This is a genomic window from Pseudomonadota bacterium (genome assembly GCA_039033415.1).
In the GTDB taxonomy this organism is placed as follows: Bacteria; Pseudomonadota; Gammaproteobacteria; order Xanthomonadales; family SZUA-38; genus JANQOZ01.
The window spans coordinates 1-57,671 of sequence record JBCCCR010000004.1 but is presented as its reverse complement, the minus strand read 5'-3'; the positions used below and the strand labels follow the sequence as shown (position 1 = coordinate 57,671).

Below are 57,671 nucleotides of genomic sequence, written 5' to 3'. Positions count from 1 at the left end.
TGAGACCAGGCGTTTGATGCCAGGAGCAGCAGGAACAGTATGAATAAGGCGAGCCGGTCCATGGCGTGTGCGCAGCGTATGCAACCTCCCGTTGAATGATCGCAACGTGGAGTATACCGGGCAGCACCGTGCCACGAGGGATAATTCACAGGCTGCCAAACATTTCAAAGAAGAGGTTCACCGCCGCAAGCACGCGGCGTAAGAAACCCGGTTTGAGCTGGCGTTGTGTGGGTCAACGAAAGGATGTTCGTCATGCGTAACCGCGGTCTTTCTGGTCGTGGAGTCTCCCTGTGTGGACGACTCCTGGTACTTTCTCCCTTAGCCTTGCTGCTGCTTTCCCTAAGCGTTGGTGTGCAAGCCCAAACAACCCATACGGTGTGTCCACCGACCAACCCAGCGTCGTGTGACTACGATTCGCCGGAGGCAGCCCTCGCGGACAATGGCACCGTTGTTGCGGGCGATACGCTGAACATACTCAATGACACCTATGTACTGACTACGCCGCTGTTGGTCGACCGTAGCCTGACGCTTGACTTCAACGACTCGCTGGTAGACGCCGATGGCGATCGCGGCATTGCGGTGATTAATGCCAGCACGGTTGCCACTATCAACGACGTTGTGGTGATCAACGGCCTGGTGGTCGGCGCTGATCTGGGTGGCGGGATCTTAGTGCAGGACGCCAGCCTCGACCTGAACGGTTCGCGGCTGGAAAACAACACTGCCCAAGCGGCCGGGGGTGGTCTGGCGAGCGTTAATGCGACCGTCAACGTGACCGACACCGAGTTTATTCGGAACAGCACCGACGGCGAGGGCGCAGCGGTGCTGTCCGAGGGCATCACCTCCGTCCTCAACCTGACCCGTGTGAACGTCGATCAGAACTGGTCACGCAGCCCGGCTGGCGGTTCCGTGGCCGCGACCTCCGACGGCGCCATCAATATCGTCGACTCGGCGATTATCCGTAACGCCGGCGTCAACCCCATCCTGGCCGTTGATAACTATGGCAACCCCGATCTCCCGGGGAGCAGCTGCTTCAGTCCAACCCTCCAACGCGGTTTTGTCGGCCAGACCTTTGTGGCGACGCAGGAGGCGCTGTCAGGGTTCCGCTTTCTGAATGCGGTGGGAAATACTGGCGTAGTTGCTACCGATATCCCGGTAACCGGCTTTGTGCGCAGCGGCGGACCTACCGGTCCGGTCATTGCCAACGCAAGCGCCCTGATTCCCCAGGGAACGCCTTCAGGCACCAATCTCGATCTGGACTTTACGCTGGATGCGCCCATCAGCGTTGCCGTGGGCGCAACCTACGCCGTAGAAATGAACTTTCCCGGATCGCGATCTTTCATCGTGAATTCTCTCGATTCCTATCCTGACGGCGCGGGTTATCGCTGCACCGAAACGACGGGAAGTTTCGATCTTGAGTTTCAGGTCTTCGGCGGCATCGCCACCATCGGCGGCGTTTACTCCCGAGGTGCCATTGATATGCTCAACGTCACGCTGTCTGACAGCGTCGGCGTTGGCGCCATCGCAGTGCAGAGGGGCTCTGGAACGCCATACACGGTCAACGCCACTCTCAGCACGATTTCCAACAACTACCGCACCGGCCTTTGGGGCGAAGTGGGTCCCGTCAGCGGCATCGCCACCATCAGCAACAGCCTGCTGGCGTTTAACCAGGGTGGCCAGAATTGCCTCGGCGACAGCACAAGTATCGTGTCTGCTGGCTACAACATCCTGCGCAGCGATCTTAACTGCGGCGCGCTCCAGGCGGTGGGTGACCAGTGGGGAACCCCCGCCTCGCCTCTGGAACCACTGCTGGGCCCGCTGCAAGATAACGGTGGACCGACCTTTACCCGGGCGCTGGATCCGTCCAGCCCAGCGGTCGACTCCGGTCTGAACGATCCGACCTGCGGCGGCACCGGGACTACAACCGACCAGCGCGGTGTGTCCCGGCCGCAGCTGAACGCCTGCGACGCGGGTGCGTTTGAGCTGCAGCCGAGTGTTGGTCCCCTGCAGGCATTAGTCGATGCGGCGGCGCCGGGCGGGACCGTAGTGGTCCCCGACGGTATCTACACCGAGTCCATTACGCTCGCCAACAGCGGCATCACGCTGCAGGGTTCCGGGCCGGACAATGTTGTCATCGACGTCACCGGGCTGGGCACGCAGGGCGTGTTTGCCACCGAGAGCTTCACCATGACCGGCATTCGCGTGACCGGTGCAAACTTTGCCGGCCAGGGTGCCGGCATCGACATCCAGAGTCCGTTTCTCGACGTAGTGCTCGACAACGTTCGGATCGACAACAACAGCGCCGGCGTAGTCGGCGGCGGAATCTTTGTTGAGTCGAGCAGCAATTTGACGCTGACGAACAGCGAAATTCTCAGCAACTCTGCCGGGACCAATGGTGGCGGCATTTACCTCGACGGCAGCCAGACGGTGGTCATCAACAACACCACCATCGCCAACAACATTGCTGTCAACGACGGCGGGGGTATCTACTCGCAGGCGTCGACGCTGCGGATTGGTGCGCCGGCCTGCACGATTCCGGCCCCGGTGGGCCAGGGGACCAACTTTATTTCCAACAACCAGGCTGTGAACGGCAACGGTGGCGGGCTCTGGACTCAGGCTGCGCTCACGGTGACGTACACGCAGTTCTCCGACAACTCGGCGGTCAACGGTGGAGGCATCCACCAGGAGTCGCTGGCCAGCAGTCTGAACATGGACTGCGGATTCATGAATCTGAACTCTGCCGATCCTAATAGCGGGCAAGGTGGGGCCATCAATATCGCCGGCGGCCCAGCGACCATCAACGACACCACCTTTGAGGCCAACGATGCGGGCGGCGGCGGCGGCGCGATCAACCTTGTGCTCGGCGCCACGATCACCAACTCATCGTTCCTCACCAACGCAGCGCCTTTTGGACCGGGCGGTGCGATCCGGTCCCCACTGGGCACGCTGAACTCAACTGACAACACCTTCAGAAACAACTCCACGACGGTTAATGGCGGCGCCATTTTTGCATCGACGCTGGTGTCGAACACCGACGTCTTCGAGACCAATACGGCTCGAAGCGCCGGTGGCGCGATTTCGCTGGATGCTCCGGGCACGGGCCAGATGCAGCTCTTTGATGGTCTCCTGGTCGGCAATACGGTTGGCGAAGGCGGGCTGAGCTTTTCCGGCCAAGGCGGTGCGCTGGAGTTCCGCGGGGTCATCGGGCTCATTGAAGACACGCAGTTCATCAACAACCAGGCGACTGAAGCAGGCGACGGTGCAGGTCAAGGCGGCGCAATCTATAGCGCAGCGACGCTGGAGCTGATCCTGGCTGACTCCACCATCAGCGGATCGAACTCGGGAGACGGTGGCGCCATCTACAACGAGGGCATCCTTTCCGTTGCGCGTTCAACCCTGGTCTCCAACTCGGTGACTGACCCGGGCGTTGAGCCACGCGGCGGCGCCGTTGCCTCGACGGGCACGCTGAACCTCTCCAACAGCACGCTCAGCGGGAACGTCGTAAATCCCGGTCCGGGTAACACCGGTGACGGCGGTGCGGTTGCCGTGTTTGCCGGCGGCAGCGCCAACGTGAACAACGTGACCTTCGCGTTTAATACGGCGCCCGATGCCGGAGCGCTCTATGCCGAGATCGGGCAGGGCCCGCTGAATTTCCGCAACAGCCTGTTCTCCGGCAATACGGGTGTGACAAGCGACTGCGACCAGGTGCTGTCAGGCGGTTTCAACATCTATGACGTCAATCCGTGCCAGATCCTGGCGCCGAACGACCTCATCGGCGACCCGCTGATTGGCCTGCTCGCCGACAACGGTGGTCCTACGGAAACCCATGCGCTGCTGCCCGGCAGCCCGGCGCAGGACGCCGGTGGGCCATCCGAGGTGGTGTTCTTCGATTTCCCCGACCTGGCGGATTTTACGACCCGGGGTTCAACCACGCTGGTCGACAATCAGTCGCCGTTGCAGCCTGGCAACGAAATCCTGCTTGCCGGTTCCAATGCCGGCGGAACCGTTGGTTCTGCCTACCTGACCAACCCGGTGGACGTGACTTCTGACTTCGAGGCCCTGTTCTCCTTCCGCATTGTCCCCGGTTCAGGGGGGAACGCGGCTGACGGCCTAACCATTACCTTTACCGATGATCCGACGCTGCTCACCGATGGCGGCGGCGCGCTGGGTATCGGCTCGTTCGACGACCTCGGCCAGCCCGGCTACCAGCCCGCTGGTCCTCAGGTGCCGGGCGTTTCCGTCGAGTTTGATACCTGGCTGAACGGTGAGGGTGTCGGCGCCAACGAGCTCGATGAGGACCACGTCGGCATCAACGTCAACGGCAGCATGGACAGCATTGCGGTTCAGTACTTTGGCAGTCGCGGCGTCCTGTCCAGCGGCAACCGCTGGAACGTTTGGCTGGACTACGACGCCGATACCAACCTGCTCGAAGTCAGGCTGGCTGAACAGTCGGGTCTGACCGTGACCAGGCCAGCGCTGCCTAACGTGTCGGCAACGGTCGACATCCTGTCGCTGGCCGACGTGAATGCCGACGGCGACGTGTTTGTTGGCTTTACCGGCGCGGCCAGCGTCCTGACGGGCATCGGCGGTGAACAGCGCATCTCCAACTTCCTGTTTGAAAACGAGACAAAATGTGAATTGGTCGACCAGCGCGGCGTCAATCGCCCCGAAGGCCCGGATTGTGACATTGGAGCCTTTGAAGGATCTGCGATTCCCGCCACCATCGACAACGCGCTGCTGAGCGTCACAACCAGCGTCACCCAGCCGGGTGTCGAGAACATCCCGCTGATCGATATCCCGATCGAAACGCTCACGGGTGTGGTGGGTGACAACGCGAACCCGCCAGAAGCGGCACCGCTGTCGTCGTTCCCGCTGTCATCGTTCCCGCTGTCGTCGCTGGACCTGCAGGCGTCACCGCTGTCGTCCTTCCCGCTGTCGTCGTTTCCCCTATCGTCGTTTGCCGTCACCGGGGCCCCGCTGTCGTCATTCCCCTTGTCGTCGTTCCCGCTCCTGAGCGAGCCGGGCGGCTGGGCAGAGGTGATTGAGCAGGTGCCGTCGCTGGCCGGCGCGCCGCTGCAGAACATCACGCTGCAGCAGGTGCTGGAAGCGCCCGACGCGCCGTCTGATCTGCTGGATAACATCACGCTGGGATCGCTGGCGATTCAGCAGTCGCCGCTGTCTTCACTGTCGCTGGCTGGCTTGACCCTCGGCGATGAAATCACCGTGGGGATCCTCGATGAATGGCTGAACAACGCCGGCAGCAGCGCCTCGGTTTGTGGCGCTCTGGCCGGTGATGGGTTTACCGACTGCCAGAGCAGCGACACTGTCGTCAGTCTGCAGGTTCGGGGCGCGCCGCTGTCTTCACTGCCGCTGTCCAGCCTGCCGCTGTCGTCGTTCCCGCTGTCATCGTTCGGCATCACCGAAGCGCCGCTGTCGTCGTTCCCGCTGTCGTCACTGCCGCTGTCGTCGTTCCCGCTGTCGTCATTCCCGCTGTCGTCGTTCCCGTTATCGTCGCTGCCGCTGTCGTCGTTCCCGTTATCGTCATTCCCCTTGTCGTCGTTCCCGCTGTCGTCGTTCGACCTGCTGGCCGCGCCGCTGTCGTCATTCCCGCTGTCGTCGTTCCCGCTGTCGTCGCTGCCGCTGTCGTCATTTGAAGTGGGCGGTGAGCCGTTCTGCGACTTCTATAACGCGCTGGCGCAGGCGGACAGCCAGCCGACCTGCACCGATTTGGGTATCGATCCTTCGACCGCCGGCCTGCTGGACCTGGTATCCGCGCTTAGGGATCTCGGCACCACGTCGCTGGCGGCGACGCCACTGTCGTCGTTCCCGCTGTCGTCATTCGACATCGCCAACGTTCCCTTGTCGTCATTTCAGCTCGACTTTGCGGACGTGGCCGGTGCGCCGCTGTCGTCGTTCCCGCTGTCCTCGTTCCCGCTGTCGTCGTTCGACGTGGGTGGCCAGCTGTTCTGCGACTATTACGACACGGCCGCGCTCGCTGAGGGACAGGCCACCTGCGGTGACCTGGGTGTGAACAATGGATCCGATTTCGGTGAGCTGATCACGGCGCTGCTGGCGGCCGGCGAGTCGACGTTTGCCGCGACGCCGCTGTCGTCCTTCCCGCTGTCGTCGTTCCCGCTGTCGTCGCTGCCGCTGTCATCATTCCCGCTGTCGTCGTTCCTGATCGACGGCGTCGCCTGCGAAGGCTGCAACACCGTTGGCGACGCGTTTGTCGCCGGCCAGGTGATTGCGGACGCACCCCTGTCGTCGTTTTTCCCCTCGCCGCAGTTCGGCGACATCCTCTATGGCGAACTGCTCGACGCCTTCACGCTGGAGTATCTCTTTGGCATCGAGCCGGGTGACCCGGAGACCCTCGGTGAGGTGGCCAATCCGGGCAACCTGACTTTCGGCCAGCTGCTGATATCGCTCGTGCTGCGTTCCGACTTCCCGTGGGAAAACCTCTCGCTGTCGGAGCTAAACCCGCAGGAATTTGCGGCGGACAACTTTATTGGCTACGCCGTCGACTTCGAGCTCAACGGCACGCTGGTCGAGCCGGTGACGGTGAACGTGACCGTGTCGGACCAGTTCTACCTGGTGCCGGGCTCAACGCAGTTCATGACCCAGAGCCAGGGCGGCGGCAGCACGATGATGTCGCCGGTGCCTGATCCGCTCATGACGCCCAACGCGGGGGAGGGCACGGTCACCATGAGTTTCGGCCCGGTGGATCCCGGCGCCTTCAGCGACAACACGCTGCAGTTTGTGGCCGTGCCGCCGCTGACGCTGGGCGACTTTCCCGCCGAGGCCAGCCTGGACCTAGGCGGCCTGCCCGCCGCCACGGCCGACGCCACCGCGGCGGCTGTGGAAGTGGTGCCGAGCTTCATCAACGAGTCGGACAACATCAATTTCCCGCCAACCCCCGATCCGGATCAGCTCATCCTCGGCCACATCAGCACGCCAGATGACAACGATTACTTCCGCATCGGCGCGCCGCCCAGCGGCAGCCGAGTCACGGTCTTCATGAGCAACCCGACCGGCGACAACGATCTGCTCCTTTACGAGCCCCTGTCGGCTATCGAGGCAAAAGGGCAGCTGGTGGAAGCCGCGTCGCTCGACTCCATTCCGTTTGAGGATGACGGCATCAACTTCGCCGGCAACCAGACGGAGGAACCGGATTCGCTGGAAGACATCAACATCGGTGTCCTACCGCTGTCGTCTCTGTCGACCAACCGGGACAACAATGACGAGGAGGTCTCAGCGATCTCCGACGGCGATCCGTTCACCATCCAGGTATCGGGCTACAACGGCTCGGTGTCTGACGATCCGTATACCCTCCGGATCAAGGTCACGCCGGAGGTGCCGGTGACGCAGTGTCCGTCCCGAACCTGGCCGGGAACCGCTACCGGTCCGCAGACCTGGGCCGCCGCCGGCAGCTGGACGCCGGCGACCAACGCGGTGTTCCTGGTGAACTGGCAGCGCCTGGCGCAGAGCGAAGAAGCGCTGAACGGCGGCGGTGCCGCCGCGGCAGACGAAGCGCTTGCGGCGATCAATGCCTTGGTCAGCGCTCCGGGTATCGTCGACGGTGTTGTGGTGGACGTGTCCACCATCGCCGGCGTGAACTACGCGGCCTGGGATCTGGATCCGTGCGACGTGGACGCCGCCAACAGCGTGGTCAACGCGATTACCGCCTACCTGGAACAGCGGCGGGCGACCTCCCCGCAGCTCGCCTACGTGACCATCGTGGGTTCAGACGAGGTGATTCCGTTCCAGCGTAAGGGTGACGAGACGGCGATCGCCAACGAGTCCACCTTTGCCACCACGTTTGCCGACAACGCGCTGTTTGGCTCGATGATCAACCGAAACTTCCTGTCGGACGACACCTACGGCGACATCGACCCGGTTCGCTGGTTCAACCGCTTCCTGAACGTGCCGGAGCTGGCGGTCGGTCGACTGGTGGAGTCCGCGGAGGACATTCAGACGGCAGCGGAAAACTACGTGCTGTCCGGTGGCGTGCTGACGCCGACGACGGCGCTGTCAGCCGGCTATGACTTCATCGCCGATGCGTCGACCGATATCCAGCAGACGTTCGGAAGCTACGGGCTGGAGTCGACGCCGCTGATCGACTTTCCCAACGCCGCTGATCCCTGGGATCGGGTGGACTTCCTGACGGCCGCGGGTTTGACCAACAACACCGCCAGAGACGTCGTGTCGTTCAACATGCACTTTGACTATGACGAGGCGCTGCCCTCCAGCGGTGATGCATCCGGGAACTACTCGACCAACCTGATCAACGTGGGTGACCTGACCGGCAACGATCTCACGGGCCGTGTCTGGTTCACGGTGGGCTGCCACTCGGGCATCAACGTCGCCGATATTTCGGTGCCGTCCACGCAGTCATCACAGGACTGGTCGCAGACGCTGAACAGCCTTGGCGCGGTTTACGTCGGCCAGGCGGCTTACGGTCTGGGTGATACGGTGGCGCTGGCGCTCACCGAACGCCTGTTGGCGAACTTTGCCCGCAATCTCAATGGCAACGTCACCGCCGGCCAGGCTCACGCCTTTGCCAAGCAGGAGTACTTCAGTGACCTGGGCGTGTACGGTGAGTACGACTACAAGGCGCTGCAGGCGTCAGTCTACTTCGGCCTGCCGATGTATCAGATTCAGAATCCGACGCCGATCGATGAGCCTTTGCCGACGCTGCGTCCGACGCTGAACGACCCGATCTCCGGTCTGGCTTCAGCCTCGATCAGCCTGGCCTCACCGCTCGACTACGACGTCGACTTCGTCAACACCGACAAAGGCCGGCTCTACAGCGCCGAAGGCGCGACGGTTGAGGGTGACGTGCAGTTTGTCCACTACCGACCTCTGCAGCCGATCATCGGCGTCGACGTGACCAGCGACAATCCGGGTGAGGTAGCGCGCAGCGCGTTCATCACGGGTCTAACGACCCGGGACGAGATTGTGCCCGATATGGCCTTCGCCCGACCGGTGATTGATGAGGGGGCGCTCGAACCGGAAATCGAAACCGACGAGGTCGTGTTCCCAACCAGCTTCACCAACGTGGTTGGCTATAGGGTGCCGGCTGATCCCGGCCCGTTCGAGGATCGGCAGCAGCTGAACATCATCACCGGCCAGTACACGTCCAACGCCGGTGAAGACTTCGGCACGCAGCGGATCTTTGAAAGTGTCGACGTGCAGGTCTTCTATCAGCCGGCGCCGGTGACGGCGCTGAAGAATGCGGCGGCCAAAAACAGTGGCGGTGACGATATCCGTCCGGAGCTGGACAACATCAACGCTAGCGTTGTCCAGGCCGGCAGCGGTTTCCAGGCGGCCTTTACCGTCGAGGCGACCGACGCTTCACCCGGTGTGGTTACGCGGGTAGCGGTCCTGTATCGGCAGTCTTTCGACGGCGTGAACTCGACCTGGGTTCTGGAAGATCTTGTCCAAAGCGGCAGCACCAGCACCTGGACCGGCGGAGGCGCCGTCAACAACAGCGGCCTGATCAACGGCGAAGTGGACTATCTCGTCCAGGCCCTGGACAGCGGCGGCAATGTTGCCAACAGCACGTTCAAGGGGACGTTCTACGTGGCGGAACAGACGCCGCTGCCGCCACCTCCAGGAGGCGGCAACAACGGCACCTTCGGCATTGATCTGGAGGACACCAACGGTGTCGACGTGAATCCCGGTGAGTGGAGCCGCAGCCAGCCGGTGATCGTGAGCGTGACCAACCAGGCGCCCGGCGTGGCGTATGAGTTTGCCGTCGATTCGCCGAACTTCCAGCCGCTGACGGGTGACATCGCCGTAGCCGGCGAGGGTGTGCACTTCGTCAGCGTACGGGAAGTGGGCGGCGACAACGCCGTCACCTTCAACGTGTTGATCGACACGGTGTCGCCCGGCGTGGTGATCGCATCGCCGGCGGATGGGCAGTTCTTTGAGGTGGGTGGCGACGTTGCCGCCGACTACGAGTGCCTGGACTCCGGTTCGGGACCCGCGAGCTGCTTAGGACCGGTGGCATCCGGCCAGCCGGTACCCGCAGCAAGTGTTGGTACCCAGACGTTTACGGTCACATCGACCGACTTTGCTGGCAACGCGCCAACGTCCCAGACCAACTCATACTTTGTGGTCGAGCCGCTTGAGGTTGAAGCGTCCGACGAAACGATTGCGGTCGGGACTCCGCTGGAGATCTCCGGTGTGATCACGGACCTAGGTGATTTCACGGAAACCGTCACTGTCGACTGGGGTGACGGCACAAGCGAAACGCTCGACCTAACGGAGGATAACGAAACGCTGACGTTTGTCGCTGAGCATGAGTACGAGGAGGCCAACGCCGACATCGCGGTCGTAGTGACGGCCAGCTTTGGCACCGAGTTCGAGCAAAGCAAGACGCTGGAGATCAACGTGATCGGGCCGGTCGGCTTGTGGGCACAGGACCGTTGGAGCTGGGGCATCGACTGGAGCGGTGGTTCGGGCACGGTGGAAGGCCTGATGCACAGCAACAGCGACATCCGCATCACCGGTTCGGACAAAACGATCAACGGTCCCACCCGCTATGCGGATCGCTTGATCGTTCGGGGCCGACGGCAGGAGTTTGCCGTGGAGCCCGAGCAGGTCGACCGCGCGCCATGGCCGTTCAGCTACAAAATTGGTGACTATCGACCCGGTGGTGCGGTGGCCGAAGCGCTGGGCGATGACTTCCACGACATGACCCACGAGTGCAATCGTTGGGGCTGGTGGCGGCTCAAGCGAAACGCCGCACCTGGGCTGTACTGGGTGCCGTGCGATGTGTTTGTCGAGGGTTCTCGCGTTGAGGCCAACGTGACCATCGTATCTAACGACAACATCCGGATAACCGGCTCACGGCACAAGATCACGCCGTTTGTCGACGACCTGGCCTTTTTCACCAATATTTTCAGCAGCAACGCGATCCGTTTCTCCGCGTCACGGACCGAAATCGGCGGTTACATGATCGCGCGCCGAGGCCGGGCGCGGCTGAACGGTTCAAGGCAGGACGTCGGGTGCGGGGTTGCCGCCGCGGAGCTGCTGATCAGCAGTTCCCAGCGCACGTTCGGCCAGGACTGCGCGCCGCTAGAGGACTAAGCAGGTACCGCCGGCAGCACCGAAACCTTCGGTGCTGCCGGCAATTAACCTGACCTGCTGCCGGGCGAAATGCGATAATCGAGGCTGACCGGCTGGAACCCAATATGCACTTCGAGGGCTAACGTTTGTCTTTCTTTCAGGAACTGAAGCGGCGAAACGTCATTCGCGTCGCGATCGGCTACGTGGTCGTTGGCTGGGCGCTGGTGGAAGCGTCCGATCTGCTGCTCGAAACCTTCGACGCCCCCGACTGGATCATGCGGGCCGTCGTGTTGACCCTGGCCGGCGGCCTGCCGATTGCGCTGATCGTGGCGTGGATGTTCGAGCTGACGCCGGAAGGCATCAAGCGCGAGGACGGCGTCGACACCTCGGAAGAGGTCCGTTTCAAGGCCCGAGCCGACCGCAAGACCGACCTGGTGATCATGGGGGTGCTGGCGTTGGCGGTTGGCTACTTCATCTTGGAGAAGATCTGGCAGTCGGACGCGGTTCGCGGTGAGCAGCTGCGCGCCATCGCGGTACTTCCTTTTGCGGACATGAGCGCGCAGCGTGACCAGGAGTATTTTGCCGAGGGCCTGACCGTCGAGCTGCTTAACCTGTTGTCGCGCAAAACCGATCTCAAGGTCACGGGGCGAACGTCCGCGTTTCAGTTCAAAAATCATGAGGGCGACTTTAAGACCATCGGCAAAACCCTCGGTGTCGGCACGATTCTGGAGGGTTCGGTCCGGGCGGTGGACAACAACGTGCGTATCAGCACCAGTTTGATTGATGCCGATCAGGGCAAGACGCTGTGGTCAGCCAAGTTCGATCGCCAGCTCACCAACATTTTCCAGGTGCAGGATGAAATCGCGCAGGCGGTGGTCGATGCGCTTGAGGGCCGTTTACTGAACAAGCCGGAAGAGGAGCCCGAGGAGCGCGCTGTCGTCGCGGCTGCGTACAAGGCTTATCAGCAGGGCAACTATTTGCAGGGACTGATTTCGGTTGAGAACCAGCAGCAGGCGATCGACTACTTTAATCAGGCGAGAGCGGCTGACCCGGACTTCGCCGAGCCTTTGGTGGGGTTGGCGAACGCCAACATGATGCTGGCTCTGAATTTGGCGGCACTGGACCGCGAGCTGGGCATCGACCGGGCCACCGCACTGATCGATGAGGCGCTGAAGCTGGGGTCGGAGCTGCCTGACGCCTACGTCGCCCGCGCGTTGATCAAACAGGTCATTGCGCGTGACTACACCGGTGCAGAAATCGACCTGAAGCGAGCCCTGGATATTGACCCGAACCACATTACGGCGCTGCGCAGGCTCGGGACCATCTATGGCCGCTTCGGACGCTATGACGAGGCCATGGAGTCGTTCCAGCGTATCGTCGACCGCGATCCGCTCAATCATCTGACTTACTCCAACTACAGCCTGAACGCGCTGGCTGCGGGAAAAGTTGACCTCGCTGAGGAGATGATCAGCAAGGTGCTGGAGTTTAAGCCGGACTCCGGCTTCGCCAACTACCAGCTCAGCAAGGTGATGCTGGCGCAGGACAACCTGGACGCGGCGCGCGAGGCGAACGCACGCGAAACCTCGCCCATCTGGCGAACCATTGGCAACGGCATGATCGCCTGCAAGGCGCAGGAGACAGAGGCGGCCTACGCGATTGCTGATGATCTGATCGCGCAACGTGAGGTGTTCAACGCGTCCGAGATCTACGGGCTTTGTGGTGACAGTGAAAAGGTGTTTGAGCTCCTTAACCAGGCGGCTGACGCCCGGGATCCGGCCCTGATTGAAATGAAGCTCAGCTGGCAGCTGGCCTACCTGCGGGACGACCCGCGTTGGCATGCGGTGCTCAAGAAAATTGGACTGCCCATCTGATCGGTCCATAATCTCCCCGCTAATGCGAGGTACACCGCCATGAGATTCTTATCGATCGTCCCAGCCTTGCTGCTCGGGCTGCCTGTATGGGCACCGGACGCCGCAGCTGAGGAGGCCCTGATGCGAACCACTTCTAACCCGGCCATCACGCAGGGCTACGTCAACACGCCGAAAGGGCAGATTCACTACTGGCAGGCCGGGCAGGGTGAGACGCTGCTGCTGGTGCACCAGTCGTCGTCCTCCGGGGAGGAGTACGCCGGCCTGGTGCCTTATCTAGCTGATCGCTATCGACTGATCACCTGGGACTGGCCGGGCCACGGACACTCGGACGACCCGGATCACGAGCTAGGGGTCGATGAGTACACCGCGTCCGGACTCGCTGTCCTTGAACACCTCAATGTGGACAAATTTCACGTGCTTGGCCACCACGGCGGTGCGCTTGTCGCGATGAACTTCGCCTGGAAGTACCCCAACCGGGTGCAGAAGGTTATTTTGTCCGGCACCAGCGGAGTGAAGGATAAAGAAGAATCTGAGGCCTTTACCGAGAGTCTCGACCTGGAAAACCGCAAGCGTGTGGACCGGGAGGGTGTCTCCTTGAGTCAGGCCTGGCAGCGTTTCGTCGGCTACATGCCGGAGTCGACTCCCGAGGAGATCCTCATCCCCTACATTGGCAATATGGCTACCCGGCTGCGTCCCTATGATGCGCATTACGGGGTGCTGCGCTGGGACCGGCGACCCGCTCTGGCCAGCCTGAAGGACCGCGATGTGCTCCTGACTCAGGGCGCGCGCGACGAATATGTCAGTCACCAGGAAACGCTGCTCAAGCTGCTGCCCAACGCTCGTCGGCAGGTGATCGAGGATGGGGGAACCTTTTTGTTTTTCGAAAAGCCCGAGGCCAGCGCTAAGCTGGTCGCGGGGTTTCTGGGCGAGTAAGTCCCGCGCTTAATGAAGATCACCGCCATTCGCGTCTACCAGGTGGACCTGCCACTGGTTGAGGGTCGCTATTCCTGGTCCGGCGGAAAATATGTCGAGGTGTTCGACAGCACAATCGTTGAGCTGATCACGGACGACGGAGCGATCGGCTACGGCGAGGTCTGCCCTCTTGGGCCCTTCTATCTCCCAGCCTTCGCGGACGGCGCGCGCGCCGGCATTGGAGAGCTGGCCCCAACCCTGCTGGGCCAGGACCCGACGGCGGTCGCAAAAATCAATCGCCTGATGGATCAGGCCCTGCTGGGCCATCCGTACGTCAAGTCTGCGCTCGATATGGCCTGCTGGGATCTGCTGGGAAAGGTGAGCGGTTTGCCGGTTTGCCATCTGCTGGGTGGCCGCTTCGGCGACAGCATTGAGCTTTACCGCGCCATCAGTCAGGGTCCTGCCGAGGAGATGGCAAACAACGTCGCCGGCTATCGCAATGAGGGTTATGCCTGTTTTCAGCTCAAGGTCGGCGGCCTCGTGCCTGATGACATCCGCCGCATTCACGCCGTGGCGGACGTGCTAAAGGACGGTGAGACGCTCGTGGCTGACGCCAACACCGGCTGGCGGCTCGACGACGCGCTGCGGGTTGTGGCTGCCGTCAGTGACCGGGATGTGTACATCGAGCAGCCCTGTGCCTTGTATGAGCACTGCCGAACCGTCCGGGAAAAAACGTCCCTGCCTCTTGTGCTGGACGAAAACGTGACCGGCCTTGATGCGCTGCTGCGCGCCCACGAAGACCGGGCCATGGACGTGATCAACCTGAAGATCTCCAAGGTCGGCGGCCTCACCCGGGCCCGGCAGATCCGTGATCTTTGCGTGTCGCTCAATATCCCCATGACCATCGAAGACAGCTGGGGCGGCGACATCATCACGGCGGCCATTGCGCACCTGGCGCACTCAACGCCGGAATCGCTCAGGTTCTCGGCCACCGACTTCAACAGCTACGTGACCGTCAGCAGCGCCACCGGCGCGCCGCAGCGGCAGAACGGGACCATGACAGCGTCGGAGGACCCGGGCCTTGGCATCTCTCCCCGCATGGAAGTGCTGGGCAAGCCCGTCGCTGAGTACCGTTGATGGCCCGACCTGCCTTCGCTAACCCACTCGGTCTGTCCGCGGCCGTTCTGGCGTTGGTTTTTGGCGGCGGAGTGTGCGCGCAGACCGGCGAGCAGTCCGAACCCGTGTCCGGCGCGTCGCAACTCCTGACCGTCGGCCACATTTTTCACGACAAAGCGTTTGACCTGGGTACCGTGGTGCCGAGCAAATGGCTGGGTGACGGCGACCACTACACCACCGTGGAAATATCGACGGCGGTGCAAGATGGCTATGACATCGTTCGGCACGACGCCCGATCGGGCGAGCGTAACGTCAAGGTCAGCGCTCGCCAGCTGATCCCCGAGGGGCAGGAGCGGCCGCTCGAGATCAAGGACTATGCCTGGTCTGATGACGGGCAGTTCGCCCTGATCAGCACCAACACCAAAAAGTTTCGGCGCTACGAATCGCTGGGCGATTACTGGCTGCTGAAGCTAGCGACCGGCAAGCTGCGTCAGGTGGGCGCGGACGCTGAGCCTTCAACCCTGATGTATGCGCGGTTTTCACCGGACAGCCGGCATGTGGCGTACGTCCGGGAGAACAACCTTTACGTGGAGAGCGTGGAAGGCGGGTCGGCTCGGCAGCTGACCCGTGACGGATCCGAGCTGGTGGTGAACGGAACGGGCGACTGGGTGAACGAGGAAGAGTTTGGTCTGCGCCTCGGATTTAAGTGGAGCCCCGATTCCAGGCGAATCTGCTACTGGCAATTCGATACCGAAGGCGTCGGCACCTTTTACATGATGAATGACACCGGCGACGTCTACTCTCAGCCCATCCCGCTGCAGTATCCCAAAGTCGGCAGCACGAACTCCGCCGTTCGCGTCGGCGTCGTGGAGCTTGAGTCAGCGCGCACCACGTGGATTGAGCTGCCGGGTGACCCGCGCCAAAACTACGTCCCCCGGATGGACTGGGCCGACAGTTCTGACGAGGTGCTGCTGCAGTACGTCAATCGCCGCCAGAATCGAAACCAGGTGATGCTGGCGGGCGCGACCGACGGATCAGCCAGGGTCATTCTCACAGAAACGGACGATGCATGGATTGATATCCACGACGACGTCAAATGGTTGGCCGACGGTGAGTCGTTTACGTGGCTGAGCGACCGGGACGGCTGGCGCCACCTTTACCGCGTGTCGCGCGATGGCTCAAAGGTAACGCTGCTGACGCCAGGAGATTTCGACATCATCGAGGTGTCCCACATCGACACGACAAACGGTTTTGTCTACTACTTGGCTTCACCAGAGGACAATGCGGCCCGCTACCTCTTTCGCTCCCCGCTGGGCGGCCCGGCGAGGGTTGAACGACTCACGCCGGTCGGTCCATCCAGCGTACACGCCTACGACATCTCGCCCGACTCGCGCTGGGCTTTCCATACCGCCTCAACGCTTAGGTCTCCTCCGCGGGTGGACTTTGTGGCGCTGCCTGACCACCGATCGTTGCGGACGGTGTTGGACAACCAAAAAGTGGTCGACGCACTGGCCGCCACGCCACAGGGAGCCACCGAGTTCTTTCGAGTAGTCATTGAGGATGGCGTCGAGCTCGACGGCTGGATGATGAAGCCCCACAACTTTGACCCGACCCAACAGTATCCGCTGCTGATGTACGTCTACAGCGAGCCGGCAGGCCAGACGGTGATCAACCGCTGGCGCAGTGACCGCCACGCGTGGCATCTGCTGCTGACGCAGCAGGGGTACATCGTTGCCAGCGTGGACAGCCGCGGCACGCCGGGCCCCAGAGGTCGGGCGTGGCGAAAGTCGATCTATGGCCAGATCGGCATTCTGGCTTCTGAGGATCAGGCGCGAGCGGTCAGGGCACTGCTGGCTGAGCGACCGTATCTGGATCCGGGGCGGGTCGGGAGCTGGGGCTGGAGCGGCGGCGGGCAGATGACCCTCAACGCGCTATTCAAATACCCTGAGATTTACCAAACGGGTATCGCGCTGTCGTTCGTCAGCGACCAGCGTCTTTACGACACCATTTACCAGGAACGCTATATGGGTCTGCTCGAGGATAACGAGGAGGGTTATGTCCAGGGCTCACCGATCACCCACGCCGCCGGCCTGGAAGGTAATCTTCTGGTGATTCACGGCACGGCAGACGACAACGTGCACTACCAGAGTTCGGTGCAGCTGATCGATCGGCTGATTGGCCTGAACAAGACCTTTACGTTCATGCCTTATCCGGACCGCAGCCACAGCATCGACGAGAAGCCCAACACGAAGCGGCATCTCTACGGGCTGATGACCCGGTTCCTGCTGGAAAACCTGCCGCCAGGCCCCCGATCAGCGGCTGTTCAATAGCCGAAGGGATTTTCCAGCGACGGGCTGGGGGTAGTGAACCACCGCGGACCCTCAGCGGTGATGTAGAAGTGGTCTTCCAGGCGTACCCCAAATTCACCGTACAGGCACAGCATCGGTTCGTTGCTGAAGCACATGCCCTCGGCCAGCAGCGTATCGTCACTGCGAACCAGGTAGGGCCATTCGTGGATGTCCAGCCCGAGACCGTGACCGGTGCGGTGGGGCAATCCCGGGACCGCGTAGTCAGGGCCGTAACCCAGTGACTCCAGGTAAGACCGGGCGGCCCTGTCGACATCGCCACAACTTGTTCCTGGCTGTGCTGCCGAAAAGGCTCGAGCCTGCGCCTGCTGCTCCGCCGTCCAGACCTCGCGCTGACGCTCTCTCGGCTGTCCGAACACGTAGCTGCGGGTGATGTCGGAGTGGTAATGCTGCACCCGGCAGCCCGTATCGATGAGCACCATGTCGCCATCCGCCAGGACCTGCGGGTCCGGGACGCCGTGCGGGTAGGCGGTGGCTTCGCCGAACTGGACCGCGCAGAAGGTTGAGCCGGCGGTCCCCATCGTTCGATGCGCTGTGTCGATGAAGTCGACGACCTCCGTCGTCTCAATACCGGGCCTCAAGATCCGGGCAGCGCTCTTGTGCACTTCCAGCGTGATGTTCATGGCCTGCTGAATCAGCGCCAGCTCGGCCCGTGACTTTCGCATCCGACAGCCGGCCGTGACCGGCCGCGCGTCCACGAAGCGCAGACTGTCGCGAAGGGCGGAAATTTCACCGAAGTGGTGGAAAGGCGTCGCCTCGTCGATGCCCACCGTGCCCCCGGCTACGCCGCGAGACTCAAGGACCTGATGAACGAGCTCAAACGGCGACTCGTGCTCCTGCCAGAGGTTGAGCTTGCCCGGCACCTTCATAAAGGCGGAGAAAGTGCCCTCCTCGAAGGCCGGCAGCACATATTCGACGGGTCCGTCAGGAAAAATGATGGCGCCCACCAGGCGCTCGGTCAGCGACCATTTCGTCCCGGTGAAGTAAAGCAGGTTGCTGCCCGCACACAGGTAAACCGCCTGCAGACCATGCTGGCCCATCATCGCCCGGCCTTGGGCCAACCGCCGTTCAAATTCGGCTAGCGGCAGCGGCTGTGCACCGGACGACCCTTCCAGTTCTGCCAGCCGCGCGAGCTCCGCTTTTGCGTTCGATCCAGCAACACCTTGGGTCACGGGCAAGCACTCGATAGTAGCGATGGAGCTAAGGATAGTTCTTGCCGCCGCCGACTTCGACCTTCCGTGCCGGCGATTTGCTAAAATTCCGGCCGGCTTTTAATCACAACTTCAGGAGTTTTGCCATGCATCGAGTGATCCTCACGGCGCTCGCGGTCACCGTACTGCCAATCACCTTAGCTAACGCGGGGCATCACGAGTCTGCGGACATGGGCAAACTGCTTGCCGCCGACTACCGCGACGAAGACCGGGCCCGGGACCAATACCGTCATCCGGCTGAGACGCTCGCCTTCTTTGGCCTCACGCCCGACATGGCGGTGGGTGAATACGGACCCGGCGGAGGCTGGTATACGCGATTGCTGGCACCTTGGATCGCCTCTGACGGCACCTATGTCGGCATCAATGCGGACGTTGAGCGCTACATGGCCAACGCCAGCCCCGAGCGCCAGGCACGCGCCAAAGCCTTTCCCGAAACGTTCCCGGGTCGGGTGGCTGAATGGACCGGCGTCGACGCTGCGCGCGTCCACGCCGTCGAGATCGATGAAGCGCCGGACTGGCAGGGCAAGCTCGATGCGGTGCTGACGTTTCGCGGTATGCACGGACTTGCGCGGGAAGACCTGGCCGACGAGACGATCGCCCATTTCTACGGTCTGCTGAAGCCGGGCGGGATTGTCGGTGTTGTACAGCACCGCGCCAGCGAAGCTGCACCCTATGACTACACCCGCGGCCATAACGGTTACCTCAAGCAGTCTGAGGTCATCGCGATGTTTGAGAGCGAGGGTTTCGAACTCGTCAAAACCGCCGAGATCAACGCGAACCCGAAGGACCCGGCTAATCACGATACGGGCGTGTGGACCCTGCCGCCGACGCTCAGGAAGGGCGACACCGATCGGGAGCGCTACGTCGGGATCGGCGAGAGTGACCGCATGACGCTGGTGTTCAGAAAGCCGGCCTGAGGCCTCGCTCCGAAGGACTCATCAGAGCCAGTTTGTGTGCACAGCGGGGCCGTCGGGATCGTCCACCCGCTGGTAGGTGTGGGCCCCGAACGCGTCCCGCTGAGCCTGGGTCAGGTTCTGCGGCAGCCGTGCGGTTCGCACGCTGTCGAAGTAAGCCAGGCTGGCGTTCATCGCCAGGGCGGGGATCCCCGCCTGCGCCGCGAGCCCCACGACCTGGCGAAGCGCTGGAACCCGCTTCGCCAGTTCCGTTCGGACGGTGGCGTCGAACATCAGGTTGGCGATGGCTGAATCGCTCTCGTAAGCCTTCATGATGGTATCCAGGAAGCTTGCGCGAATGATGCAGCCAGCCTTCCAGATACGTGCCATTTCCCGGTTGTTGATTCCCCAGCTGTTGGCGGCGCTTCCGTGGGCAATAAGATCCATCCCCTGGGCGTAAGACGCGATCTTCGTCGCAAACAGCGCATCGTGAACGAGCTCAGCCATGGCGTCGGGGGCCTCAACCGAGGCTGGCCCCGCAAGCAGCGTCGCCGCATGTTCGCGCTGGGTCTTGGCGCTCGACAACACACGCGCGTCGATGGCGGCGGCGATGGTGGGAATGGAAACCCCGAGCTCAAGCGCGAGCTGAGCGGTCCAGCGCCCGGTTCCCTTCTGTCCGGCCTGGTCCAGCACGTCGTCCACCAGGTGCTGGCCACCAGCTTTCTTCTCGAAGATGCGGGCCGTGATTTCGATGAGAAATGACTGTAGCGGTCCGGCGTTCCAGTCGGCAAAGATCCGTGCGAGTTCGTCATTGTTCACGCCGCCGACCCGCCGCAGCAGATCGTAGGCCTCGGCAATCGCCTGCATGTCGGCATATTCGCTCCCGTTGTGCACCATTTTCACAAAATGCCCGGCGCCGTTCGGACCTACGTGGGTCACGCACGGCCCGGAATCGCTGACCGCGGCAATGGCCTCCAGCACCGGACTCAGGTGCTGATAGGCGTGCGTGCTGCCGCCGGGCATCAGGGACGGTCCGTGGCGCGCGCCTTCCTCGCCGCCGGAAACGCCCATGCCGACAAAGTGCAGCCCCTTCTCGGCCCAGGCCTTTTCCCGCCGCTGGGTGTCGGTGAACAGGGAGTTACCGCCGTCCACCACAATATCGCCCTCGGCGAGCAGCGGTGCGAGTTGGTCGAGGACCATATCGACAGGGTTGCCGGCTTTGATCATCAGCAGGATTCGTCGTGGCCGTTCGAGTTCTGCCAGCAGAGCCTCAATCGAGTCGGTAGGGACGAGCCGCCCCTCGCTTTCCTGAACCGCACGATCGAGCAGGTCTCGCTCCAGATTCCAGGCCGCCACGGTCACGTCGTGATCCAGGATATTCAGGGCAAGATTGCGGCCCATCACCGCGGTGCCGATCACACCAAACTGGCTAGTCATGAGGCTGTCCTTCGAGCGCGGCTGCGGCGCTTGTGTCGATAAAAAAAGTGAGTGTCCCATCGTCCGGCTGAACGCGTGCCGCCGGCAGAGGATCTTTGACGCGCTGGGTCAGCACCTGGGCAAGGGCGGGGGCTTTTCCCGCGCCGGTCACCATAAACGCTACGTGGCGAGAGGCGTTGATCGCTCGAAGTCCGAGTGTGATGCGCTCGGGGGGCGGCTTGGGGCTATCGTCGACGTAAATGACCCGCTCGGTTGATTCGAGGCTACTCGCGTTCGGAAACAGCGACGCGGTGTGGCCGTCCTCGCCCATGCCCAATAGCGTGACGTCGAAACGCTCTGGCAACTCGTTCTCATAGTCCCGAACGGCATTGGCTCCGGCCTCGCCGCGCATGCGGTGAATCTGCGCCTCGCGAACCGGCACCCTGGACAGCAACGACTCTTGCGCGGCTCGAAAGTTGGCGTGTTCATGGTCAGCCGGGACGCACCGCTCGTCGCCGAAAAAAAAGTCGATTGACGACCATGGCAACGGCCGGTCTGCCAGCTGTGCATGGAGGGCCTGCGGCGTGCTGCCGCCGGCCAGCACCACGTGCGCTTTGCCCCGCGCCGTGATGGCCTCGTCGACCCAGCGTTCGATGCTGTCGGCCAGAGCATCAACCAATGACGCCGTTTCGGGGAAAACTTGAACGTCCAAGCTCATGAACGAAACAGCTTCTGGGCCTCGTCGACGCCGAGAAAGTCCGCGGCTTCCGGCCCCCATGACCCCGAAAAGTAAGGCTTGGGTTTGGGTGGGTTTTCGATCAGATCCGAATAGAGTTTCCAGGAAGCTTCAACCTCTTCAGCGTGCACAAACAGGGTCTGATCCCCTTCGAGCACGTCCAGCAGAAGCGTCTCGTAGGCTTCAGGAATCTCGTCGAAAGATTCTTTGTAGCTGAAATGCAGCGGCCGACGCTGAATGTCAAAAGGGGAGCCGGGCGTCTTGACGTCAAAGTACAGGTCAAACCCTTCATCGGGCTGGAGCTTCAGGACCATCACGTTTCGAGCAACGCCCACCTCGCCCATGCTCTGGAACAAGGAGATCGGCGCACCTTTGAACTTGATGACGACCCGGGAGGTTTTCTGGGGCATGCGTTTTCCGGTGCGCAGATAGAAGGGCACACCCTGCCAGCGCCAGTTGTCGACTCTGAGCTTCAGCGCCACAAAAGTCTCGGTGGCGGAGCCCGGAGCGATGCCATCTTCATCCAGGTAGCCGATCACCTTCTCGCCGTCGATTGCGCCGCTGGCGTATTGCCCGTAGATCACGTCCTCGGGCGTTGGGGCAAGGGTCGAGCGCAACACTTTGATCTTCTCGTGGCGAACCGCATCGGGCTCGTAGACCGATGGCACCTCCATGGCGATCAGAGAAAACAGCTGGGTCAGATGGTTCTGGATCATGTCGCGTAGCGCACCGGATTTGTCGTAGTAGCCGGCTCGCCCGCCGGTGCCTAGCGACTCGCCGACGGCGATCTCCACGCTTTCGATCGAATTTCGATTCCAGAGCTGCTCAAAAATTGGATTGGCAAAACGAAACACCAGGAAATTCTGGACGGTGTCTTTGCCGAGGTAGTGATCGATCCGGTAGACCTGCGACTCGTCAAACTGCGCGTGAATCTGCGCATTCAGCGATTGTGCGCTGGCAAGGTCATGACCAAAAGGTTTTTCAACGACAATGCGTGTCCAGCCCTTGGAGTGGTTGAGCCCCGCGCGTCCCAGCCCTTCTATGGTGTGCTCAAACACCGTCGGCGGCAGCGCCAGGTAGTACGCGCGATTTTGCGGAAGATCGTGGGCTTGCTCGATTTCCTCGATCCGCGCTTTCAGCGTGGCAAAGTCTTCGTGACTCGAATTGTTGATGCACTGAAAAAACAGCCGTGACTCGCATAGGCTCGAACATGCCGCCTCGCTGACACCGGCCTTGAGCATCTCGTCGTGAGCAAATCGACGAAACGACGCGTCGTCGAAATCTTCTTTGCGCGAAAGCGCGAGCACGTAGCTGTGCTCACCCAGCAGGCCTCTGGCCTGGAGACGTGCTAGCGAGGGCATCAGTTTCCGCCGGGCCAGATCTCCGGTGCCGCCAAAAAAGACAAACAGATTGGGTTCGATGGGTTTGTCACTCATCGCTTACGCTCCTAGCCAGGTCTTCAGGCGCAGCCGCCAATGACGGTTGGGGCGCCGGGTCAAAACGAATGGGCAAGCATAGTGGGTTATGGGCGCGCAGACTATGTCGTTGCCGGATTGGCAGTCCTTGATCCCGGACAGGTGGTCATGCATAGATGATCGCGAGGACAGGAGGAGCCCGCATGGCACACAACATTGGCACGCCGACGCAGTCGCTGACGCTCGCGGAGATCGAGGACCTGGCTACCCGGGTTTTCGCCTTTAACGGGTGTGACGCCACCAATGCCGCTGCCTTGACGCGGACTGTCGTCAGCGCGGAGCGCGACGGCGCGCTGTCGCACGGGCTGTTTCGTGTTCCGGGCTACGTGGCCTCGCTGCGCAGCGGCAAGGTCAACGGTGCGGCTGATCCCGGTGTGCAGACAGAGCTGGCTGCGGTGGTGCGGGTCGACGGTGACAACGGATTTACTCCGCTGGCGATCGAGCGGGGCATACCGGTGCTCGCTGACGCGGCGAAGCGGCTGGGTGTTGCGGTCTTGACCATTCGCCGAACGCACCACTTTGCTGCACTGTGGCCCGAAACCGAGGCGCTGGCGGAACAGGGGCTCTTCGGGTTTGCCTGCGTCAACAACATTCCGGTTATGGCGCCTCACGGTGGGGCTTCGCCGCTGTTCGGCACCAACCCGCTGGCCTGGTCCTGGCCAAGGCCCGGCAGGCCGCCGGTCACGTGCGACATGGCAACGTCGGCCATGGCGCACGGAGACATTCAGATTGCAGCCCGGGAGGGGGAGCAGCTGCCGCTCGGCTGCGGCGTGGATGCCGCTGGTCAGCCCACCACCGACCCCGCTGCAATTCTCGCCGGTTCCCTGCTGCCTTTTGGGGGTCACAAAGGCTCGGCCATGGCGCTTCTGGTAGAACTGCTGGCCGGAGGCGCGATCAACGAGGTGTTTAGCTATGAGGCCGAGGCGGCTGACAACAGTGACGGCGGGCCGGTCACGGGCGGCGAGTTCATCCTCGCCCTAGCCCCTGAGCTGCTGGCGGGAGATCAGTGGCCGAGTCGCTGTGAGGCGTTTTTTCAGCGCTTCGAAGCGATGCAGGGGACCCGCCTGCCTGGCGCAGCGCGCCATCGAAAGCGATCTGAGGATTCAACTCGCGAGGTTAACCGTACCCTGCTCGCGGAGATCGAGGCGCTGAGCCGCTAGTGCGCTGTTATAACGCCGCTTCTTCTAAGCGGTCGTAGCGGCCGTCCCAAATCGTGTTCCAGGTCGATCCGCCGTCGGTGGAGGTCTGCCAGAACTGACGCACGCTGCCGTCACCGTTTTGGGTGAACTCAAACTTGTGCTGGGTGACCGCGCCGTCAGCGGGGTTGGTGGTCTCGGCGGTGTAAAAGATGCCGTCGTCGCGCGCCTCGCCGGAAAACTCGATGAACGTCCCGCTGTCGGAAACCCAGATCTGGCGCCAGCGGTCTTGACCCGGATCGTAGTAGTTAAAGCTTTTGCCCTCGCCGCCGCTGGCGCTTGTCCATTGTTCGAAGATCAGGCAGTGCCCCATGATTGCCGAAATGCGGTTTTCCCCGGCGAACTGCCCGTTTTGGGTGACCCGCCAGTCGCCGATCCAAAAGTCGAAATCGTGATGTTTCGGGTTGGCCTCGCAGGGATACCGTGCAGCGCGTATGGCGGCGACCGCTTTGCCAAAGCGGGGTGAATCTTTGACCTTAAGATAGTCGTCTTCGTTTTCAATCAGATTGATCAGGCCAAAACCACCGGCGGCCAGCTTTTCGAGCTCGCCCAGCGCCGGCTCGGTCTCACCGCGGCGGGCGTAAATCCGCGACAGCCGATAGCTGACCCCAAGCGGTTGAAAGCCCAGCTCACCGGCCTTCTTAAAGTGGTTCTCTGCCGCTTTCAGACTGCTGCGCTGCTCTGCGCTGAAATCCATGAGCTGGACCGCCAGCTGGTAGTGGCTCGCGCCGTCCTGGGGCTCGATGGCCAGCACCTCCCGGTAGTGTTTGATCGCCTCATCATGATTGCCGGCAGTGACCGCCGCGGCAGCCTTGGCTCTGAGGTCTGCTGCCTGTGCCTCGGCGTCGTCGGGTACCATCCAAATCAAAAGCGTGGCCAGCGCAGCCGTCAAGATTTGTGTTCGCATGTTGGACCCCTCAATCCCGTTTGCAAGCATTATGCGGCGTTGGTGGTGCGGGACAATGCGCAGATGTTGCTGGATTACGCCAAGGGCGTCGCTCTTGGTCCATCACCCAAGCTTGATCCGGCTCTGCTATTCTCTCCCATCGCCACAGATACGACCCTCCATGCCGCAGACTTTTCAACGCCGTTTTTTCTCGTGCCGCTGGCTCCTGGCCGCGTCGCTTATCGCCGGTACAGCCTGCGCCCAGCCTACCGTTAAGCCCGTCCTGCACGGCAAACACTGGGTGGCGATCACGGGCAAGCCGCTGGCCGCGACCGCCGGCAGTTTGACCTTTGCTAAAGGCGGCAACGCGGTTGACGCAGCCTGCGCCATGCTCGCCGCCACGTCGACGATGTGGGACACGCTGAGCTGGGGCGGGGAGACGCAGGCGCTGATCTATAACCCAAAGACCGGCAAGGTGGTTGGCATCAACGCACTGGGAGTCGCGCCCACCGGGGCAACGCCGGAGTTTTTTGAAGATCGCGGCATGACCTATCCGCCCGAGTATGGCCCGCTCGCTGCCGTCACACCGGGCACGCCTGGGGGACTGATGGTGATGCTGGCTGAGTTTGGCACCCTCAGCCTGGCCGAGGTGCTGGCCCCGGCCATGCAGATGGCCGAAGGCTATCCGATCGAGGCGGCGCAGGCTGACAACATGGAGCAGCGCAAGGACATCCTGATGCAGTGGTCCTACTCGCGCAAACTCTTCCTGCCGAACCTCAAACCCGACAATTCGCAGGAACGCGCGGCCCCCTATGCGGGTGAGATTTTCCGTCAGCCGGATCTTTTGAAAACTCTGACCAAGCTGGTGGACACGGAACGTAAAGCGCTGGCCAAGGGGAAAAACCGCAAAGACGCAATCATGGCGGCGTACGATCGGTTTTACCGCGGTGATATTGCCCGTGAACTGGTCCGGGCATCCCAGGAGTACGACGGGCTCATGACCCTGAAGGACCTGGCGAGCTGGGAGGTGAAGATCGAAGAGCCGGTCAGCACCACCTATAAAGGCGTTGAGGTCTACAAGCTGACGCACTGGGTTCAGGGGCCGGTGCTGCTCCAGGCGCTGAACATCCTGGAAGAGGTCGACCTGAAAAGCATGGGCTACTCGACCACGCGGTATATCCACGCGCTTTACCAGGCGATGAATCTGGCCTTCGCCGATCGGGATTTTTACTACGGCGACCCCTACCTGCCTCCGGAAGAGCCGATCGAAGGACTGCTGTCGAAAGAGTATGCAAAACAGCGGCGCGAACAGATCAACTGGGAGAAAAACGACCCCAACGTCAAACCCGGTGATCCGTATCCGTTTCAGGGGGGCGAGAATCCCTATCAGCACCTGCTCGGGCAGTGGACCAGCAGCCCGCCGGCGGCCGAAGCTGACGGCGTAGACGGCTTTCAGCAGGCGAGCGTCGAAAGTCATGACGAGCGCTTTCTTGCGGGAACCACATCCATTCAGGCCGCAGACGCTGAGGGATGGGTGGTATCCATCACGCCGAGCGGCGGCTGGATTCCGGCGTTTGTCGCCGGCAAAACCGGCTTGGGTTTAAGCCAGCGGATGCAGAGTTTTGTGCTCGATGAAAGCGTGAATCCCTTCAACGTGGTGGCGCCCGGCAAGCGGCCTCGCGCCACGCTGACGCCCAGCATTGCGCTCAAAGACGGCAGGCCGCTGCTGGCGTTTTCGGTTCAGGGTGGAGACACGCAAGACCAGAATCTGCTGCAGTTTTTCTTAAACATCGTCGAGTTTGGAATGAACGTTCAGCAGGCGGTCGAGGCTCACATGATCACCAGCTATCAGATGCAGAGTTCCTTCGGGGCGCATCAGTCCGAGCCGGGACGGCTGCAGCTGACTCGCAAGGTGCCGGATTGGGTTCGGGCCAACCTGCAAAAGATGGACTATCAGGTAGAGGTGATCGATCGCACCTACAGCCCGATTACCGCCATTTATTTTGATCATGAAAGCGGTACGCTGTGGGGTGGCGCCAGCGACTACGGTGAAGATTACGGCATCGCCTGGTAGGCGCGTTGTTTTCGAACGGCGCCCGGGCTTAGGCCAAATACCTGTGTCAGCGCCTGGCTGAAGGCGCTGCGGTACTGGTAGCCCGCCAGCTCAGCCGCCGTCTGTACGTCAACACCTTCCGACAGCGCCGCCAGCCCGCGAGCCAGCAGGTGCCGTCGCCGCCAGCGTGCCGGGGATAGCCCTGTGCTGTCGCGAAACAAACGCTCGGCGGTTCGACGGGTGACGCCAGCCGCACGACAAAGCTCCAGGAGCGGCACGTTGACGTGCTGTTCGTCCATGAACAGATCAGCCAGGCGGGCACCCCTTGGATCGGTGGGCAGCCGGAGATAGAGCCCTTCGGAGCTGGCGCAGCTCAGCTCGGTCAGGATCAGGTCATAAAGCTGCCGGTGATGAGTCTCCCGTTCATCCAGCGAACCGACCGCGCACACCCGTAAAATCAGCTCGCCGAGCAGTGCACACACCTCCAGTGTCCGAATTGCCGATGGCTTGAGCTGACCGCTATCGAGGCATGCCGGGTTCAGGTACAGCGTTCGCAGCCTGGCTGGTCCGTACATCGCCAGCGAATGGGCTTGCTCCGCGGGCAGCAACACGGCCCGACCGGGCGCCACCACCCAGATGCCGTCCGCTACCTGCAGCCGCAATGAGCCGGCCTGAACGAACACCAGCTGGCCCCACGGATGACTGTGGGCGGGTTCCCGTGCGCCGGACGCGTAGTCGATGCTGAGGCTGCGCAGCAATAGGTACGGCTCGTCTTGTGGTTTGAGCGTTTGTCGCATCTGCGACTAATTTTGTCGTTTTTGTCTTTCTGCGACAAATGCCGCTCGTGCTAGCTTAAGTCATCGATAAGGAGCAGCCATGCCAAACAGACTTGCACACTTCGCCATTGAAGCGGACGACGTCGATCGCGCGAGAGCGTTTTATCAAGCGGTGTTTGAGTGGGAATTCGAACCCTGGGGGCCGCCAGAGTTTTATCTGATTCACGGCGCCGGCGTACACGGCGCGCTGCAGAAGCGCCGAGAGCCGATGCCGGAGGGCCGGAAAGGTTTTGAGTGCTCCTTTGCGGTCGATGACCTGGCCGAATCGATCAAGCGCGTCGAGGGTTCCGGCGGAAAGACTCTGGGCGCAGTCGTCGGCATTCCCACCGTGGGTCAGCTGGTGACTTTTGCCGACACCGAGGGCAACGAGGCGATCCTGATTCAGTACGAGCCGGAGCGGCTCAAGGAATTTGGTTGGTCGTAAGAAGCTAGTTCTTGACTTTACCGACGGCAACGGGATAGCCAAGGGCTGACCACCCGGCGTAACCCTCCCATAGCACGGCGGTGTTCTCGTAACCCAGTTCGCGTAGCTTGGTGACCGACGAGTCCGCGGCCGCCCTGGGGCACTCACAATAAGCGACTATCCAGGTGCCGTCGTTCGGTAGGGCGTCGAGGAATTCCTGCTGGCTGCTGTAGTAGGGCACCGGCGACGACCCTTCGATGTGCGCCATGGCCCAAAAGTAGGGGACCCGGGTGTCGACCAGCACCATCTTGCGACCCTGTTCAAGCGCATCATTCAGATCTTTGGCCATCACGTAACGACCGTCTTTGAGCGCGAACTCGGGCGGCTCGCCCTGCGGGTTCAGAACGATATTGTCGAGCGTCGGCGGCTCGCTGTACTGAAGATCCGCAGCGTCCCAGCCCTGGGCACGCGAGCGCAGGAAGGCCACGAGCGAGTCGATCTGCGTGTCGCTGAGCGAATCGGCAAAACTGTTCATTGGCGTACCCTCACGACCCTCGGCGATGGCCAGGCGAAGGAACTTGTCGGGAGAGGTTGCCAGCATGGTCGGATTTCCCAGCGCGGTGCCGGGCTGGTGTTCACCCCCGCCTTCGCCGTTGGCGCCGTGGCACTCGGCGCAGTTTTCCGCGTAAAGCGCCCGCCCCTCGCTGACGTCTCCTGGGACCGGGTCAAGCCCATCAGCGCCCGCGCCGGCCGGCGCCACGCCCACCTCGGTCGACAGCCAGGCGGCGAGGGCACCGATCTGGTCTCGGTTCATCGGCCCGCCCAGTTCATCCAGGTATGGGCCCATGGGCGTGCCGGGGCGGCCGTAGGATATCGCCATATAGGGAGGCAGGAGGCCGACGCCGAAAAGCGATTGTGTGTTCAACGCTGGCGCGTTGTCGTTGGCGTAACCCTCCCGGTTCTCGCCGTGGCACAGCGCGCAGTAGCGCTGGTAGTCTTGGGCCGGCGTCGAGTGAATTTCGGACGCAGCGTCCGACGCCACGGCCGCGCTGTTGTCCGTGGTAGAGGCATCGCGCTCGCAGCCCACCAGGAGCGGAAGGGCCAGCCATAGCGACGCGACAAAACACGCCCGAGCGGTTCGGTACATGGATAAATCCCTCGACCATTGGTGCAGGTTTTCAGGCTAATAGGGCGCCTGACGGGTTGCAAGCGCCGCTACAAGCCGAGACCGGCCGGGGTCATGCGAGGGCTTGCTGCTCGTCGGGTGTTGAGGTGACCGGGCCGGTCAATCGGAGGCGGCCGCCACCGCCATCGACTCAATTCGAAAGCTGACCTCATCTCCAATCGGCCCCAGCGCGATCTTGATACCAAAATCGCTGCGATTGAAGGCGCCCGAAGCCGAGATGCCGATCGCGGGCCGTCGGGTGACCGGATCGGTCCCAACCTTATTTAGCGTGACTGCCAGCGTCAGAGGGCGGGTAACTCCGGCTAGCGTCATCGCGCCGGTGACGGAAAATTTCTTGGGGTTCGTTGTGTCCGCGGATACCTGCTTTGAAATGAAACTTATCAGTGGATATTGATCGGCCTTGAGCCAGTGCTTCCCGCGGACGATTTCCTCGCGTTCCAGCAGGTCTGAACGCAGGCTGGCCAGCACAATTTCCGCTTCGACCGTACTAGCGCGAATGTCGTCCGGACCAAACCAGATGGTTCCCTTAACCTGCGTGAATGAACCCATGGTGCGGGCGAATCCGAAACGGTCTACTTCCCAGCGCACGTGGGTATGGTCCGAATCGATTGAGTAGCGTGCCGGCTCGGCGCACGAGAGGGCGGGAATCGCTCCCAGCAGGGCGAGGAGGAGATAGGTGTATCGAGAACATCGTCGTGTATTCACAGGTCATCCATTATTTATTCTATTTTGTAGTTTTAACACTTTATTCCTACAATGTAAAAAATAAAAACTCAGGCCAATGAAGTCGAAATTTCTAGGTGAATTCGAGATGGTGGTGCTCGGCGCCGTCCTGAAGCTGGGTGACGGTGCCTACGGTGCGGCGATCCGTCAGGAAATTGAGCAAGGCTCGGAGCGCAGCGTAAGCATCGGTGCGCTCTACACCACTCTGACCCGGCTCGAAACTAAAGGCTACGTTGGTTCCAGGCTCGGTGAGTCGACGCCGCAGCGGGGTGGTCGGGCCAAACGTTATTTCCGGGTTACCGACGCCGGTGAGGCGCAGCTCAGGCGTTCGTTTGCGGCGCTGAATCGGATGCTTGAGGGCGTGCTGTGAGACCGCGCCACCAACCTCCGAGGCTGGCCGTGATGCTGCTGCGGTGGCTGGCTCCGCCGGATGTGCGGGGAGCCATGCTCGGTGATCTTGCCGAGGAATATCAGCTTCACGCCCGGCGGTCACGGGCGGCGGCGGACCGATGGTTCTGGCGGCAGGTGGCGGGTTCGGCAGCACCCCTGACAACCGTTTGGCTCAGCGATTCGGTCACAGGACGCTGGTTGGTCGCGGGACTACTCGCTGCGCTGCTCTACGTCTGGCTGGTCGCGTGGGATATCTGGGTGGCCCGCACCGGTGCCGGGTGGGCCGCGCAAGGAACCGGTCCTGAGAACCTGTTGATGGTCCGGCTGGTTTACTTCCAGCTCTATCTGTGTGGCGCTGCCATCGGAGGCGCGATGGTGTGCCTTGCGGCGCGGCCGATCCGCCAGCCGTTTCGCGCGAGCAGCGTTCGGCTCCTGGTGCCTTTGTGTGCGATCCTCCTGTGGGTTCTGGCGAACCGGCTCCAGACGCCGGCAGGCCAGACTGCCTGGGCATACCTCGCCAGCCGAACGCTGCTCACGGTGCCAGCCGTGATGCTGGGTATGGTTTTGGTGCGACCCAGACGGCAAAACGGAGCAAACGATCATGGATAAGCCGGTGGCGGTGGAGCCCCGCGAAGAGACTCTGACGGTGCAGAACGATCCGATGGTGATGCAGTTCTTTCACCCGCCGCAAGATGAGTGGGATCGGGCGGTCATCATCGTACCGGCGATGGGGGTAAGCCAGCGCTACTACGCTCCGCTGGCCACCTGGCTGGCGGAAAACGGGATGCTGGCAGCAACCTTTGACTATCGGGGCATGGGAAAGTCTCGCACCCGACCGCTCCCGCAACTCGACGTCGACGTCCTGAGTTGGGCGCAGCACGATGTCGAAGCCGCGCTCGGCCGAGTGCGTAATGTAGCCGGCGAAGTTCCCATCAGCTGGATTGGCCATTCGCTCGGAGGGCAGATTCTGCCGATGGTGCCCAGTCACCGTGAGGTGTCTCGGGTTGTGACGGTGGCCGCCGGCAGCGGCTACTGGCGCGAAAACGTGCCGCGGCTGAAGCGATTTTCTTGGCTGCTGTGGTTTGTCATTGTGCCGCTGGCGATCCCGCTGCTCGGCTACTTTCCAGGCCGCCGGCTAAGGATGATCGGGGATCTGCCCGCCGGGGTCATGCGCCAGTGGCGCCGCTGGGTGCTCAACGCGGAGTACGCCGTTGGCGTTGAGGGCCCGGAAATGCGTGCCAAATATGCCTCGGTCGACGTACCGATCACCGGTTTCTCGTTCACCGACGATGAATATCTGTCCGAGCGGAATATCGAATCCCTGCATGGTTTTTATACGGGCGCCAAGGTCTCGCTCCACCGCATCGTTCCGCGAGAGGTCGGGCTTTCCCGAATCGGGCACCACGGGTTTTTTCGGGCCGGTAATCGTGCAGCGTTGTGGGAGCCGCTGCTGCTGGCTGCACTGACCGGTGCCGAGAGCCCGGCAGCCGCAATTCAGCCTCCGAGCTGACGGGCGCGTCGCATAAGGTCCGTACGGCTCGGGTACAGGCGCTCGATCTGAATGAGCACTTGAGCCGCAGTTCGGCTGGCGTCGTTTGGCTTTTGCTCACCGCTTAGCAGCTGGGCCGCAACCAGTTGTGCCCGCAAGGTATCGGGATGCTCAGGATAGGCTGCCAGCGACTTGTCCACCCGATTCAGCGCGTGACGAGCGCATGATGCGTCTGCAAGCTGCGCGCAAATTTCCGCCAGGTCCACCAGCTGGGACAAGAACAGTGGGCTGTCGAGCACGTAGCGCTTTTCCGTTAGCGCCACATATTTCTGGAGCCGCGACCGGGCTGCGGTCAGATCGCCGGTTGCCCAGTCAAACAGGTAGCCGCGCAGTGCCCAGGTGCGGTATTCCTCGTCCTCGTCGCCGCGGAGCGACGCAAGGCCCGCCAGTGAACCATCGAAATATGACCGCGCCTCGTCAATCTTTCCTGCACCCAGAAGTAGGTAGCTCAGCTCGCGCTGTGAATCAAAATCGCCGTAGCTGCCTTCCCCTTGGAGCGCCCGCCTTAGCGCCAGCGATTCTCGGCTGGCCGCAACTGCCTCCTCGTGTTTCCCGGCCAGCGCTAAAAAGCGGCTGCGGTTTGCCAGCAGCACCTCGAGGTTTCGCCGTCCTTCCGGACCCGTTCGATTGGTCAGCTCGGACAGCAAGTTTTCGCTGTCCGCAAGCGCTTGGGTGATGAACCCGGCGGAGCCGCGATACAGCACCAGCGTATTGCGGGTGACGAGGGCGTCCCAGGACTCGCCGCCGTAGAGCGCCTGCTCGATTCTCAGCGCCTCCTGCTCGTGTTCGATCGCCTCGCCCATTTCACCCTGCCGAAAGAGCAGGCTGCTGAGGCTGCTATGCACGCGACCCACCGCTCGATGAGTGTCGCCATAGTTCGCCTGGGCGATCTCGAGGGCCCGCTGGTTCGCCTGTCGGGCTGCCGGATACTCATCCAGCAACCCGAGGGCCAGGGCCAGCGTACGCAGCGGATTGATCAGGCGATGGCTCATCGGTGACTCTGCCTGCTCGAGCAGCGCCACGGATTGTTTGGCGTAGTCTCGGGTTTTGTCGTACTGCTCCCGCCCGATATGTACCCAGGCCAGGTCGGTCAGCAGATGCGCCCGTTCCCGATCATACTCAGGTCCAAGCGCGTCGAGCTGGCCCAGCGCCTGCAGGTACGCCGCGTCAGCGAGGTCAAACTCATCTTTCGCATGATGAAGGTAACCTCGTGTTCGGTGGAAACGGGCCTGCGTCAGTGGCTTCAGGGTTTTTACGGAGACTTTTTGCTCAAGCTGCCGCAGCGCTTCTTCGGCTGGAGCAATCTGCCGTTCCTCGAGTGCCAGGCGGATCGAATCGAGCTGAATCTCGGCGAACAGCGACGGATCATCCTGTGCCGAGGACAACAAGCCTGCTTCTTGAAAACTTGCTGACGCCTCCTCCAGACGGCCAAGCCGCCATTCGGCGTTGGCGCGCACACGGATCAGGTCAGCCTTTGCGGCATCGTCAGCGCCCAGCTCCAGGGAGGCTAGCCGGATCGCGTCCTCAAACACCGATTTGACGATCGTGGAGGCGCCGACCTCGTGCTCGGCGACCTGGTCCTGCAGATCGGACATCGACTCAGTCAGGAGGCGCGACAACGCTTTGCTCGTTCGCGTAGCGCTCTGTGCTCGCGATTCTGCTAGCTCTCGGGACTGGGCCAGCGAGCGCGTATAGCTGTAGGTTGCGCCGGCCAGCAGGACTGTGGCGACGGTGACGACGCCCACCATCGCGCGATTGCGCCGCAGGAACCGGTTGGCACGATACCGCCAGCTGCGATTCGCGACCTCCACCGGGTAGCCACCCTGAAACGCCTCCAGATCTTTTCGCAGCGCGTCAGCAGACGGATAGCGCGTCTGCGGCTCGCAGCGCAGGCAGCGCTGGATGATCAGCTGCAGGTCTCGGGGAATCAGACGACGGACCTCCTGAGGGATGATCAGATCCTCGCCCTGGGACGCTCGCGCGATCGCTTGATCAACGGCACCTTGCTGCATGAGCGGGCGGCCGGAAACCAGCCGGTAGAGCAGGGCGCCGAGCTGATAGATGTCGGACGCGATGGTCACCGGCCTGCCCAGCAGCTGTTCCGGACTGGCAAATAAAGGCGTCATAGGCGGCGCCAGGGTTCCGTCGACGCTGTCACCTTCCAGCAGCTTGGCGATACCAAAATCGAGCAGCTTGGGCTGACTGAAGCGATCGACCATCACGTTACCGGGTTTGATGTCGCGATGGACAATCAGGTGCGCGTGGGCGTACGCGACGGCGGCGGCAATGTCCCGGACGAGCGTGACCGCAAGGTCGACCGTATTGCCGCGAGCGTCGCAGTAGTCGTCGACCGTCTCACCCTCGATCAGCTCCATGACCATATAGGGCCGACCGTCTGCGCTGAACTGCGCGTCGTACAGGCGAGAAATGTGGGGATGGTCCAGCGATGCCAGCAGCGTTTGCTCCTGGCTGAAGCGGCGCTGCAGCTCGGTGCTGATCGAGCCACCGATAGAAAGCTTGATCGCCACCTGTCGCTCGAAGGAACCATCGGCTCGCTCAGCGCGATAAACCCGGCTCATGCCGCCGTCGCCGATGACCTCAACCAGGCGATAGTCACCAAGCTGGCTGCCGAGCATGCTATCGTCTTCCGTCGCCAGCAGCGCGGCACCCATCCTGAGGCCGCCACCGGTTGCAAGCGCACGATCGTCGGGGGCTGTCACGCTCCCTCCGGCTTTGGGCGCGGAACTCCGAACCACATCAGTCGTTGCTCACCCAGACTGGATTGCCCATGTAAATACCAAGACGGGCTGCGTGCCGTTATTGTCTCAGCACAGCGGGGTATTCTTAGGCTTGCGGCCTGGAAGTTGTGGCCTGGGCGCCTACGCCATACACACCCTACTTCCAGGTCCAGCCCGACTCCCGGGCGATGCGTTCAGCGGTAGCGTAGTGCTCCGCCAGCTCGGCGAGCGGCAGATTGTCCTCACGAAAATCACCGAAAAGCTGCGTTGACGCGCCGGCCCTCACGCTGTCGACGATGGGCAGCTCCCGGCCCGGTTGGGTGAGGAGCCGCTGGGCCAGCGGCGTGAGCGCATATTCCATCAGCTTGAGCGCCGCCGCGGGGTGCGTGGCACGTTTGGCCATCGCAACCGCGCTGACGTTCATGTGCACGCCGCGACCGTTCTGATTCACAGCCAGAGGCTTGACCTCAGCCAGAAGCCCGGCCGCGGCTTTCCCCGCGGCCGGCACCAGCGGATCGTAGCGCTGGGCCAGGAGGCGTTCGTAGTAGTAGCTGTTGGCCAGGGTGATGTCACAGGCCCCCTCGAAGACACCCTGCAGCTGAGCCATATCCAGATCACTGGGTGGTCGGGCGAGGTTGGCGACCAGCCCTTCTGCGAAGTGTCTGGCGCCAGCTTCACCTTCAGCGGCAATCATCGAGGCCAGCAGCGATTGGACGTAGATCTTGTTCGAGGTGCGTACGCAGATCCTGCCGCGCCAGCGGGGGGCGGTCAGCGATTGGTAGCTCGTGATGTGTGAGGGATCCACCCGGGCTTTGGCGTAGTAAACCGAGCGGCTCCACTTGGCAATCGCAAACCAGAGATTGTCGGGGTGGCGAAAATGGACCGGAACCGTTTGCGTCAGGGAATCGGACGCCACCGGCGCCAAAACGTCCGCGCTAACGAGGTCGGCTAAACGCTTGGCCTCCAGCGTAAAGACGACGTCAGCTGGAGTGCCGCCGTCGATCAGGGTCTGCTTGAGGTCGTTGGCCGACAGATATTGAACTCGGACGTCAATTCCGGTCTCGGAGGCGAACACTTCGAGCAGTGGGTCGAGAGTTCCAGGATTCTGGTAGGCGAGAACGTAGAGCTCCTCAGCGAATGTCGCCTGGCTGAGACCGAAGCTCAGGAGAACGCAGAGCAACCGGTGGCGCCAACGCTGGAAAGCTGGCGTTCTTGCACATCGGCTGCGGTCAGGCGCCACGGCGTTTCTCCCAGCGGGCCCTGGCTCGCTCAGCCTCGACCTCGCGGTTCCTGGGCTCGGCGCGCGTAATCAGACCAGCGAGCAGCTGCTTTGAGGTTCGGGCGACGTCGCGCACCGCTGCGTCGAAGGCTTCCTGGTTGGCGACAGAGGGTCGAGTGCTGCCGGAGATTTTGCGAACGTACTGCAGGGCGGCAGCGTTGATCTCATCGTCGGTCGCCGGAGGTTCGAAGTTGAACAGGGTCCTGATGTTTCGGCACATGATGCGGGCCGTCCCTCGCGTGGCTTTGATGATCGTTATTATGCCCGCTGGGAAGAAACGCGGCAGAATGACAGTGATTGGCTGGGTGCTAAAAGGGGAAGCCAGGTCGGCTAAGGCCTGGTTCACACCCGAGGCTTGCCAAAGAAAGCCCATAACAAAAGTGTGAGGGGACAGGGATGATAATCGGAATCGCAGCCGCGCGTGCTGCAGCGATGACGCCAGCCATGCGGGTGTCGCGACAGTCGTTTGAGGAGCCAGACTCATGATGGGCGCGGTATCCAAAGCTGCGCTGCTCGTGGCCGCGATGGTTGGCTGCCTGCTGCTCAACGCTAACGTCGACGCACTGCTAGCGCTGGTGGGTGGAGCCGATAATCCGGCGATAAGGAAAGGGTCCGGACAGCTGTTTCTCGTCGGCGCCTGGCTCGCGGGAGCCCTCCTGGTCAATCTCGTGATTCGGGTAACCCTGTGGGAAGGGGTGGTGGGTCGCGCGCTGGGGCACGCGGTGCCGGTGCTGCTCACCCAGCTCTCTGCCGCCGTGGTGCTGTTTGTCGCCACGCTGTTCGTTGTTCACCTCGTCTTTGAAGCGAGCATTCTGGGATTCCTGACCGCCCTGGGTGCCGTCGGTGTGGTCATTGCCTTTGGGCTGCGCGGGCTGGTTTCAGATTTGTTTACGGGCCTGGCCATCAATGTCGAGCAGCCTTTCCAGATCGGCGACTGGATCGCCTTCTACGACACCCAGGGCGGCCAGCATGAGGGGCAGGTAGTGCAGATCAACTGGCGTACCACGCACCTGGTTGCGGAGAACCAAAACTATCTGGTGATCCCCAATCGGGAAATTGGCGACTCGACCGTCATCAACTACTGGAAACCCAAACGGGCCAATCGGTTTGAGCTGCGGCTGACGCTGGACTATGCGGTTGCCGTCGATGAGGCGCGCCGCATCCTGCTGGCGGCGGTCTCCGCTGTCCTGGATTCGCCGGGTTTTGACAGCGGACCCAAGCCGCAGGTGCTGGTCGACAAGCTCGACGAGGACGGCGTGAAGTACCTGGTGCGCTACTGGATCACACCCTGGGACGGTACGTCACCCTCACTGTCACGCGATGTGGTGCAGACCAGCATCATGAAACATTTGCGGCTGGCCGGCGTGACGCCCGCTTACGCCAAGCTCGAGCACTTTCAGCAGCCCAAGCCGGAGGTGCTGACCGCCGGCACGTCGGCCCATCTACCGATACGTCAGATGCTGGGACTGATGGAATTCTTCTCGCCGCTGAATGATGAGGAGCTGGATCAGGTGGTGAACAAGGGAGAGACGGCTTCCTGGCCGGCGGGCGAAACGCTGCTCACTGAGGGGGACGAAGGCGCGTCGATGTTTGTGGTGCTACAAGGACTGCTGGATGTATGGCTCCATCCCGACGGGCAGCAGGCAATCCGCGTTGGACAAATTGAAGCGGGCGAGTTCTTCGGCGAGATGTCGCTGCTGACGGGGGAACCGCGCGGTGCAACCATACGGGCCGCGACGCCGGTGTTGACGCTGGAGATCACCAAGCCGGTGATGCAGCAGCTGCTGACCGATCGGCCGGTCCTGATGGAAACAATTTCTGAGCTTGTCACCCGCCGGCAGCAGGCCACGCGTCAGGCAAAAGATCAGCAGATCAATGAGCTGGCGACCACGGACGATGGCAACGGCGCGGCTCAGCTAATCCAGAAAATCCGCGCTTTTTTTGGGCAGGGCTGAGCGCCAGGCCGGAATCGTCAGCGTGGCGGCAGGCTCCGCAGCAGCGACCGCACATTCGGATCGTCGGGAAACCGATCTGCCAGGCTCTGCGCGTAGTGGCGGGCCGCCGCCAGCTCGCCGCTGTCTCTGAGCATGGTCGCCAGCGCCCAGCCGATGTCCCGCTCGCCGGGAAACCGCTCAAAGGCATCACCCAGCAGCTTGAGCGCTTCCTGGGGCTGGCCCAGCGAATTGAGCGCGACACCCAGCACGTAAATCATTCTGGCGTTGTCGGGGGCCAGAACAACGGCTTTTTCGAGCGACGCGAGCGCCTCCTGCTGTCTGCCCTGCCGGACCAGGAACAGGCCATAGGCATGATGAATCAGCGCCAGTTTCGGCGACAGCTTCAGGGCATGAAGATAAGCCTTCTCGGCTGCGTTCATGTCCCCCAGCTCACTCTCGAACTCAGCAAGCCTGATGGCGTTGAGCGGCTGCCAGAGGCCTGCTTGGAGGCTCTCTCGGGTTTCTGCCGCCGCGTCGTCAAAGGCCGGTCGGGCGCTTTGGGGCAGTATCGATCGATAGCCGGCGAATGCCCTGGCTGCGGCGATACGGACCGCCAGGGAATTGTCCTTAAGCGCCGCCATGCCGCTGAGGCCGCGCTGCTGCGGGGGCAGTTGCAAGAGGACGTCCAGCGCCGCAATTTTTGTCAGCGGGCTGCTGCTCGCTAAGCCCTGGAATACTGAGTCGAGATGCTCGGCCGAAAGCGGCGGGGAGAGGAGCGATAGAGCGGTAGCCCGTGCGATCGGCGGGTAAGTCTCCTCACGGGCGGCAGCCACGAGTAGGCTGTTTGCCTGACCTGCCCGCCCGGCGGCAATCGCCTGCCCATAGTGTCCTGGCTGATCGCCCGCGCCCGGGATGCGGAAGCTGTGGTCGCGCCGGGAATCGACGCCCATGTAGGTTCGTGCGGGCATGTGGCAGTCGACGCAGCGATCGGGCGAAATGCCGGCGTTCGGCGCGTGCTCCTCGCTGGCAAACACTGCCGGCGCGTGGCACTGGCTGCAGACGCCGCTCGGGCTGCCGGCGGTTTTGAGTTCGCCGTTATGGGGATTGTGGCAGTTGGTGCACGTCACACCTGCCGCGTACATCGCACTCTGTTTGAAAGAGCCGTAGACATAAACCTCGTCCAGGATGCGGCCGTCCGCGTGATACAGCCCCTCTTCCAGCAGCGCGGGCCTATGGGTAGCGGTGAGCGGCTGATCGAAGCGGTAGGTCTCGGTAAGAACGCTACGCCGGGCGTGACACCGGCCGCATGATTCGGTCTGCTGGCGTCTTTGGACCGGCATGCTGCGCCGGGCGATCCCATCTTCGGTGTTGAGGATCCAGCCGGCGTCACCCTGATCATCAAGGTCGACCGCCAAGCCTCGATCCTCATCAAAGCGACTCTGCCGGGCCTGGTCGATATGCGCTGAGCCCGGGCCGTGACACGCCTCGCAGCCAACCGAAACCTCGGAAAAGCGGGTGTCGAAACGGTCGGTTTCCGGGCGATAGCCCACCGTCAGGTTGGTGGAATGGCATTCGGCGCACATGCCGTTCCAGTTGGCGTTGGGTCCCAGCCAGTGCAGCTCGTCGCCAGGCGGCGTCGCCTCGTCGGGATACAGGTGATACCAGCGCTGGCCGCCATCGACTTCCGGTCGGCTGTCCCAGGCGACGGTCAGGGCCTGCTTTCTGCCCCGGGGGGCCTTCAGCAGGTACTGTTGCAGCGGGTAGATGCCGAAGGTGTGAGTGACCTCATGGCGCTGCGTTGGCGAGTTGTCGGTGGCGCTATACACCCAAAATTTTCCGTCGCTTTGCTCAAAGCGAAAGCGCTCATCGAAGTGCTTAAAGCGTTGGCCGGAGAAGTCTCCCAGCACCGTTTCCGGTGTTGCCGGCTGCATGGCAGCGTGATGATGCGATTCCTGCCAGGCTTCGAAAGCGGTCTCGTGGCACGACTCGCAGCGCTGGCTGCCGACAAATTCGGCCCCAAGCGAACCGCTGGCTAGCGTCAGCCCAAGGGCAAAAGCGAGGAACAAGGACGGCAGGTCGAAGCGACCCCGACGACTGAGATTGTTAGCTAGACAGGACAGGCTGCGGTGACTGTTCAGGCCGAAGCTGATCGATCATCTCCAGCAATGCCTCAACGGGCTGGGCCCCGCTCATGCCGGTTTTTTGATCAAAGATAAACGTCGGGACTCCGGAGATACCGATCTGCCGTGCCTGCTGGTCTAGCGCCCTGACGCGATCGATCAGCGCGGTGTCTTCCAGGTGGCTTTTTGCTGTCGTCTCGTCCATGTCGATCGTCGCCGAAAGTTCCAGCAGCGTCTGCTCATCGCCAATGTCGCGGGCATCGACGAAAAACGCCTTCAGCAGCGCTTCCTTGAGCGCGTTTTGCCTGTCCCACTGACCGTCCAGCGCATGCAGCAACGCATGGCCGCGTAAGGTGTTTGGCTGGCGCTTGATTTCGCCGAAGGCAAACGGAATATCCAGCATCTCACCCACCTTCTTCAGCCGATCGACCATGTCGCGGATCCGTTCCGAATCGCCAAATTTCTTTTTCCAGTGCGTCTCCCGGTCAACCCCTTCAACAGGCATATTCGGGTTCAGCTGAAACGGCTGCCAGTGACAGTCGAAGGCCACGTCAGGGCGCTGCTGCATGGCAGCTTCCAGATGCCGTTTCCCGACGTAACACCAGGGGCAAACGGTATCTGAGACGATATCAACGCGTAATGGAGCACTCATCAAGCTGGCGGGGAAATGATTGTCGGCTAGGGAGCAACAAGTCTCGCGGCAATCGACCACAAAAGCAAAGCCGAAGCCTGGCAAATACCGGCAATGGAGGGTCGCGGATTAGAAGGTCAGGGTGAACACGGCGCCGCCCTCGGGCGCCCGCGAATGCTGAACAAAGCCCCCGTGGGCGGTCATCACCTGTCGGGCCAGGGCGAGGCCCACGCCGGATCCGTCGCTCCGCGTCGTGAAAAACGGAACAAACACCTTCTGCGCGAGTTCTTCGGGGACGCCGGGTCCGTTGTCGGACACCTCGATAGCCACGTTGCCTCGACGGTTGAGGGATCCGCTGAGCCTGATGGTCGGCCGGTCCACACCGGCAGTCGCCTGCCGCGCATTGCGCAGCATGTTGAGCAGCACCGGCTCCAGCAGCACACGGTCGGCCTGCACCTCAAGCCCCGGCGGCTCGACTGACACGTCGATATCCGGGCCGTCTTCGCCGCCCTCGGCCAGGGCCAGCGGCCGCACCGAATCGAACAGGTCGGCGACCGAGACCCGTTCTTTCTCCGCCGGAGCCAGGCGCGACACCTCGCGATAGTTCTCCACGAATTGCACCAGACTGTCGGAGCGCCGCGCCACGGTTGCGACCGCATCACGCAGATCCATGAGATCCTCATACAGCTCGGATTGGTTGTCCGCCCTGGTCAGCACGTCGGAAACCAGATCGTTCGCCGTGGATGCCAGCGAGGTGATGGGCGTAATCGAATTCATGATCTCGTGGGTCAGAACGTTGACCAGGTCCTGCCAGGCCTCCGCCTGGTTCGTGTTCAGCTCGCTTTGGATATCCTGCAGCGAGATCAGTCGCTGCCGCTCTCCGGCGACCACAATTTCGGTTGTGGCGAGGGCCAGCCGGTAGTCGACACCCTCCACGGCAAACGACACCAGTTCGCGCTTGCCCGGAACGGCCTCCTCAACGGCTTTTCGAAAGCCTGACCCGAACTGGCTCAGGTCCGTGATCCGCGTGACCTGAGCGGCACCAAACAGGCGTCTCGCCGCATTGTTTTGCAGCGTGATGCCGCGTTCCGACTTGATGGTGAGCAGCGGAACGGGGATGTGGTCGATCAGGGCCCGGAGACGGCGTAGCTCGGTCTCCCGATCTTCTCGCTGGGCGAAAATGCGGTCGAGGATATCGGTGAAAGTCTGGGACAGTTCGCCGAAGCCGGTGCCAATGTCGTTGAGCTGAAAGCGCTGGGAATAGTCGGCATAACGAGCCGCATCGAGAAACCGGGCCACTTCCCGATTGGTGCGGCCCACAAACCACCAAAGCTCCGCCGAGGCGAGCCCCGTTACCCCCAGCGCGATAGCGGTGGCGCTGTGCAGCCCGGGCTGCATCAACAGCCAGAGGCTGATGCCGATGGCAACCGCCACCACTATCAGCCGCAGCGCAAGAAACAGCGAGTAGCGTCTATAGACCATGCTTTTCCATGCGTCGGTAAAGAGACGCGCGAGTCAGACCCAGCTCCCGGGCTGCGCGGGAGATGTTGAAGCTATGTTTTCTCAGGGCCCGCTGAACCGTTTCCTTTTCCAGTTCGTCCAGATTGAGCTCGTCATCTTCCTTCGGCTCCGGGATGGGCTCTTGCCGCACGGGCAGATCGTCCGGCTGGATCACGCGATCGCCGGCGAGGATGACCGCTCGCTCCACGGCGTGACGAAGCGCACGCACGTTGCCGGGCCAGGGGTCCTCCTGAAGGATGGTCTGCGCCTGTGTCGAAAATGTCGTGATGTCTCGGTTATAGCGACGCGCGTAGTGCGACAGATAATGCTCGGCGATCGGCAAAATGTCAGACGGCCGTTCCCGGAGCGGCGGCACGGTCACCTCGACGGTATTCAGCCGAAACAGCAGGTCCTGGCGGAACCGGCTTTCGTCGTGCAGCTCAGCCGACGACAGATTGGTGGCCGCAATGACCCGGACGTCGACCGGCTGGGAGTGGTCGCTTCCGACCGGCGTCACCTTCCTCTGCTCCAACGCGCTCAGCAGCTTGGCTTGAAGCGTCAGCGGGAGATTGCCGACCTCGTCGAGAAACAGGGTGCCGCCGCTGGCGGCTTGGAAACGCCCGAGCCGGTCGCTCGTGGCGCCAGTGAAGGCCCCCTTTTTGTGACCAAACAGCTCCGACTCAAAGAGCGATTCGCTGATCGATCCCAGATCGACGGCCATAAACACCTGCTCTGCGCGGTCGGACAACCGGTGAAGCTCGCGTGCGATGAGCTCTTTGCCCGTGCCGTTTTCGCCCAAAATTAAAACATTGGCGTCGGTGGGCGCGGCCCGTTCGACCACCCAGAGCACGGATCGAAGCGCCGGGGAGTCGCCAATGATGGTCTGGGGTTTGACCGTGGCGTCGGTCAGGGCGCGATTCGCCTGGCGTAGTGACTCCGTTTCCGCCTGGCTTCGGTGGAGTTTCACGGCGGCTGAAAGCGTCGCGACCACCTTTTCGTTTTGCCAGGGCTTGGCCACAAAATCGGTGGCGCCCAGCTTCATTGCCTCGACCGCGTTATCCACGTTTCCGTGAGCGGTGATCATCACCACCACCAGCTTGGGATCCAGCTCCTGAATGCGCGACAGCCATGTCAGGCCCTGCTGCCCACTCGATTCGCCCGGTCCAAAGTTCATGTCCAGCAAAACTGCGTTGAACCCGTGGTTCTTGAGCAAGTCGGGAATCTGGGTTGGTTCGCTGCAGGTCACCACCTCGGCGAAATGGCGCCGAAGCAGCAACCGTCCCGCCGTGAGGATGTCCTCGTCGTCGTCCACGATCAGAATTGAGCCGATTTTGTCCATCAAGTCCCTTCCTAATACTGTCCGAAATCGTACACAAGAGTGGCCGCAGGCGTACAGGTTTGTTCGAGGCGTCCTATGATGATCTTTATAAAACAATAAGTTAGGTCCTGGCACGGGCTTTGCTTTCAAATAATAAGAACTAACCGACGGGAAACAACTTGACCACAATCAGCCACATTGCCGATTCGCCGGGCCCGGCGTCCGTGAGCATCTCAGGTCAAGGTATGGACCGGGTGGTCGCCCCAAAGACATCAAAGCTGAAGGTGCTGGGCTACGGCGCCGCCGTGGCCGGCGTCCTGGCCTTTGCCTGGTGGCTGGTGGGCGTAGTCACTGGGGGGCGTAGCCTCAGCGTCGATACCGGGCGGGTGATGATCTCGCCGGTGACTGTCGGGACGTTCGAGGACTTCATTCCGCTCCGCGGGCGACTGGTGCCTCGCAGCACCATTTATCTCGACGCGATTGAGGGTGGCCGGGTCGAGCGTGTGCTGGTCGAAGATGGGACGTTGGTTAGAGCGGGACAGCCTATCGCTGAGCTGTCTAACACCAACCTCCAGCTGGAAGTGCTCAGCCGCGACGCTGCTGTCACTGAGCAGCTTAACAACATGCGCACCATCGAGCTGCAGCTCGAGCAAAACCGGCTCAACCACAAGCGAAACCTGGTGGAAATCGACTACCAGATTGTGCGGCTGGGGCGGAGCATAGAGCGGCAGGAGGATCTGGTGACTAAAAGTCTGGTTTCCCAATCCACGCTCGACGATCTTCAAGACGAGCTGACCTATTTTGAGAATCGCCGGGCGGTGACGCTGGAGAGCCAGGCGACGGACGCACGCCTTCAGGAGCAGCAGCTGGCTCAGCTCAAGGAGTCGGGCCAGTCCTTGAAGGCCAGCCTCGACTTTGCCCGCAAAAATCTCGACGACCTTCGAGTTCGGGCGCCGGTCGACGGCAAGCTCTCGGGCTTCAACATCGAAATTGGCCAGTCAATCGCCCGGGGCGGTCGGCTCGGACAGATAGACGATCCCGATTCCTTCAAGGTCAACGCTCGCATTGATGAGTTCTATCTTTCGCGCGTAGATCTGGAGCAGGTGGCGATTGTGGACCACAACAATCGCGAATATGGCCTGGGGATTGCGAAGATCTATCCACAGGTGAACAACGGCCAGTTTGAGGTTGATATGACCTTCAACGAAGAGCCCACCGGGCTGCGGCGCGGGCAGACGCTGCAGCTGCGTCTCACGCTGGGGGACAACTCCGAGGCACTGCTGATCCCCAACGGGTCTTTCTACCAGGAGACCGGCGGAAGCTGGGTCTTTGTCGTGTCGCCGGACAAAAGTGAGGCGGTGCGCCGCAGCGTCAGGCTCGGCCGTCGCAACACCGATTTTATTGAGGTCCTCGACGGGCTGGAGGCCGGTGAGCGTGTCGTCACCTCGCCTTACACCAGCTACGTCGACATGGATCGCCTGACTCTCAACTAAGGGAAACGCTAATGCTTAAGCTCCACGACCTCTACAAGATTTACCGCACGGATGAGGTGGAAACCGTCGCCCTGAACGGCGTCAACATCGAGATTGATCAGGGCGATTTTGTGGCCATCATGGGTCCGTCAGGCTGCGGCAAGTCGACGCTCCTGAATATCATCGGGCTGCTGGACAACCCCTCGAGTGGTGACTACTTCTTTTTTGACGAAAACGTTGCCGGCTATAACGAGTCGAAGCGCAGCGATATCCGCAAGCGCAACATCGGGTTCATCTTCCAGAGCTTCAACCTGATCGACGAGCTCAACGTGGCGGAAAATATCGAGCTGGCCTTGCTGTATCAGAAGATTCCCGCCGCCGAGCGCCGCCGTCGGGTGAATGAGGCGATGGACCGCATGGGTATCGGCCACCGGGCGAAGCACATGCCGGGTCAGCTTTCCGGGGGCCAGCAGCAGCGGGTGGCGGTGGCCCGCGCGGTGGTGGTCAACCAGTCGTTGATTCTGGCCGACGAGCCCACCGGCAACCTCGACTCCGCCCATGGTCAAGAGGTGATGGAGCTGCTGCGTTCCCTCAACAGCGAGGGCACCACGATTGTGATGGTGACGCACTCTGCAACCCACGCCGACTACGCCAAGCGAACCGTGAACTTGTTTGATGGCCACGTCGTGACCGACGCCATGCGCGCCGCCTAATCGCGCTGTAAGGCCAGTAGCAAACGTCACAGAGTTAAAGGATACCGCCTGATGGTACTGAACAACTTCAAAATCGCTTTCAGAAACCTGCGCAAGCACAAGCTGTTTGCGGCGATCAACATTATTGGCCTGGCGCTGGGCATGGCTGTCTACCTGCTCGCCGGCCTGATCGCGCGCTATGAGAGCAACCACGACGCGTTTTTTGTCAACGCTGAGCGGATTTACACGCTTGGCATCAACGCTGCACCGGGGCTGAACGTTGGCATCAGCAAGCTCAACGTCGTCAATTCGGCCGTCGGGCCGATTCTGGAGGCAGAGCATGGTGAGGACGTCGATGCCGTCGCCCGAACGCTGGGTTATGAATTTCTGGTGTCAGAAGGGGCGGACGGGTTTTACGAGCGTGTCACCTTCACAGATCCGTCGCTGCTTGAGATTTTTGACTTTACCTACCTTGGCGGTGACGCCAATGCGCTGAAAAGCGCCACGGGTTTGGTTCTCAATCGCAGCACCGCCATGCGGTATTTCGGTACGGTTGATGCGGTCGGGAAGGTGCTGACGTTCGATAATCAGTACGACTTCTCCGTGCAGGCCGTCATCGAAGACGTTCCGCGCAACTCCCACTTCAACTCCTCCCTGATCATGGAGGGGGAGCTCAATGTGATTGCGCCGATCGCGGCACTCTCACCTTTGCGGGACTTCGACGTTGCGGGCGAATGGAACAACCTGTCGCTGGGCAACATGACTTACGTGATGCTGCCGCCCTCGCTTGATGGCGACTGGCTCCAGGCGCAGATGGACAGAATCTACGCCACGCTTATGCCCGAGGACCAGAGCGAGGTTATCGCCAGTTTCTATGTCGACCCGCTGCAGCGCGCGAACCTGGCGATCTGGGACGCGATCGGGATGCCGGTGATCACCGTGATACAGCTACTCGGATTAATGGTGCTGATTGTCGCGTGCGTTAACTACACCAACCTGGCCACCGCGCAGTCTCTCGGCCGCACTCGAGAGGTCGGCATGCGAAAAACCATGGGGGCAGATCAGCGGCAGCTGCTCATACAATTCCTGGTTGAGAGCCTGGTCATTGCCGCGATTGCCATGTTTGTTGCCGTGGCGTGTCTGGAACTCGCCATCCCGATTTTCAACAACCTCACCAACAAGGTGATGGCTCTCAACTACCTTCAAACCTTGCCCTGGCTGGTTACGACGACGGTCCTGGTTGGCCTGGCAGCCGGTTTGTATCCCGCTTGGCTGATTACGCGAACCAGCCCCATTGAAGCCCTGCGCGATCTCGCTCGAAAAGGCCGCAAGGGAGCCGCGATGCGCTCCACCATGATCGGCCTGCAGTTTGGCATTTCCGCTTTTATGCTGGCACTAGTCGCCATCGTTTACGTGCAGAACGAGAAGGTGAAGGAAGGCAGCTACATCTTCCCGCGCGATGAGGTCTATACCCTGTCCCGGCTGGGTGTCGACGAGATTGCGCCGAGGCTCGATACGCTGAAAAACGAGCTGGAGGCGCTGCCAGGAGTCGCCGCCGTTGGGTTTTCATCCCAGATACCCTTCGAGCAAAGCAACTCGCAGCGAGATTACGCGTCGAAGCCTGGGGACGAGGCCAGCGAGTTCCGCGTCAACGTGTTGCGGATGAGCCCAGGTTTTCTTCCCGTCTACGACATCCCGCTTCTGGCAGGACGTAATCTCGATCGTGACATCGCCGGGGACGTGCTGGTTAGCGATGAAACCGAGGTGCTGAACGTGCTGGTCAACGAGCTGACGCTGGAGCGGATGGGCATCACGTCACCAGAAGCGGGTGTTGGGCAGCGTCTTTACCGGCCGGGTGAAGAGGGTACGCTGCGTGAACTGATGATCGTCGGGGTGCTGCCGACACAAAACATCCTGGGTCTCTTCAACCAGGAAAAACCCTGGGTCTTTCTCTACTCGCCGCCGTCGCTGATCACCGGCTCGCTGAGGATTACAGGCGGAGATATGCTGGGGACCATCAGCCAGGTAGAAGATGTTTGGAAAAGAGTGATCCCGGAATACCCCATGCAGGGCAGCTTTCTGAACGAGACGTTTGACGAGGTTTACGACGTCCTCAAGTATATGAATTCAGCGCTTGCCGGATTTGCCGCGGTGGCGCTGGCGCTGGCCATGATCGGGCTGTTTGGTCTGGCGGCGTTTATGGCGGCCCAGCGAACCAAAGAAATCGGCGTACGGAAGGTTTTGGGCGCCAGCTCCCTCCAGATCGCGGGGCTGCTGGTGTGGCAGTTTTCCAAGCCGGTGCTCTGGGCGCTGGCGGTGGCGCTGCCAGCGGCATTCTTCGCGACCAAGATTTACCTCAATTTCTTTGCCGATCGGATCGAATCGCCAATTCTGCTGCTCGCGGCCGCTGGCGCAACAGCCGTTGTGCTCGCCTGGGCAACGATCGCGGGCCACGCCTGGCGCATTGCCCGAGCCAATCCGATCAGGGCGTTGCGCTACGAGTAGTCGGCCAACTGAGCCGTTCGGGTCACTTGTGAGTGAGGTGCCAGTGCTTCGCCCCGGCAACTCACTCGTTTTGTCTCAGGGCGTAAACAAAGCGACCAGCTCCGCCCGACCGCTGGCGCGAGCCAGGTCGACCGGGCTCGCGCCTTCCTTGTTCAGCATCGAGATATCGGCGCCCGCCTGAATCAGCGCAGCGGTTATGTCGACCAGCCCGTGGTTGACGGCAATATGCAGCGGCGATCCGAAGTGATCTTTGGCGTTGACGTTGGCGCCGCTGCGGATCAGCAGCAGCGCCAGTTCACTCTGCTTGTTGAACACGGCGTTGGACAGCGGCGTTGTGCCATTGATGTCCAGCGCCTCGAGATTCAGCTTCAGCGGGAGCAGCAGTTCACCCATCTCGGCGGTTGTCGCCACGTGCCACAGCGTCCAGTCCCACTCATTCTTCACCCGGGGGTCGGCGCCGGCCGCCAGCAGCTGCTTGGCCACGTCGAGTCGATTACGCTGGACGGCCGTATAGAGCGCCGTATCGCCGCCCGAGTCGGCCGTAGCCAGGTCGGCGCCCGCATTCAGGACCATCGTTACAATTTCCGGATTGCCTACTGATGCCGCCAGCGTGCCCGCATCGTTGTCGTTGTCGCTCCGTGCGTTGACGTCCGCTCCGGCCTGGATCAGGCGGTCGACCATCGCCACATGACGACCCAGAATCGCCGAATGCAGCGGCGTGAAACCAGCGATATCGGGTGCATCGACCGCAGCGCCACGGGCCAGCAGCACTTCGGCAACCTCCATCGAGTTCTGGTCCGCAGCCAGGTAAAAAGGCGTGCGCTTGTTGGCGTTGCGAGCCTCCAGCGCGGCCCCCTGGTCCAGCAGAAACTGCGCGGAGAGAGTTTTGTTGCCCAAGGCGGCGATATGCAGGGGTGTCCGGTCGTATTTGTCCCGCACGTCTACGTCAAACCCCTGCGTCAGCAGCTTGGCCATTTGAGCCGTGTCCTCGCTACGAGCCGCGTCATGCATCGGCGTCCAGCCATTCTTATGCCGCTCTCCTGAAGCACCCTGACCCTCCAGCCAGTCGGCAAAGGCGACCTGATTGCCTCGCGCCGCCATATTGAGCGGCGTCTGTCCTCCACGGGTGGTCGCAGCAGGGTCCGCGCCGGCGTCCAGCAAAATCTGTGCGACCTCGATATGCCCGTACCGGGCCGCGCCGTGAAGCGCCGTCTTGTCATTTTTGCTGCCCCCATTGACGTCTGCGCCCGCCGCCAGCAGCGCCTTTGCCACCTCCAAAAAGTTGAACTGTGCAGCGATGTAAAGCGGCGTGCGCCCGTCCCGAATCGCCTTGTCCGGATCCGCCCCGAGCTCGAGCAGCAGCGATACGCGATCAATCTCGTTCCGAGACGCCGCGCCGGCCAGCCGCGTCCAGTCGCCGCGCCAGGCGTTGATCGTGTCACCGGCAACCGCGAGCACCCGAGCGGCCTCGAGCTGGGACTTACTTAGGGCCAAATCCAGCGCGGTGGAGTCTTTCCGGGTCTCATTGTTCGGATCAGCCCCGGCCGCCAGCAGCGCTTCAATCACCACTACGTGACCATTCTGGGCGGCCATATGCATCGGCGTCCACCAGTCGTCTTCCGTGGCGTCGACGTCGGCGCCGGCGTCGATCAGTGTTGTAACCACTTCGGCATGGCCGTTAAAGGCGGCGGTATGCAGCGGCGTCCACCAGCTCTTGGTTTTGTAATCGACGGCCTTGCTGTTGATGCGCAGCACCTGCTGTACTTGTTTGAGGTCACCCGCTTTGGCGGCGCTGTAAAGCTTCTTGCCGTATTTCGAAGCTTCGGCGGGTAAAGCGACCAGGAGCAGGGCGGTGATGAACAGGAAAAGGGCGTTTCGCATCGAGATTCCTTCCGTGCATTGTCGTGTGACTCACCTTATTGAATGCCGTTGCGGGGCAAACCGCACAACGGTTCTGAAGAAACTTGTTTGGCCTTCCAGCGGCGGGCTATTTGACGATTAGGGCCCTGCCCGTGCGCATATGAGCAAGCGGGGGTTCCTCCCAGGGCATGGTCCGCCAGCAGGGCCGATGCCTACGATTGTGTCCTAGCTTCCGTAACGCTGAGGACCCGACCATGCCCAAACCCACGCGCCTTCGATCGCCGTCTCTGGCTGCCGGCACGCGCGCCGCGCTGTGCGTGTCCGCCGCGCTCCTGATATCGGTCCCAGCGCCCGCGATGGCGCAGCTGGAAGAGATTGTCGTGACGGCCCAGAAACGGGAAGAGGGCCTCCAGGAGACCTCGATTGCCGTCACCGCCTTCACAGCGGGAGCCCTGGAGAACAAGAACATCGTCGATATCTCTGAGCTGGCGAACTTCACGCCCAACCTGGTTTTCGACACCACCTCGCCGGTCAGCGGATTGTCTTCAGGTGCCGTGATTTTCATCCGCGGCATCGGCAATACAGACTTCAGTCTGACCACCGACCCGGGTGTGGGGACCTATATCGACGGCGTTTACGTGTCACGTTCGGCCGGCGGGGTGTTCGACGTGCTGGACGTTGAGCGCATCGAGGTTTTGCGTGGGCCGCAGGGCACGCTTTTCGGTCGCAACACGATCGGCGGCGCCATGGACATCACGTCTCGCCGCCCGGGTCGCGAACTCAGCGGGACGCTGTCGGCAACCGCGGGCAACTTTTCGCGGCTCGATCTGCGGGGCTCCATCGACGTGCCGATCTCCGACAAGCTGCTGACGAGTTTTGTGCTCTCCAGTAAAACCGCTGACGGCTACGTGGACCGGTTGCTGGTTGGTGGCGAGCTGGGTGACCAAGATCGCCAGGCGTTTCGCGCCAAGGCGGTCTATGAAGCCACCGATCGACTGGATTTTCAGGTGACCTATGACTACAGCAAGATTGATGAAAACAGTGCGGCATCGGTCATTCTCGGGTTCACGCCTGGTGCAAGCACCATCGGCTATGACCTTTTTCGCGCAGCATTTGATCCATCCCTGCCGCCCTTGACCGATTTTTTGGTGAATCCGGAGGACGACGTCAGTTTCACCACCGGCCCCACGGGGACCGAGCTGGATCTGCATGGCTTTTCTTTCACGGCGAACTACGCGGGCGACAGCTGGGCGCTGAAGTACATCGGCGGCTATCGGGACACCGACGGTGCCTTTAATCGCGATCCTGACAATACGCCGCTGGCGATCACGCATACGTTCAACGACAACTACGAGCACGAACAGACCAGCCATGAGCTTCAGCTAACCGGCACCGTCGGTGATCGATTCCAGTACATCGCCGGTGCGTACTATTTTGAAGAAGAGGGTACGGACGACGTTTTTGTTCCGATCTTTCTGCCGAACGTTGACGATCCGGCCAACCCCTTTGGGTTCCCGGCGGCGGTCAACAACTTCGCAACCGTGGATAACTCGAGTGACGCCTTCTTCCTGCAGGGCACCTGGGACGCCACCGAGACCGTGTCGCTGACGGCCGGCATTCGCCGCACCTCGGATGACAAAGGTTTTGTCTACACCCAGTACATCGCGGCCGACATCGACGGCAATCCACTGCCGGTTCCGGCGGCGGCGGTGAACGAAGATGGCGTTTTGACGCCGGGGCTGCTCCCGATTGTTGGCAACGGGAGCGGCAGCGAATCGATTTCCTTCGATGAGACCACCATACGGCTGGGCATTGACTGGCAGGCGCAGGAAGACACGCTGGTGTACTACAACTATTCCGAAGGTTTCAAAAGCGGTGGCTTTGTCCTTCGCTATGTCGAGGCTCGACCGGCGCCGCTCACCTTTGACCCGGAGTTTGTTGAGTCACACGAAATCGGATTGAAGTGGCAGGGTTTTGACGACCGGGTTCGGATCAATACCGCTATCTTTTCGATGGATTATCAGGACGCCCAGGTAACCTTTTTTGACAACCTTGGTGGGCCCATTACCGCCAACGCCGGAACGGTCGACATCACGGGTCTTGAGCTTGAGGTGACCGCGCTGGTGACCGACAACCTGCTGCTGGAGCTCGGCTACGGCTACACCGACGCTGAATATGATTCCATTCGGCCCATCTCTGGGCTGTCGCTGACAATCGACGAAAGCGCCGAACTGGTCAACACACCGGAAAACTCGCTCCAGCTTGGCGCCGAGTACTCGTGGCCTCTTGCTGCCGGCGGGGACCTCACCTTCCGGGCTGACTACATCTACACCGACGACATTTTCAACGATTCGCAGAACTCGCCGTTTCTCTTTCAGGACTCCTACAACGTCACCAACCTCGCGGTCGCTTACACCTCCAGTGACGAAACCTGGAGCTTGACGGGGTTCGTAAAGAACGCGGGCGACGAGCGCTTCATCACCAGCGGTGATTCCAATTTTGGCCTCGGGTTTCATGAAGGCAATCTGAATCGTCCGCGTGAGTACGGCGTACGTTTGAACTACAACTTCAACTGAGGCAAGTGTCATGTTTGAAAGGTTCGTTGTATTTCAGCGCGTGTCCACAAGGCCCTGGAGTCAGGCGCGAACCGCCGGCCAGGGTGGTTCCCTGGCCAAGGCTCGCAACGCCGCTCCAGGCCTTGTGGTGCGCGCCCGAAGGGAGCCCCCTTGGGCGCCAATAACGGCGTTGCATCGCTTGCCAAGGGCTACGGCCATGGTTGGCGCGATGCGCCTTGTTCTTGGCGCCCAACGGGGCTCTGAAACGCAACGAACCTTTCAAACAGGACACTAGCGACCATGGGTGACACATCTTCGAACTGTAAGGTAGCGGCGGTGCAGGCGGCACCGGTTTTCATGGACTTGTCGGCCACCGTGGAAAAAACCTGTGGCCTGATCAAGAGCGCGGCGGAGCAGGGCTGCGATCTGGTCGCCTTCCCCGAGACCTGGATTCCGGGCTATCCGTGGTTTATCTGGCTGAACGCCCCTGCGCTGAACATGAAGTATTTTGGCCAATATCACGAAAACTCGCTGGTGCCGGACAGCGAGGCGTATCGGGCCATCGCTCGCTGTGCCCGCGACCACAATATCTACGTGTCGATTGGTGCGAGTGAACGCGACCACGGGTCGCTGTATATCGCCCAGTTTCTCTTCGGGCGCGACGGCGAGACGCTCAGCGCTCGGCGCAAGCTTAAGCCAACCCACGTTGAGCGAACCGTTTACGGCGACGGCGACGGGTCGGATCTGAAGGTGGCTGAAACCGATATCGGCATCGTCGGCCAGCTGGCGTGCTGGGAGCACCTCCAGCCGCTGAGCCGCTACGCGATGTTCAGTCTGCACGAACAGATTCACGTGGCCGCCTGGCCCTCGTTCAGCATGTATCCCGACGCCTACTCCTTGGGTCCGGTGCTGAACAACGCCGCGTCGCAGATGTATGCCGCTGAAGGACAGTGTTTTGTGGTTGCGCCCTGCGGCGTCATCTCTCAGGAGATGATCGACCTGCTGGTGGAGAACGAAACACACGCCGCGCTGATTCAGAAGGGTGGTGGCTATGCGCGGATCTTTGGCCCCGACGGGGCGCCGCTCGGAGAGACGCTGGACCCGGAGGCGGAAGGGCTGGTGGTTGCGGAGATCGATCTGGGGGCAATTACGATCGCCAAATGTTTTGCGGACCCGGTGGGGCACTACTCCCGACCTGACGCCACCGCGCTGCTGTGGAATCGTCAGGCACAGACGCCGGCGCGAGCGATGGCGTCGACGCCGACGGCTGCCACGCCACCCCCGGAAGGTTCCGAAGACATCCATGCTGAGGACGGCGTCGAAGCCGCCGCCTCCTGAGCGTTGTGGTGGTCAGCAGCGCCTTTCAGACATACGATGGGTCCGGCAACCGTCACACCGGGATTCCCGATGCCATGAAGTTTGTGATCCGCAACGGCTATCAGAGGGACGTCGGCGACCTCCGAGGCAAGTCGCGCTGGGAATACTGGTGCGATGTCGTCAACCACGAGTTTGTGAATCTGGACTGCAGCGAGGTGCCGGGCCAGGAGCGCGGTGATTTTGACGGTGTGCTGCGAGGTGGTATCGGCGTTGGGCAGGTTCATTTCTCTGAGGTGATCGCCATGCCTCAGCTGGTGCGTCGGTCGCGCCAGCGCATCGCCCGGGCGACCAAAGACGACTTTCTGATCAGCTTCCAGCTCGAGCGGGAGTGTGTGGTCAGCCAGTCAGGTCGTGAGGCGCTGCTCAAGCCGGGGACGTTTGCGCTCTACGACAGCGCGTCGGAATACTCGCTGGCGTTTGCCAAACCATTCCACCAGTTTGTGCTGCAGATGCCCCGCGAGATTCTCTCGCGGCATCTTATGGAACCCGAGAAATACACCGCTATTCCGATTTCCGCCGATGAGGGGATGGGGCTTATCCTCAAGAATTTTCTTTACTCCCTGGTCGGTGAGTTGAGTAGCCGGGACGAGCCGATCAACGACCAGCTCTCAGACAACTTGGTCAATATGATTGCGCTGACCTTCAGCTCTTCGGTCATCACCAGCAAGCTGGTGGAAACCGACTGCGTGCGCGAGGCGTTGCTCAGACGCGTGCGTCAGTTCATCGACAACAACCTGTTTGATCCGGGACTCAACAACAAGCGTGTTGCTGAATCGCAGCATATCTCGGTGCGGTATCTGCACAAGCTGTTTGCCGAAGAGCCACAGACGGTTCATGAAATGATCATGAGCAAGCGTCTCGATGCGGCGCGATCGATCCTCGAGGACGACCGCATTCGTAGGCCGTCGATGGAGAGCCTGGCTCACCACGTGGGTCTTTCCAGCGCTGCCCATTTTTCCCGTGCCTTCAAGCGCCGCTTTGGCCTCAATCCCAGCGACGTTGCGCCGGAACGCGGAACTGTCGACCCTGAAGAGTGATCTCCCATGAGTGAATCGACCGAGTCGCGAGAAGCGTCTTACCCGCTGAATATGCCGGTGGATTGGGAGCCTCCCTATCCTTCGTTTATGTCCGAGTTCCATGAAAGCAAACACGTTGTTGTCATGTGCCTGATCGGCTGCCAGTTTGACAACGGCGCACGGGATGCGGCCCTGGAGATGGTCCAGGGTATCCGCACGATGATGCTCGAGAGCGGTGAGGCCGCTTACGTGGATCTATCGGAGTGTGACGCTGATAGCGCCGGGCGTTGCCAGCTCGTGGCGACCGGGTATTGGTTCGATCCGGCGCTGCTCCAGCAGCTTTTTGGCTCGGACGAGTTTGAAAGTTTTTGGCAGAGTCACTCCGATTCCCAGCGAGGCTATGGCGTGTTTCGGGAGGTGTTCAACTTTCCGATGAGCCGTTTTGAAACGCTGCACTCCGGGCCCGATCACCTGGTGGGGATCGCCAACGTGCGTGACGGCATTACCGATCCGATTCCCCAGCACGCCTACTGGGGCAGCATGCGAGACCGGATACCGGACGCGGTAAGAGACCGCTTCGAAGCGCAATCCCAGGTTGAGGTGCTGGAGCAAAATGATCATTCGGTCACGGTCCGGCCCAACCTCAATCTCGCGATCATCCGCTCCGGCCAGGACATTACCGACGCTGCTGGGCAGGAGCGCGAGCAGTATCTCGATGATGTCGAACCGACGCTGGTCAGCGGCATGAACTTCCTGCGGGATGAGGGTGAGGAGGTCCGCTGCTATGACTGCCGCTTCCTGCGGTTTGTCGACGAACAGGGAGAGGCGCTGGACCACACCTACGGATACGCCTACTTTCAATCATTGGAGGAGCTCGAAAAATGGGCGGAACACCATCCGTCGCACAAAGCCATTTTCGGATCGTTTCTCGAGTTTGCACCGAAGTATGGCGACAATATGCGCTCGCGTTTCTGGCATGAAGTGGCGGTGCTGCCGGCGAGCAATCAGTTTGCACAATACGTGAACTGCGCCCCAGGGACTGGCTTGCTGAGGGGTCTAACCAACCTCTGGCCCGCCGACTGACGGCCGGCGCAAAGGCGACGCTGTCGATAAAACCTTGTATGGTTTCAGACAAGCAAGGGGAGCCTGTTGGGCTTGGAGGGGCGTATGTTCCGACGAATCGGAGCGGTTTTGGGCGTCGTCGTCGCGGCCACCGCCGCCGGGGAGGAATCGGCCGGCCACGCGCCCCACTACGTTGAGTACGGCCCGCACCACCTTTCCTTATTCACGGGTGTTACCGATATCAGCGGCAAGGATACTGCGTTTACGCTCGGCCTGGATTATGAGTACCGCCTAAACGATAGACTGGGTATCGGCACGGTGGTTGAAGAAGCGTTTGGCGATATCGACGCGACCACTATCCTCGCAGTCGCCGACATCCATTTGGGTCACGGCGCTTTGATCATGCAGGTTGGACCAGGGGTTGAGATCCTCGACGACAAAGAGCTGTTCGTCGCCCGTGTCGGCATGCTCTATGAGTTTGAGCGAGGCGCCTACACGATCTCGCCCCAGCTTCACTACGACTACCACGACGGCGGCAAGGACGCGCTGGTCCTCGGCCTGGCCTTTGGCATGTCTTTTTAATCGGTATTGGAAAATCACTGAACGATGATCGAAACCGAACGCCTGATTCTTCGAGAGATTGACCCCGAGCAGGATTTCGGTGCCTGGGCACGGGCGGTGGCAGATGCCGATACCGTTCGCTATCTCGGCACCGAGCCGCTGGATCGGGCTAAGGCGTGGCGCCAGATGGCCATGGTCATGGGGCATTGGCAGATTCGAGGCTTTGGCTTTTTCTCCGTCATCGAAAAGGCAACCGGGGCCTGGGTAGGCCGCACGGGGCCCTGGAATCCCGAGGGCTGGCCAGAGCCTGAGGTGGGGTGGCTGACCTCGCCGGATCACCTGAGGCAAGGCTTTGCCCGTGAAGCCGCGCAAGCCAGCGTTAACTATGCATTCAACACGCTGGGGTGGGAGCGGGTGATCCACGTGATTCTTGATGGCAACAAGGCGAGCATGGCAACCGCGGAGAGCATTGGATCGCGCTACCTGCGAACCTGTGAGGGGCTCGCTGGCGTGACCGACGGGACCATCCACATCTACGGGCAGGAAAACCCCAGGTCGGCTTGAAAGGCGGTGATTAGCGAATCGATTTGCCGCAGGCTTGCGCCGGTCTCAGTGAGGGGTTTCGTGCAGGAAGCCTTGAGTCCAGTCATGCAAAACGTTCACGCGCTGCGACCTATTGTGGTTGCCTCGCGTTCTCCGCTTTCGGTTTGACCACAAGCCTAAGTCGAGACGCCTGTAGCGACGCCAAGCTGATGGAAGGGCTGGC

General features: G+C 61.6%; 39 protein-coding genes (1 of these 39 running past the window's edge). 22 read left to right on the top strand and 17 right to left on the bottom strand.

Annotated elements, in window-relative coordinates:
- Positions 1-62 carry the beginning of an ATP-binding protein gene (locus tag AAF358_04240; protein ID MEM7704736.1) on the bottom strand. 3,952 nt of this gene lie to the left of the window's left edge, so 62 of the gene's 4,014 nt are visible here — the first part of the coding sequence; it begins with the start codon at positions 60-62; its stop codon lies beyond the left edge, outside the window.
- 289 nt (positions 63-351) lie between these two features.
- Here AAF358_04240 and AAF358_04235 point away from each other — a divergent pair, with 289 nt between their 5' ends.
- The 5 genes from AAF358_04235 to AAF358_04215 all read left to right on the top strand — a co-directional run bounded on the left by AAF358_04235 (position 352) and on the right by AAF358_04215 (position 17,296).
- On the top strand, positions 352-11,088 hold the full coding sequence (locus AAF358_04235; protein MEM7704735.1) for a choice-of-anchor Q domain-containing protein: 10,737 nt from the start codon (positions 352-354) through the stop codon (positions 11,086-11,088).
- Between the two features lie 125 nt (positions 11,089-11,213).
- The gene (locus AAF358_04230; protein ID MEM7704734.1) at positions 11,214-12,938 is read left to right on the top strand and encodes a tetratricopeptide repeat protein; all 1,725 of its coding nucleotides are present in this window, start codon (positions 11,214-11,216) and stop codon (positions 12,936-12,938) included.
- Between the two features lie 39 nt (positions 12,939-12,977).
- A complete protein-coding gene (locus AAF358_04225) occupies positions 12,978-13,871 on the top strand; it encodes an alpha/beta hydrolase (GenBank protein MEM7704733.1) in 894 nt (297 codons plus the stop codon).
- A 12-nt stretch (positions 13,872-13,883) separates the two neighbouring features.
- Positions 13,884-14,987, top strand: coding sequence for a cis-3-hydroxy-L-proline dehydratase (locus AAF358_04220; protein ID MEM7704732.1), 1,104 nt, complete (start codon positions 13,884-13,886; stop codon positions 14,985-14,987).
- Complete coding sequence (locus tag AAF358_04215) at positions 14,987-17,296, top strand: S9 family peptidase (GenBank protein MEM7704731.1); 2,310 nt, start codon at positions 14,987-14,989, stop codon at positions 17,294-17,296. Before AAF358_04220 ends, AAF358_04215 begins: the two co-directional genes overlap by 1 nt.
- On the opposite strand, the gene AAF358_04210 is transcribed toward AAF358_04215, so the two are convergent.
- Complete coding sequence (locus AAF358_04210) at positions 17,290-18,504, bottom strand: Xaa-Pro peptidase family protein (GenBank protein MEM7704730.1); 1,215 nt, start codon at positions 18,502-18,504, stop codon at positions 17,290-17,292. The genes AAF358_04215 and AAF358_04210 overlap by 7 nt on opposite strands.
- Before the next feature lie 125 nt (positions 18,505-18,629).
- Here AAF358_04210 and AAF358_04205 point away from each other — a divergent pair, with 125 nt between their 5' ends.
- Positions 18,630-19,460 carry a hypothetical protein gene (locus tag AAF358_04205; GenBank protein ID MEM7704729.1) on the top strand — a complete coding sequence of 277 codons (831 nt, stop codon included), beginning with the start codon at positions 18,630-18,632 and terminating at the stop codon, positions 19,458-19,460.
- Positions 19,461-19,481: 21 nt separating this feature from the next.
- On the opposite strand, the gene gndA is transcribed toward AAF358_04205, so the two are convergent.
- Genes gndA through zwf form a run of 3 tightly spaced genes read right to left on the bottom strand, consistent with a single transcriptional unit; the run spans position 19,482 to position 23,024 of the window.
- A complete protein-coding gene (gene gndA, locus AAF358_04200; protein ID MEM7704728.1) occupies positions 19,482-20,873 on the bottom strand; it encodes an NADP-dependent phosphogluconate dehydrogenase in 1,392 nt (463 codons plus the stop codon).
- Positions 20,866-21,570, bottom strand: a complete 705-nt coding sequence (gene pgl / locus AAF358_04195) for a 6-phosphogluconolactonase (protein ID MEM7704727.1) — start codon at positions 21,568-21,570, stop codon at positions 20,866-20,868. The genes gndA and pgl overlap by 8 nt, the downstream gene beginning before the upstream one ends.
- A complete protein-coding gene (gene zwf, locus AAF358_04190) occupies positions 21,567-23,024 on the bottom strand; it encodes a glucose-6-phosphate dehydrogenase (GenBank protein MEM7704726.1) in 1,458 nt (485 codons plus the stop codon). Before zwf ends, pgl begins: the two co-directional genes overlap by 4 nt.
- A gap of 182 nt (positions 23,025-23,206) precedes the next feature.
- Here zwf and AAF358_04185 point away from each other — a divergent pair, with 182 nt between their 5' ends.
- Positions 23,207-24,223: an Ldh family oxidoreductase gene (locus AAF358_04185; GenBank protein MEM7704725.1), complete on the top strand. Its 1,017-nt coding sequence runs from the start codon at positions 23,207-23,209 to the stop codon at positions 24,221-24,223.
- A gap of 7 nt (positions 24,224-24,230) precedes the next feature.
- On the opposite strand, the gene AAF358_04180 is transcribed toward AAF358_04185, so the two are convergent.
- The gene (locus tag AAF358_04180; GenBank protein MEM7704724.1) at positions 24,231-25,166 is read right to left on the bottom strand and encodes a hypothetical protein; all 936 of its coding nucleotides are present in this window, start codon (positions 25,164-25,166) and stop codon (positions 24,231-24,233) included.
- 160 nt (positions 25,167-25,326) lie between these two features.
- On the opposite strand from AAF358_04180, the gene AAF358_04175 reads away from it, so the two are divergent.
- Entirely contained in the window at positions 25,327-27,219 is a 1,893-nt protein-coding gene (locus AAF358_04175) for a gamma-glutamyltransferase (protein ID MEM7704723.1), read from the top strand.
- Here the strand turns inward: AAF358_04175 and AAF358_04170 are convergent.
- Positions 27,201-27,995, bottom strand: a complete 795-nt coding sequence (locus tag AAF358_04170; GenBank protein MEM7704722.1) for a helix-turn-helix transcriptional regulator — start codon at positions 27,993-27,995, stop codon at positions 27,201-27,203. The two genes, AAF358_04175 and AAF358_04170, sit on opposite strands and share 19 nt — an antisense overlap.
- A gap of 79 nt (positions 27,996-28,074) precedes the next feature.
- On the opposite strand from AAF358_04170, the gene AAF358_04165 reads away from it, so the two are divergent.
- Positions 28,075-28,458 carry a VOC family protein gene (locus AAF358_04165; protein ID MEM7704721.1) on the top strand — a complete coding sequence of 128 codons (384 nt, stop codon included), beginning with the start codon at positions 28,075-28,077 and terminating at the stop codon, positions 28,456-28,458.
- A 4-nt stretch (positions 28,459-28,462) separates the two neighbouring features.
- Here the strand turns inward: AAF358_04165 and AAF358_04160 are convergent, their stop codons facing one another.
- Together AAF358_04160 and AAF358_04155 are read right to left on the bottom strand one after the other, a co-directional pair.
- Positions 28,463-29,584: a c-type cytochrome gene (locus AAF358_04160; protein ID MEM7704720.1), complete on the bottom strand. Its 1,122-nt coding sequence runs from the start codon at positions 29,582-29,584 to the stop codon at positions 28,463-28,465.
- A gap of 138 nt (positions 29,585-29,722) precedes the next feature.
- The gene (locus tag AAF358_04155) at positions 29,723-30,328 is read right to left on the bottom strand and encodes a YceI family protein (protein ID MEM7704719.1); all 606 of its coding nucleotides are present in this window, start codon (positions 30,326-30,328) and stop codon (positions 29,723-29,725) included.
- A 76-nt stretch (positions 30,329-30,404) separates the two neighbouring features.
- Between AAF358_04155 and AAF358_04150 the strand changes: the two genes are divergently transcribed.
- The 3 genes from AAF358_04150 to AAF358_04140 are packed head-to-tail and all read left to right on the top strand — an operon-like array spanning position 30,405 to position 32,246.
- A complete protein-coding gene (locus AAF358_04150) occupies positions 30,405-30,716 on the top strand; it encodes a helix-turn-helix transcriptional regulator (protein ID MEM7704718.1) in 312 nt (103 codons plus the stop codon).
- Positions 30,713-31,345: a permease prefix domain 2-containing transporter gene (locus AAF358_04145; GenBank protein ID MEM7704717.1), complete on the top strand. Its 633-nt coding sequence runs from the start codon at positions 30,713-30,715 to the stop codon at positions 31,343-31,345. The genes AAF358_04150 and AAF358_04145 overlap by 4 nt, the downstream gene beginning before the upstream one ends.
- Complete coding sequence (locus tag AAF358_04140) at positions 31,338-32,246, top strand: alpha/beta fold hydrolase (protein MEM7704716.1); 909 nt, start codon at positions 31,338-31,340, stop codon at positions 32,244-32,246. Before AAF358_04145 ends, AAF358_04140 begins: the two co-directional genes overlap by 8 nt.
- Here the strand turns inward: AAF358_04140 and AAF358_04135 are convergent.
- The 3 genes from AAF358_04135 to AAF358_04125 all read right to left on the bottom strand — a co-directional run bounded on the left by AAF358_04135 (position 32,231) and on the right by AAF358_04125 (position 36,522).
- Positions 32,231-35,005 (bottom strand): protein kinase, encoded by a 2,775-nt coding sequence (locus AAF358_04135; protein MEM7704715.1) that lies wholly within the window; start codon positions 35,003-35,005, stop codon positions 32,231-32,233. The two genes, AAF358_04140 and AAF358_04135, sit on opposite strands and share 16 nt — an antisense overlap.
- Positions 35,006-35,180: 175 nt before the next feature.
- Entirely contained in the window at positions 35,181-36,203 is a 1,023-nt protein-coding gene (locus AAF358_04130; protein MEM7704714.1) for an extracellular solute-binding protein, read from the bottom strand.
- A 49-nt stretch (positions 36,204-36,252) separates the two neighbouring features.
- Positions 36,253-36,522, bottom strand: coding sequence for a DUF2277 domain-containing protein (locus AAF358_04125; protein ID MEM7704713.1), 270 nt, complete (start codon positions 36,520-36,522; stop codon positions 36,253-36,255).
- Positions 36,523-36,784: 262 nt separating this feature from the next.
- Here AAF358_04125 and AAF358_04120 point away from each other — a divergent pair, with 262 nt between their 5' ends.
- The gene (locus AAF358_04120) at positions 36,785-38,257 is read left to right on the top strand and encodes a mechanosensitive ion channel family protein (GenBank protein MEM7704712.1); all 1,473 of its coding nucleotides are present in this window, start codon (positions 36,785-36,787) and stop codon (positions 38,255-38,257) included.
- A 17-nt stretch (positions 38,258-38,274) separates the two neighbouring features.
- Here the strand turns inward: AAF358_04120 and AAF358_04115 are convergent, their stop codons facing one another.
- The 4 genes from AAF358_04115 to AAF358_04100 all read right to left on the bottom strand — a co-directional run bounded on the left by AAF358_04115 (position 38,275) and on the right by AAF358_04100 (position 43,826).
- Positions 38,275-40,302: a tetratricopeptide repeat protein gene (locus tag AAF358_04115; GenBank protein MEM7704711.1), complete on the bottom strand. Its 2,028-nt coding sequence runs from the start codon at positions 40,300-40,302 to the stop codon at positions 38,275-38,277.
- Positions 40,303-40,339: 37 nt separating this feature from the next.
- Complete coding sequence (locus AAF358_04110; GenBank protein MEM7704710.1) at positions 40,340-41,008, bottom strand: DsbA family oxidoreductase; 669 nt, start codon at positions 41,006-41,008, stop codon at positions 40,340-40,342.
- 108 nt (positions 41,009-41,116) lie between these two features.
- On the bottom strand, positions 41,117-42,469 hold the full coding sequence (locus AAF358_04105) for an ATP-binding protein (GenBank protein MEM7704709.1): 1,353 nt from the start codon (positions 42,467-42,469) through the stop codon (positions 41,117-41,119).
- On the bottom strand, positions 42,459-43,826 hold the full coding sequence (locus AAF358_04100) for a sigma-54 dependent transcriptional regulator (GenBank protein MEM7704708.1): 1,368 nt from the start codon (positions 43,824-43,826) through the stop codon (positions 42,459-42,461). Before AAF358_04100 ends, AAF358_04105 begins: the two co-directional genes overlap by 11 nt.
- 158 nt (positions 43,827-43,984) lie before the next feature.
- Here AAF358_04100 and AAF358_04095 point away from each other — a divergent pair, with 158 nt between their 5' ends.
- The 3 genes from AAF358_04095 to AAF358_04085 are packed head-to-tail and all read left to right on the top strand — an operon-like array spanning position 43,985 to position 48,474.
- A complete protein-coding gene (locus tag AAF358_04095) occupies positions 43,985-45,298 on the top strand; it encodes an efflux RND transporter periplasmic adaptor subunit (GenBank protein MEM7704707.1) in 1,314 nt (437 codons plus the stop codon).
- A gap of 11 nt (positions 45,299-45,309) precedes the next feature.
- Positions 45,310-45,990, top strand: a complete 681-nt coding sequence (locus tag AAF358_04090; GenBank protein MEM7704706.1) for an ABC transporter ATP-binding protein — start codon at positions 45,310-45,312, stop codon at positions 45,988-45,990.
- A gap of 51 nt (positions 45,991-46,041) precedes the next feature.
- Positions 46,042-48,474 (top strand): FtsX-like permease family protein, encoded by a 2,433-nt coding sequence (locus tag AAF358_04085; protein ID MEM7704705.1) that lies wholly within the window; start codon positions 46,042-46,044, stop codon positions 48,472-48,474.
- A gap of 75 nt (positions 48,475-48,549) precedes the next feature.
- Here the strand turns inward: AAF358_04085 and AAF358_04080 are convergent, their stop codons facing one another.
- Positions 48,550-50,355: an ankyrin repeat domain-containing protein gene (locus AAF358_04080; GenBank protein ID MEM7704704.1), complete on the bottom strand. Its 1,806-nt coding sequence runs from the start codon at positions 50,353-50,355 to the stop codon at positions 48,550-48,552.
- A 233-nt stretch (positions 50,356-50,588) separates the two neighbouring features.
- Here AAF358_04080 and AAF358_04075 point away from each other — a divergent pair, with 233 nt between their 5' ends.
- From AAF358_04075 to AAF358_04050, 6 genes are all read left to right on the top strand, one after another.
- Entirely contained in the window at positions 50,589-52,910 is a 2,322-nt protein-coding gene (locus AAF358_04075) for a TonB-dependent receptor (GenBank protein ID MEM7704703.1), read from the top strand.
- A 279-nt stretch (positions 52,911-53,189) separates the two neighbouring features.
- On the top strand, positions 53,190-54,227 hold the full coding sequence (locus AAF358_04070; GenBank protein ID MEM7704702.1) for a carbon-nitrogen hydrolase family protein: 1,038 nt from the start codon (positions 53,190-53,192) through the stop codon (positions 54,225-54,227).
- 74 nt (positions 54,228-54,301) lie between these two features.
- A complete protein-coding gene (locus AAF358_04065; protein MEM7704701.1) occupies positions 54,302-55,303 on the top strand; it encodes a helix-turn-helix domain-containing protein in 1,002 nt (333 codons plus the stop codon).
- Between the two features lie 6 nt (positions 55,304-55,309).
- Positions 55,310-56,365 (top strand): phenylacetaldoxime dehydratase family protein, encoded by a 1,056-nt coding sequence (locus AAF358_04060; GenBank protein MEM7704700.1) that lies wholly within the window; start codon positions 55,310-55,312, stop codon positions 56,363-56,365.
- A gap of 84 nt (positions 56,366-56,449) precedes the next feature.
- Positions 56,450-56,926: a hypothetical protein gene (locus AAF358_04055; protein MEM7704699.1), complete on the top strand. Its 477-nt coding sequence runs from the start codon at positions 56,450-56,452 to the stop codon at positions 56,924-56,926.
- A gap of 24 nt (positions 56,927-56,950) precedes the next feature.
- Complete coding sequence (locus AAF358_04050) at positions 56,951-57,469, top strand: GNAT family N-acetyltransferase (protein MEM7704698.1); 519 nt, start codon at positions 56,951-56,953, stop codon at positions 57,467-57,469.
- The last annotated feature ends 202 nt before the right edge of the window (positions 57,470-57,671 follow it).

Coding starts and splice junctions, on each gene's coding strand:
- AAF358_04225 (MEM7704733.1), top strand. CDS start 12,978: ATGAGATTCTTATCGATCGTCCCAGCCTTGCTGCTCGGGCTGCCTGTA.
- AAF358_04220 (MEM7704732.1), top strand. CDS start 13,884: ATGAAGATCACCGCCATTCGCGTCTACCAGGTGGACCTGCCACTGGTT.
- AAF358_04215 (MEM7704731.1), top strand. CDS start 14,987: ATGGCCCGACCTGCCTTCGCTAACCCACTCGGTCTGTCCGCGGCCGTT.
- AAF358_04205 (MEM7704729.1), top strand. CDS start 18,630: ATGCATCGAGTGATCCTCACGGCGCTCGCGGTCACCGTACTGCCAATC.
- gndA (MEM7704728.1), bottom strand. CDS start 20,873: ATGACTAGCCAGTTTGGTGTGATCGGCACCGCGGTGATGGGCCGCAAT.
- pgl (MEM7704727.1), bottom strand. CDS start 21,570: ATGAGCTTGGACGTTCAAGTTTTCCCCGAAACGGCGTCATTGGTTGAT.
- zwf (MEM7704726.1), bottom strand. CDS start 23,024: ATGAGTGACAAACCCATCGAACCCAATCTGTTTGTCTTTTTTGGCGGC.
- AAF358_04185 (MEM7704725.1), top strand. CDS start 23,207: ATGGCACACAACATTGGCACGCCGACGCAGTCGCTGACGCTCGCGGAG.
- AAF358_04180 (MEM7704724.1), bottom strand. CDS start 25,166: ATGCGAACACAAATCTTGACGGCTGCGCTGGCCACGCTTTTGATTTGG.
- AAF358_04175 (MEM7704723.1), top strand. CDS start 25,327: ATGCCGCAGACTTTTCAACGCCGTTTTTTCTCGTGCCGCTGGCTCCTG.
- AAF358_04170 (MEM7704722.1), bottom strand. CDS start 27,995: ATGCGACAAACGCTCAAACCACAAGACGAGCCGTACCTATTGCTGCGC.
- AAF358_04165 (MEM7704721.1), top strand. CDS start 28,075: ATGCCAAACAGACTTGCACACTTCGCCATTGAAGCGGACGACGTCGAT.
- AAF358_04160 (MEM7704720.1), bottom strand. CDS start 29,584: ATGTACCGAACCGCTCGGGCGTGTTTTGTCGCGTCGCTATGGCTGGCC.
- AAF358_04150 (MEM7704718.1), top strand. CDS start 30,405: ATGAAGTCGAAATTTCTAGGTGAATTCGAGATGGTGGTGCTCGGCGCC.
- AAF358_04140 (MEM7704716.1), top strand. CDS start 31,338: ATGGATAAGCCGGTGGCGGTGGAGCCCCGCGAAGAGACTCTGACGGTG.
- AAF358_04125 (MEM7704713.1), bottom strand. CDS start 36,522: ATGTGCCGAAACATCAGGACCCTGTTCAACTTCGAACCTCCGGCGACC.
- AAF358_04120 (MEM7704712.1), top strand. CDS start 36,785: ATGATGGGCGCGGTATCCAAAGCTGCGCTGCTCGTGGCCGCGATGGTT.
- AAF358_04110 (MEM7704710.1), bottom strand. CDS start 41,008: ATGAGTGCTCCATTACGCGTTGATATCGTCTCAGATACCGTTTGCCCC.
- AAF358_04105 (MEM7704709.1), bottom strand. CDS start 42,469: ATGGTCTATAGACGCTACTCGCTGTTTCTTGCGCTGCGGCTGATAGTG.
- AAF358_04100 (MEM7704708.1), bottom strand. CDS start 43,826: ATGGACAAAATCGGCTCAATTCTGATCGTGGACGACGACGAGGACATC.
- AAF358_04090 (MEM7704706.1), top strand. CDS start 45,310: ATGCTTAAGCTCCACGACCTCTACAAGATTTACCGCACGGATGAGGTG.
- AAF358_04085 (MEM7704705.1), top strand. CDS start 46,042: ATGGTACTGAACAACTTCAAAATCGCTTTCAGAAACCTGCGCAAGCAC.
- AAF358_04080 (MEM7704704.1), bottom strand. CDS start 50,355: ATGCGAAACGCCCTTTTCCTGTTCATCACCGCCCTGCTCCTGGTCGCT.
- AAF358_04075 (MEM7704703.1), top strand. CDS start 50,589: ATGCCCAAACCCACGCGCCTTCGATCGCCGTCTCTGGCTGCCGGCACG.
- AAF358_04070 (MEM7704702.1), top strand. CDS start 53,190: ATGGGTGACACATCTTCGAACTGTAAGGTAGCGGCGGTGCAGGCGGCA.
- AAF358_04065 (MEM7704701.1), top strand. CDS start 54,302: ATGAAGTTTGTGATCCGCAACGGCTATCAGAGGGACGTCGGCGACCTC.
- AAF358_04060 (MEM7704700.1), top strand. CDS start 55,310: ATGAGTGAATCGACCGAGTCGCGAGAAGCGTCTTACCCGCTGAATATG.
- AAF358_04055 (MEM7704699.1), top strand. CDS start 56,450: ATGTTCCGACGAATCGGAGCGGTTTTGGGCGTCGTCGTCGCGGCCACC.
- AAF358_04050 (MEM7704698.1), top strand. CDS start 56,951: ATGATCGAAACCGAACGCCTGATTCTTCGAGAGATTGACCCCGAGCAG.